Origin of the sequence: Micromonospora sp. KC606 (genome assembly GCF_004348675.1) — a bacterium.
Taxonomy (GTDB): Bacteria; Actinomycetota; Actinomycetes; order Mycobacteriales; family Micromonosporaceae; genus Micromonospora.
Genome location: NZ_SMKN01000031.1, coordinates 1 through 40960 on the forward strand (window position 1 = coordinate 1; position 40960 = coordinate 40960).

Genomic DNA, 40960 nt, shown 5'->3' on the forward strand with positions numbered 1-40960 from the left:
CCCCGGCACCCTTTGCTCTGCTGCCATATACGCGTTAGCCACCCTGAGTAACCAAAGGTCACCCAGGCGGCAGTCGGCCTTCGACGAGAACGCCCTGTTCGGTGCGGTGTCGCGGATATGGCAGCAGAGCTAAGCGGGAATCAGGTGCCGGCCGGGTCGATCAGAACATCACTGTGAGCGAGTATGGGAGGTGGTGACACTCCGTGTCGGCTTTCCGGGCGGTGAGTACCGTGCGGGCGGCTCAGGCGATGGCGCAGATCGCCGCGCCGGCCGTGATCACCGCGCCGACCTCGGTGGCGAGGCCGCTGACCGTACCGGCCTTGTGCGCGTGGAGCGGCTGCTCCATCTTCATCGCCTCCAGCACCACGACCAGATCGCCCTCGGCGACGGTGTCCCCGTCGGCCACGGCGATCTTGACGATGGTGCCCTGCATCGGGGAGGTGAGCGCGTCGCCGCTGACCGTGGCACCGGACTGGGGGCCACCGCCCCGGCGGGCCGGCCTGCGGGCGGCGGGCGCGGCGGAGCCCGTACCCCCGCCGAGGCCGGCGGGGAGGCTCACCTCCAGCCGCTTGCCGCCCACCTCGACCACGACGGTCTCGCGCTCGGCCGGTGCCCCGGCCGCGACGGCGGGCGCGGTGAAGGCCGGCACGGTGTTGTCGAACTCGGTCTCGATCCACCGGGTGTGCACGGTGAACGGCTCGGCGGTGAACGCCGGATCCCGGACCACCATACGGTGGAACGGCAGCGCGGTGGCCATGCCCTCGACGACCATCTCGTCCAGCGCGCGGCGGGCCCGCTCGATCGCCTCGGTCCGCGTCTCGCCGGCGATGATCACCTTTGCCAGCAGCGAGTCGAAGTTGCCGCCGATCACGTCTCCGGCCGAGACGCCGGTGTCGACCCGAACGCCCGGCCCGGTGGGCAGCCGCAGCGCGGTGATGGTGCCCGGGGCGGGCAGGAAGTTACGGCCCGGGTCCTCGCCGTTGATCCGGAACTCGATGGCGTGCCCGCGCGGCGTCGGGTCCTCGGTGAAGCGCAGCTTCTCCCCGTCGGCGATGCGGAACTGCTCGCGTACCAGGTCGATGCCGGCGGTCTCCTCAGTGACCGGGTGTTCCACCTGGAGCCGGGTGTTCACCTCCAGGAAGGAGATGGTGCCGTCGGCGCCGACCAGGTACTCGACGGTGCCTGCGCCGTGGTAGCCGGCCTCCCGGCAGATGGCCCTGGCGCTGTCGTGGATCTGCGCCCGCTGCGCGTCGGTGAGGAACGGCGCGGGGGCCTCCTCGACCAACTTCTGGTGGCGGCGCTGCAGGGAACAGTCCCGGGTGCCGACCACGATCACGTTGCCGTGCTGGTCGGCCAGGACCTGCGCCTCGACGTGGCGGGGCTTGTCCAGGTACCGCTCGACGAAGCACTCGCCCCGGCCGAACGCGGCGACCGCCTCGCGGGTGGCCGAGTCGAACAGGTGCGGGATCTCCTCAATGGTGCGGGCCACCTTGAGGCCGCGCCCGCCGCCGCCGAAGGCGGCCTTGATGGCGACGGGCAGGCCGTGGTCGACGGCGAAGGCGATCACCTCGTCGGCGCTGCCGACCGGGTCCGGCGTGCCGGGGACCAGGGGCGCGCCGGCACGCTGCGCGATGTGCCGGGCGGTGACCTTGTCGCCCAGGTCGCGGATGGCCTGCGGGGTGGGCCCGATCCAGGTCAGCCCGGCGTCGATCACCGCCTGGGCGAAGTCGGCGTTCTCCGAGAGGAAGCCGTAGCCGGGGTGGACGGCGTCCGCGCCCGACCTGTCGGCGATGTCGACGAGCTTGTCGATCCGCAGGTAGCTGTCGGCGGCGGTGTCGCCGCCGAGGGCGTACGCCTCGTCGGCGAGGGTGGCGTGCAGGGCGTGCCGATCGGAGTCCGCGTAGACGGCGACGCTGCCCAGGCCGGCGTCGCGGCAGGCGCGGATGACGCGGACGGCGATCTCGCCGCGGTTGGCGATGAGAACCTTGCGCACCTTGGGGGCTCCTCCCGGAAGGTCGTTGCCCGGGAGTGTATCGGCCACACTTCACGCCCTAACGATCGCTCAATGTGGGATGCCGCACTCTCCCCGGCGGGTTGGTCGGCTCCGATTGCGCCAGGTGGGACGGCCCCGCTCGATGATCAACTCCGCTTGCGCCATGCGGTGGTTTCCGTGCCGTGCGTCAGCGCGATGCGGCGCAATCGGAGTGGATCAGCGAACCCGGGCCAGGGTGACGCCATCGGCGATCGGCAGCATCACCGCCTCGACACGGACGTCGGCCAGCACCTGGTCGTTGAAGGCGGCGATCGCCCGGTCGCCGGCGTCGCGCGGGGCCAGCACCCGGCCGTCCCGCAGCGTGTTGTCCACCGCGATCACCCCGCCCGGCCGCATCCGCGGCACCAACTCGTCCCAGTAGATCGGGTAGCCGATCTTGTCGGCGTCGATGAAGGCGAAGTCCAGGTGCCGCTCCAGGGGCAACTCCCGCAGCGTCTCTCCAGCCGGGCCGATGCGCAGCTCGATCCGGTCCGCGACGCCCGCCCGCTGCCAGTACCGCCGGGCGATCCCGGTGTACTCCTCGGAGATGTCGAAGCAGGTCAACCGGCCGTCCTCGGGCAGCCCGCGGGCGATCGCCAGCGAGGACAGTCCGGTGAAGGTGCCCACCTCCACCGCCTGCCGTACGCCGAGGACCCTGGTGAGAAAGGTCAGGAACGCCGCCTGCTCCGGCGCCACCTGCATCACCGCATCGTTGGGCAGAGCGGCCAGGGTCTCCTCGGCCAGGTCACGGACGATCTCGTCCGGCGCGGAGCCGTGCGCGACGAGGTAGGCGTGCAGTTCCGGGGTCAGCGGTAGCGGCTTGGTGGTCATGACCGGACGTTAGCCGAGAGGCTCGACTTCCTGGCCACCCGGCGCGACCTTCGCCCACAGGTCCGTGATGCCGAGGTCCAACTCCCCGAGCAGGCGACGAAGCAGCGGCAACGAGAGCCCCACCACCGTGCCCGGATCGCCCTCGATCCCGGTCAGGAACGCCCCGCCCAACCCGTCGATGGTGAACGCGCCCGCCACCGCCAGCGGCTCTCCCGTCGCCACGTACGCGCCGATCTCGTCGTCGGTGACCTCCGCGAAGTGCACGACCGTCGACGCGACGGCCTCCGCCCGGGATTCGTGCGTGACGTCGATCAGGCAGTGCCCGGTGTGCAGCACCCCGCTGCGCCCCCGCATCCGCCGCCACCGATCCGTCGCGTCGGCCGCATCCGTGGGCTTGCCCAGGATTTCCCCACCGAACTCCAGTACGGAGTCACAGCCCAGTACCAGCGTGCGCTCCTCAGGGGTGGGACGCAGTCGGCCGAGCACCGCCTGTGCCTTCAACCGGGCCAACTCCAGGCACAGCTCCTCTGCCCGGTCACTGGCCACCTGGGACTCGTCGACGCCGCTGACCAGCACCTCCGGTTCGATGCCGGCGGCCTGTAGGAGCTTGCGGCGGGCAGGACTCTGGGACGCGAGAACGAGGCGCAACCTCAGGGAGTTCGGCACGCCGCCGACGCTACCGGCTGATCCGGGGAGGCGGGTCATCGGCACGTCGGCGTCGCCGCCAGACCCAGTAGCCGCCACCCGCCGCCACGAGCACTCCGAGCGTGATGAGGCCACGAGCGGTCGCGCCGACGTCGCCCCCGTCAGGCGCTCCCACTCCTACAGAATCTGTGGATGGTGGTGTGACCGCCGATGACTCGAAACCCAGCGGCGGGACGTCTGCGGTGAGCGCTGCCACGATGTCGATGACGCCGTAGCCGTACTCGTCGTCCCGCCCGGGAGGGCCCTTGTCCACGGCTGTCGCGGTGAGCCGATGCGCGACCTCAGCGGCAGGCAGGTGAGGGTACTTGGAGCGGATCAGCGCTGCCGCTCCAGCAACGATGGCAGTGGCATCCGAAGTGCCGGAGCTCATCCGATAGCGGCCATTCAAACCCGTGCAGTAGATGTTAACTGCCGGCGCTACGACGTCTATCTCGGGGCCGGTCACCGAGACCGGAGCGTGGTCACCTTTGCTATCGACTCCTCCTACAGCGATGACCGCTTCTTCGGATGCGGGGTAGCTAACTTGGCTCTCGCGGGGCGCATTTCCTGCTGCTGCGACAACTACAATATTGGCAGCGATTGCTGAAGCGATGGCTCGCTGCATCTCGACGCTAGCAGAACTGGCGACCGAGATACTGATGACTCCAGCACCTTTGCGCACCGCATACTCGACACTGCGTGCTAGATCAGCAGGATGCCCTAGCCCATTTTCGGGTGTGTCACGTATAGGTAGGACGCTCGACCGAGGGGCGATTCCAAGCGCCCCGACCTGGTTGCTGCGTCCATGGGCTGCAATAATGCCTGCCATGCATGTGCCGTGGCTGTTTCTGTCTCGGCGGCCATCCCCAGTGCCGCCAGGAATTATATCAATTCCTGGCAGTACGTTACCTGCCAAATCGGGGTGTGGTTCGACTCCAGTGTCAGGGACGGCCACCAAGACACCTTCGCCTTGACTGATATCGTGAACTTCAGCTATTCGCAGGAACTGCAAGTGCCACTGATCGTCGCGAATGCGATCGGAGCCATCCGGTGTCGGGGCCGCCGAAGAAGATGGCGAAAAGGTGGCCAATGTCACGCAGGCTATCAGGAGTGCGCTGAAGGTCGCTCGGGAAGATTGCTTGCCGTGCTGGATCAACGGTTGAATCCGATGGCAGGGCCGGGGTCGCTTGGTCCCTCATCCTCAGGGGGACGGACAATTGGAGTCACCCCTTGGTCTGTCTCCCACGGATGGTCGGGATCCCAATGTCCCGCTTCATCGCCACGAGCCTTGCGGCTAGGCCGTGGGCTATTCCCGCCTGGAGCATTCATAATGCTCGGCGATCCGCCGAGCGGCGGGAGCCCGTGGGTCCCTCCCATATTTCCCACCCGACCGCTGCCCGGGCGTGAACCTGCTCCGCCCGTTGGCGAGGTTCCTGCGCCGCCTCCTCCGATGATGCCACCAATAGGGTTCACCCTGCGGGAGGCGGCGTTTCCTCCCGTTGGTCCAATTCCCATTCCCGGCGAACCGCCAATAATGCCAGGTGGATTAGGCTTTGGAGTGCTTGGATTCGGTTGCTTGTTCGTGCTGCTTCCGGGTCCGAGGCCCCCGTGGGCATTTTTTCGAATCGGCGGCCCTTCAATTCCGTTACGTGGGAGAGTGGCTGGAGGTATGCCGAGGTTAAGGCCGCCGTTGGCTGGAGGTGCGGGAAAAGCGATGGTCGGCGAGGGTTGTGTGGGTGAAACTGGAGGGCCGGCACCAACACTTCCCAAGAGGGGGCCGCCCCCTATGACTGGCCGGACAGCAGGTGAGAGGGGCGGTGCAACTGGCTGCGGCTTGGGTGAGCGCAGTGTCTCCGCGGTTGTCGATATCGGTACTGGAATCACAGGTGGAATGACTGGAACCGCAGAGGAGAAATAGGGATCTCTGCTGCTTTCTTCGAGCCTAGGGATGGGACGTGCCACGGGCGGCTTCTGGAGCATGAACTGGGCCTGTTGGAGTTCCCCGCTCAACCCCGTCATGATTCCTCGGGCCTGCCCGTTGAGCTGCTCCAAATCGCCATCGGTCACCGGCGGTTTCGTCGTCCGGTTGCCGACCAACGCCTTCGGATCGGCGACCATCGCCTCGTACGAGCGTTTCTGCGCCAGCTTCGTCGCGTACTGCTCGTAGAGGTCCTTCAGTTCGGGGCGGGCGCTGTCGATGGCGCGGATGGCCGCGGCGAGCGCGTCGTGGTTTGCGGCGGCGGTGTCGTGGGTGCGTTGGACCTTCTCGATGAGTTGGTCCAGCTCGGCCAGGTACGTTCGGGCGGCGGCGCTGGTTTCGGGCGGCCACGCCTCGGCCAGGCCGCGGCGGTAGTCGCGCAGCCGCCGCAGGTGGGCCATCGCGAGGTCGCAGATCTTGCGCCAGCCGGTCACCTGCTTCCAGTGCCCCTGGGTGTCGTGGTCCTGGAGGCACGCCCACATGCTGAGCACGTCCATCAGGTGCCAGTCGGTGAGGCCGGAGGTCCGGCCGCCGCCGCGTTCGATCATGGCAGCACCACCGGCCCGCCGTTCCCCGGGCTGTTCGGATCGACCAGTCGGAGGCGGGGATCCGGCCCGGTGGCGTACGGGCGGGCGAGTGCCGCCTGCACGTCGCCGACCCTCGCGGCGGCGAAGGCGTCCGTGCCCTCGTACCGGCTGGCGATGTCGCCGGCGGCCGAGGCAAGGTGGCCGGTCGCCCCGCCGAGCCCCCACACCAGATCGGCGGTGGCCTGCTGAGTCTCGTGGTGCGCCCGCAGGAACTGCACCAGCTCGATGAACGCGTCGCACGGATCGGGAATCGCGGCGGTCATGTCGTCCGCGATGTAGGACAAGTGTGGCGCGTAGTTGCGCTCGACCTCGGCCTGGAGCCGGTCGGCGAACTCGCGCATCTGGCTGATGTCGGCCTCGATGCCACCGTAGCCGCGCAGCCAGGAAGCTGGGCGGTCCTCCTCAGGGATCATCGATCCTCCCAACCCGTCACGGCCCCGTTCCCCTGAGTGAGGTTAATGGCTGTCCGCGATGTCGGCATCCCCCCACAGAGGAGTCACCGGTCGGATCGCTTACTCGGGAGGGGTCAGCGGGGCAGGCCGGAGGCGCGCCAGGCGCCGGGGCCGGCTACGGGCTTCACGGCGGTCGGGCGCGCGCTGCGGGCCCATGCGGAGCTGGTCCTCGCAGCGGTCACGGCGGCCGTCGAGGAACGGCCGACGACCACACCCACCAGCGCGGCCAGTTCTTCGGCGGTCGGGATTCCCCTGACGACCCGGAACAGCGGCTCCTCGGCAGACATGGGGTCAGCGTACGCGTCGTGAAGTTGACCTACGCCGCACAGTGGCGTGCCGACGGTGTGCGCGTTGTCGAGGCCGGGTACCGTCTCAGCGATGTCTGACGCACCGTCCCAACTCGTCGCTGACCGTTACCGGCTCATCTCGCCGCTCGGTCAGGGTGGCATGGGCCGGGTGTGGAAGGCGCGCGACGAGGTGCTGCACCGGGACGTGGCGATCAAGGAACTCGTCCCGCCGCCCGGCCTGACCGCCGACGAGCGCCGCGAGATGCGGGAGCGGTCGCTGCGGGAGGCCCGGGCCATTGCGCGGCTCAACCACATCAACGTGGTCCGCATCTTCGACGTGCTACGCACCGACGGCGACCCGTGGATCGTGATGGAGTACGTCGCGTCGAAGTCCCTGCAGGACACCCTCGCCGAGGACGGCCCGGTGCCGCCGGCCCGCGGGGTGGAAATCGGCCTGGGTGTGTTGGGCGCGCTGAAGGCGGCGCACAAGGCTGGCGTGATGCACCGGGACGTCAAGCCGGGCAATGTGCTGCTCGGTGACGACGGCCGGGTGGTGTTGACCGATTTCGGTCTGGCGACCATCCCCGGTGACCCGAACGTGACCCGTACCGGCTTGGTGCTCGGTTCGCCGGCGTACATCGCGCCGGAGCGGGCCCGGGACGGCACCGCTGGGCCGGAGGCCGACCTGTGGTCGCTGGGCGCGACACTCTACGCGGCGGTCGAGGGGAAGTCGCCGTACGCCCGGCCGTCGGCGATCGCCACGCTGGCCGCGCTGGCCACCGAGCCGCTGCCGCCGCCAAGGAACGCCGGCCCATTGAAGCCGGTGCTGCAGGGCCTGCTCCGCAAGGACCCGAAGGAACGGATCACCGCCGAGGTGGCCGAGCGCCTGCTGCGCCGGGCGGCCGGCAAACGCGCCAAAACCATCTCGCTGCTCGATGGCGTACGCCGGCCGGGGCCGAACGGCCCTCGTGAGCCGCGTCCGCCACTGGTCCCGGCGCCGCGACCCGGCGGGAAGGCCGCCGAGCCGACGCCGAAACCGAACCCGCCCGCCCCACGTACCGCGAAGGGCGCCGCGGGTGCCGCCGCTGCTGCCGTCGGCAAGGCCGCCACGGACTCGGGCAAAACCGCCACGGATTCGGGCAGGGCCGGCTCGGACTCGGGCAAAACCGCTCAGGAATCGGGTAAGGCCGCCACGGATTCGGGTCAGACCGGCTCGGACTCAGGTCACACCGGCTCGGACGCCGGCACGGCCGGCCCGGAGGACGCGACCGCCAAGGTGCCGGCGACCTCGGACGCCGCGCCGACCGCGAAGGTCGACCCGCCGGAGCCGGCAGCCGAGCCGACCGTTGAGGCCGAGGCCCCGGCGCCGGGCAACCCGACGGCCGTGCTGGCGACTCCGGTGAGCCCGGCGCCGCCCGTCGCGCGCGATCCCGGCCCCGTGTACGACGGGACGAAGCGCGGCCAGCGCAAACGCAACCTGCTGCTCGGCGCGGCGGTGCTGGTGCTGCTGCTCGGCCTCGCGGGGCTGGTGCCGGTGCTGACCAGCGGGGACAAGCCAGAGGGCGCCCCGACCGGCACCGCCACCTCGTCGGCCGCGCCCGCGCCCACCTCGGCCGCCGCCCCGCCGCCGGCGACCAGCGCCGCGCCCAGCCCGACCCCGACGGTGAGCCCGTCGAGTTCCCCGTCGACCGACCCGAACGCCCTGCCGGCGGGCTGGACCCTGCACCGGGGGCCGACCTTCGCCATCCCGCTCCCGCCGGGCTGGCAGGTCGGCCGGAAAGACCGGGACTACGTCGTCTTCTTCCAGCGCAACAGCGTCCGCGAGTTGCTCGTCCAGTGGACGAGCAACCCGAAGCGGGACGCGGAGGCGGACTGGCGGAGCCAGGAACCGAACCGCAAGAACCTGGTCCGGAACTATCAGTACATCGACATCAAGTCCTGCGCCTGGTACCGCACCTGTGCCGACTGGGAGTGGCGGGAGACCCGGGACAACACCCGCATCCGCGTCCGTAACCGGGGCTTCGCCACGGCCAGTAACCGTGGGTACGCCATCCGGTGGGAGGTGGCGGATCGGGACTGGCAGGCCGAGCTCGCCACCTTCGACCAGATCGTCAAGGGGTTCAGGCCCGACCGGGTGAACTGACCGCCGCGACGCCCGTTCGCATGACTCTCCGTCATGCGGGGTACCTGTCCTTCGACGACGGAGGGAGGTACGACATGGGACGCCGACGTGGAGACCACCGCTGCCGGCTCGCGCTGTGGACGCTGGTGCTGCTCGCCGACCTCGTCCTGCTGCTGACCAGCGCCGGATTGTCGGTGCGGGCCGCGCTGGTTGCCGTCATGGCCGTCACCGCCGCCGGGGTCGCCACCTGGCGGCTCGCCCGGCAGCCGGCCCTGGCCCGTGCGGACGCCACGCCAAGGGGCACCCGGCGGGAGGCCTGAGCCGCGTAGGCTGTGCCCTCGGCCGGAGCGGTCGACGTCAGTGACCTGACTGCCCGCCCTGCGGACGCTGTCCAGGGTGCCGTTTGATCGATTTCGGTCAGCGCTGCGAAGCGGGGTCGATCTGCCAGCGGAATGGCTCGGTCAGGGCCAGGGCCCCCGGGCTCGGCCACCCGGTCCTCGACGTAGTGTGCGCCGTCTGGCCGGTACAGCCGCAGCGATTGGGTCTCCCCGTCCTGCTCCACCAGCAGGTACCAGGGGATCCGGGCGATGGCGTAGAGCTGCATCTTGAGTACCCGGTCGGCGGCGGCGTTTCCGGGCGAGACGATTTCACAGAACAGAGCGATCTCGCCCGCCTCGATTACGGTGCCTTCGCCGCACCCACCGACGTTCACCTCCCGCTCCGTCGCCACCTGCTCAGTACGATACGAGGTGACGCCGGCCGAACGACACAGCTCAGCGCGGTAGGCTCCCCGCCCATGGTGTCGATCGACGGGCTGGGTGACCTCTGGGACAAGCTCTTCAGCGCGCAACCCGACCCTCCGCCGCTGCTCGTACTCGTCACCGCCCTGGTCGCCCTGGTGGTGGTCTCCACCCGACTGCCCTGGCGGATCGCCCGCAACGCGGTGACCATCGCGCACGAGGGCGGGCACGCCCTGGCGGCGCTGCTCACCGGTCGCCGGCTGCACGGCATCCGGCTGCACTCGGACACCTCCGGGCTCACCCTCTCGGCCGGTCGGCCGAGCGGCCCTGGCATGATCGCGACCCTGCTCGCCGGGTACGTCGCGCCGTCGCTGGTCGGGTTCGCCGGGGCGTGGCTGCTCGGCGGCAACCGGATCACTCTGCTGCTCTGGATCACGGTGGCCCTGCTGCTGGCCATGCTCGTGATGATCCGCAACGTGTACGGCGTGCTCTCCCTGCTGGTCACCGGCGGGGTGGTGTTCGCCGTCTCCTGGTACGCCTCGCCGCAGACCCAGGCCGCGTTCGCCTGGACGTCGGTCTGGTTCCTGCTGTTCGGCGGCGTACGGCCGGTCTTCGAGCTGCAACGGCTGCGCAGCCGGGGCCGGATGCCGGAGTCCGACGCCGACCAGTTGGCCCGCCTCACCCCGTTCCCGGCGTTGTTCTGGGTGGCCGTCTTCGGCCTGGTGAACCTCGGGGCGCTGGCGGTCGGGGCGGCGTTGCTGGCCGGCCCGATCCTCAGCGACGCCGGTCTGACCCGCTGAGCAGGCGCACCCTCCGGATGCCCGCCCCCGGCCCGGCCGGTGTGGTCCGGCGAGATCCACGGCAACCGGACGGGCCCCGCCAGGCGTGTCCCCTGAGACCGCCACGGGGAGGCAGCAGGTGCCGGACGTCGACGGGTTCGACGAGTTCTACCGGGGCAGCCGGCAACGGCTGCTCGGCTTCGTCTACGTGCTCACCGGAAACCTGGCCGAGGCGCAGGACGCCGTGCAGGAGGCGTACGTGCGGGCCTGGCAGCGCTGGTCGACGGTGCGTGGGTACGACGACCCGGAGGCGTGGGTGCGGGTGGTGGCGAGCCGGATCGCGATCAGCCGCTGGCGTAGCCTGCGGAGCCGGGCGAGGGCGTACCTGCGGCACGGGGCGCCGGAGAGTGTGCCGGGGCCCAGCATCGACACCGTCGCGGTGGTCGCCGCGCTGCGCCGGCTCCCCGAGGAGCAGCGCACCGCCCTCGCCCTGTACTACCTGCTCGGCATGCCGGTCGCCGAGGTGGCGCGGGAGACCGAGGCGCCGGTGGGCACGGTCAAGGCCCGGCTGTCCCGTGGGCGGTCCGCGCTGGCCGGGCTGCTCGCCGTCGCCGACGTGGAGGAGGCCTGATGTCCGACGATATGGACTTCGTGGAGCGGTTGCGCCGGGAGATGGCCGGCGTGCGGTGGGCCGAGCCGGCGCAGTTGCGCGCCCGGGCCCGGCGGCGGTCCCGACGTGCCGTGCTGATGTCGGCGGCGGTGCTGGCGGTGGCGTCGGCCGCCGGCCTCGCGGTGGCCGGGCCGCCGTCGGCGCGGCAGCCGCTCGTGGCTCCGCCGGTGGCGGCGTCGCTCGCGGTGCCACCGGCACCGGGCCGGGCGGAGATCCCGCTGGATGCCCTGCTGCAACCGCGCGACCTGCGCCGGCGGACCGAACCGCCGCTGACGGAGTCCGGTCTCGCGGCACCGGTCGTCCTCGACGATGTGCTCGGTCGGTGCCTGCGTGAACGCGACAACTGGTCCGGCTGGGCGGCGTCCCGGTACTCGCGGTCACAGAGCGTGCAGTTGGCGAACAGCCGGAGTGGGGCCTCGAACGGCCTCTACCTGACGCAGGACCTCTTCCGGCTCCGCTCCGACACCGCCGCGCGGTTCTTCGTCGATGTCGACCGGTGGCTGCGGGTGTGCGTCGACTGGCCCATGCCCGTGGAGCCCCCCCGGGCGGGGCCGAGGGCCGCCGTCGTGTCGTGGCACCGGTGGGAGGTGATGGCGCGGGGGTTCGCCGGTGACGAAGCGATGCTGCTGCGGCAGACCGTGTACCCGCCGGCGGAGGGCGGGAGCACGACGGTGTCGCGGAGCCGTCCGGTCCGGACGACCCAGGCGATCGTCCGGGTGGGTGACCTGGTCACCGTCGTCTCGTTGTTGACCGACGGCGACGAGCAGGAGCTGCGTCGGCTCGCCGGGGTCGCCGCCGCACGGATGTGCGACGCGGCCAACCCGCGCTGCTGACGACGACGTCCCCGCGACGGTGGCGGGCGCGGGGACGTCGCCTGTCCGCCGCTACAGGGGGATGTTGCCGTGCTTCTTCGGCGGCAGGGTCTCCCGCTTGGTCCGCAGCACCCGCAGCGCCCGGACGATCTGGGTACGGGTCTCGTGCGGCGGGATGACACTGTCGACGTACCCGCGCTCGGCGGCGATGTACGGGTTGGCCAGGGTGTCCTCGTACTCGGCGATCTTGTCGGCCCGGACGGCGGCCGGGTCCTCGGCGGCGGCCAGTTCCTGCCGGTAGAGGATGTTCACCGCGCCCTGCGCGCCCATCACCGCGATCTGTGCGGTCGGCCAGGCGAAGTTCAGGTCCGCGCCGAGGTGCTTGGAGCCCATCACGTCGTACGCCCCGCCGTACGCCTTGCGGGTGATGACGGTGACCTTCGGGACGGTCGCCTCGGCGTACGCGTAGATGAGTTTCGCGCCTCGGCGGATGATGCCGTCCCACTCCTGCCCGGTGCCGGGGAGGAAACCGGGGACGTCCACGAAGGTCAGCACCGGGATGTTGAAGGCGTCGCAGGTGCGGACGAAGCGGGCGGCCTTCTCGCTGGCGGCGATGTCCAGTGTGCCGGCGAAGTGCATCGGCTGGTTGGCGACCACGCCCACCGGGCGGCCCTCGACCCGGCCGTACCCGATGATCAGGTTCTGCGCGTAGAGGGGTTGGACCTCCAGGAACTCGCCGTCGTCGAGGACGTGCTCGATGACCCGGTGCATGTCGTACGGCTGGTTGGCCGAGTCGGGGATGAGGGTGTCCAGCTCGCGGTCCTCACCGGTCACGGAGAGGTCGGCGGGGGAGTCGTACACCACCGGCTCGTCGAGGTTGTTCGACGGCAGGTACGACAGCAGCGCCTTGACGTACTCGATCGCGTCGTCCTCGTCGCTGGCCAGGTAGTGCGCGTTGCCGCTGCGCGAGTTGTGGGTACGCGCGCCGCCCAGCTCCTCCATCGCCACGTCCTCGCCGGTGACGGTCTTGATGACGTCCGGGCCGGTGATGAACATGTGCGAGGTCTGGTCGACCATCACGGTGAAGTCGGTGACCGCCGGGGAGTAGACCGCCCCACCCGCGCACGGGCCCATGATCAGCGAGATCTGCGGGATGACACCGCTGGCCCGCACGTTGCGGAAGAAGATCTCGCCGTACAGGCCGAGCGAGGCGACGCCCTCCTGGATCCGCGCGCCGCCGGAGTCGTTGATGCCGACGACCGGGCAGCCGATCTTCATGGCCAGGTCCATCACCTTGACGATCTTCTCGCCGAAGACCTCGCCGAGGGAGCCGCCGAACACGGTGAAGTCCTGGGCGAAGACGCACACCTGCCGACCGTCGATGGTGCCGTAGCCGGTGATCACGCCATCGCCGTACGGGCGGGTCCGTTCCAGGCCGAAGTTGGTGGACCGGTGCCGGGCCAACTCGTCCAGCTCGACGAAGGAACCGGTGTCGAGCAGCAGCTCGATCCGTTCCCGGGCAGTCTTCTTGCCCCTGGCGTGCTGCTTCTCGACCGCGCGGGCCGAACCGGCGTGCACCGCCTCGTCGACCCGTCGCTCCAGGTCCGCCAGCTTGCCCGCAGTGCTGTGGATGTTGATCCCGGTCTCGGTAGTCACCCAGGGAATATAACGATGGTTCAGTGCGCCGCCGCTGTGCAGTTCGCCTCAGTGCCGCCCGTACGCTGGCGGGATGCCGGGTTCCCCGTACACCGATCTGGAGCGACCGCCGCTGTCGGCGGCGCGGCTGGCCCGCGCGTTGACCGCGCCGCACGGACCGTGGAGCCGGCTCGACCTGCGGGTCGAGACGGGTTCCACCAACGCGGACGCGGCCGCCGCCGCGCGGGCGGGTGAGCCGGAGGGTCTGGTGGTGGTCGCCGAACGGCAGACCGCCGGGCGGGGACGGCGGGGCCGGGTCTGGCAGTCGCCCGCCCGGGCCGGTATCGCGACCAGCGTCCTGTTGCGACCAGGGGAGGCCGTGGCGGAACGCGGCTGGCCGCCGGCGCCCGCGACGGGGTACGGCTGGTTGCCGTTGCTGGCCGGGGTTGCCCTGGTGGAGGCGGTGGGCCGGCTGGCCGAGCTGGAGGCCGGGCTGAAGTGGCCGAACGACCTGTTGGTCGGCGACGCGAAGTGCGGCGGCATCCTCGCCGAGGCGGTTCCGGGGGCGGCGCCGGCACAGCCCCCGGCGATCGTGCTCGGCATCGGCCTGAACGTCACGTTGCGCGCCGACGAGCTGCCGGAGAACCCGACCGGGCTGCCGGCGACCTCGCTGCGGTTGGCCGGTGCCGCCGCCACCGACCGGGATCCGTTGCTGCGCGCGCTGCTCCGCTCGCTCGCCGACTGGTACGACCGCTGGCGGGTCGCGGGCGGCGACGCGGTGCACAGCGGCCTGCGCGACGCCTACCTGGCGTCCTGCGCCACCCTCGACCGGCAGGTGCGGGCGCTGCTCCCGGACGGCACGGAGCTGTCCGGCCGCGCCACCGGCGTGGATGTCGACGGTCAACTCCTGGTCGACACACCGGCGGGCCGTCGCTCCCTGTCCGCCGCCGACATCCTCCACCTTCGCTGACCAGCCCTAGCAACCCTGTCGATCACCAAGCTGGTGGGCTGTTTCGTCCGGATCGGCACCGCCGACGTCATGATCGGTCGGACTGGTGGCGGGATTGTGCGCGCGGGTGATACGGGGAGGCGGGGGAGTGGTTAGGGTCAGGCGTCCGGTTCCGCCGAGGAGGTTGTCGTGGCGTTCCCCGAAGACGTGCTCACCGAGGACGAGCACGTCGTCCTGCATCTGCACCCGCACTGGAAGGCGCTGGTGCGCCCGGTCCTGGTGCTGCTGCTGGGCGTCGCAGCGCTGGTGACGGCCTGGGTCCTGCTACCCGAGGGCGACGGCGGGACGATCGCGCTCTACGTGCTGGCCGGGCTGGCGCTGGTGCTGGTGCTGTGGTTGGCGCTCTGGCCGTTCCTGGTCTGGCGCACCACGCACTATCTCTTCACGGACGAGCGGGTGCTGCTCCAGCACGGCGTGCTCGCCCGGGAACGGCGCGACCTCCCGTTGGCCCGGATCAACGATCACTCGATGAGCCAGCGCTTCCTCGAACGACTGCTGGGCTGCGGCACCCTGACCATCGAGTCGGCGGGTGAGCGTGGCCAGTCGGTGCTGCTCGACGTGCCGCAGGTCGGCAAGGTCCAGACCAGGCTCTACGAGCTGGTCGAGGCCCACCATGACAAGCACTCGCTGGGCGACGGCGAGCTGCGCGAGATCCTCACCGACGTGCGCGACGGCAATCCCCTGGGCAACTCGACCACCTGACCCAACCGGGCAGCTTCCGGGCGGGTGAGCGGGTCAGCGGCGGGGGCGGCGTGTGCCGGCGTGCAACTCGGCAGCCAGTTCGGCGTCCAGGTCGGCGCTCACGGCGCCGCCGAGGCCGGCGTCCAGCGCCGCCGGCCGGACCTTCGGTTGCGGGAACATCGGCTCGGCGGCGGTCGCCGGCTCCCGCCGGTCGGGTGGCTGGGCTTCCTCCAGTTCGGTGACCGACTCGGCCAGTTCGGCGACCGGGTCCATCTCGGCCATCGTGTCCCACTCGTCGCGGGGCAGGCCGTGCCAGGTCTGCGCGGCGTGCGCGGGGACGGGCTGGAAGACGAAGGTCCGGTACGACCAGAAGCGGAACAAGGTCGCCAGCAGGACGCCGCACGTCTTCGCCACGTTGAGCGCGAGCAGGCCGTGCACACCGAGGCCGTACTTGGCGACGGCGAGGACGCCCAGCTCGATCAGCAGACCCGCGCCGTTGAAGAGGAAAAACAGGACGTATTCGCGCTGAACCGCCGCTTTCGGGCGATCACGGTACGTCCAGTGCCGATTCATCAGATAGGAGCTGATCGTGGCCACGATGGTCGCGACGACCGTCGCCTTCAGTTGGCCATTGACGAAAACCGTGAGTGCCAGGGCATTGAACACCGCGTAATTGATGACGGTGTTGACGCCTCCGACGATGCCGAATTTGAGCGCCTCGTTGATGAACTTCTGCCAGCGCTCGGGCAGCAGACGGACAAGACGCATGCGGAACACCTTAGGGCAGTGGTCGGGAGCCGGCGGATCCCGGCCGGACGGGATGGGCGGTAGGTCACGCCCTCGACGGTGGGTCGTCCACCGCCTCCGGAACCGGGGGGATTCCCGCTTCCACGAAGACGAACCGTCGATACGACCAGAACCGGAACAGCGTCCCGAGGCCGGTGCCGACGACGAAGCTGGCGATGTTGTCCGCCACGGCGGTCTGGAACACCCCGGGCCAGATGCTGCCCAGGCCGTATCGGCTGATCGCCAGGCAGGCCACCGCGATGCCGAGACCCACCGCGTTGAAGAAGAAGAAGAGCGCGTACTCGCGGGCCGGATGGGAGCGCAGCCGGTGGCGCCACGTCCAGAACCGGTTGCCCAGGAAGGCCAGGGTCGCCGCCACCAGGGTCGAGATCGCCTTCGCGGTGACCGGCGGGACGCCCCGACCGATGGCCAGGTAGTTGAAGAGGGCGAAGTCCACGAGGAACGCGATGCCGCCCACGGTGGCGAACTTGCTCAGCTCGCGGACGAGGTGACCGAAACGGTTCAGCAGTGTGCTGACCAGACCCGAGGGGGTCTGCGGAGGCCCTGGTTGGTCTCCGGTCGTCGTCACGGCCACCTGCCGAGCGTACCGGTTGAGGGCTGCGCGGACGCGGAGCAACCGCGAGCCGTCCGGGAACGCGGGCGCGGTGCGCGCCGCGCCGCGGCGACCCCGGTGGCGGACGGTGGCTGTGTTGTCACTCCTCGCGTTCCCTTCATTCCCCGCGGGTCCGATTTTCGGCGGCGTCACCGGATGTCTGGTTTCTTCCCCTGTCGTCGTCCTTCTGGGGGGTGACGACAGTTGGCCGCAGGATTTGCGTGAAACTGCGCGCCGAAGCGGGTATTAGCTCGCGATGCCGCAACCGGGCCGAACCTTGTGCAGTTCTTCACAACCAGTCCCACTGACTGAAAGGCCCGCCCGGTTTACGCTGAGCGCAATCCCAGGTTTCCACGAAGGCGACGCGGCCCGCGTCCGCCGAGACTCGTGCATCCCATAGATCGGTCAGCGTCGACCACGAGGAGATGTGTCATGGTTGCTCCGGCTGTTGTGCGGGGTATCGATCAGGCCCCGACGACCCACCCCAAGCTGCTCGCCTGGGTCAGAGAAGTCGCGGAACTGACCACCCCCGAGCGGGTGGTGTGGGTTGACGGGTCCGATGAGGAGTGGCGGCGCCTCACCGACGAGCTTGTCGACAAGGGGACGTTGATCCGGCTCAACCCCGAGAAGAAGCCCAACTCGTTCTACGCCCGGACGGACCCGACGGACGTCGCCCGGGTCGAGGAGCGCACCTTCATCTGCTCCGTCGACGAGGCGGACGCCGGCCCCACCAACAACTGGTTGGCGCCCGCGGAGATGAAACGGACGATGAAGCAGTTGTACCGCGGTTGCATGCGCGGGCGCACCATGTACGTCATTCCGTTCTGCATGGGCCCGGTCGAGGCCGAGAAACCGATGTTCGGCGTCGAGATCACCGACAGCCCGTACGTGGTCGCCTCGATGCGCATCATGACCCGGATGGGGACGACGGTCCTGGAGGCGATGGGCGACGACGCCGACTTCGTGCACGCGCTGCACTCCATCGGCGCCCCGCTCGCTGCCGGCCGGCAGGACGTGGCCTGGCCCTGCAACGAGACGAAGTACATCTCGCACTTCCCGGAGACCCGGGAGATCTGGTCCTTCGGCTCCGGCTACGGCGGCAACTCGCTGTTGGGCAAGAAGTGCTACTCGCTGCGGATCGCCAGCGTGATGGGCCGGGACGAGGGCTGGCTCGCCGAGCACATGCTGATCCTCAAGATCACCTCGCCGGCGGGCGGGGTCTACCACATCGCCGGCGCGTTCCCGTCCGCCTGCGGCAAGACCAACCTCGCCATGCTGGAGCCGACCATCCCGGGCTGGAAGGTCGAGACCATCGGCGACGACATCGCCTGGATGCGGTTCGGTCCGGACGGCCGCCTCTACGCGATCAACCCGGAGTACGGTCTCTTCGGCGTCGCGCCGGGCACCGACTGGAAGACCAACGGCAACGCGATGCGGACGCTGGAGCGTGGCAACTCGGTCTTCACCAACGTGGCCCTCACCGACGACGGCGACGTCTGGTGGGAGGGCATGGGTGATCCGCCGGCGCACCTGACCGACTGGAAGGGCAACGACTGGACGCCGGAGAGCGAAAGCCTCTCCTCGCACGCGAACAGCCGGTTCTGCACTCCGATCACGCAGTGCCCGATTCTGGCCGACGACTACTTCGACCCGAACGGCGTGCCCATCGACGCGATCCTGTTCGGTGGCCGCCGCCGGGACACCATCCCACTGGTCACCGAGGCCCGCGACTGGGTGCACGGCGTCTACCTGGGCGCCACGCTCTCCTCGGAGACCACCGCCGCCGCCTCCGGCGCGGTCGGCGTGGTCCGTCGCGACCCGATGGCGATGCTGCCGTTCATCGGCTACCACGCCGGCGACTACTTCCGGCACTGGATCGAGATGGGCAAGGGCGTCGACGGCGACGAGTCGAAGCTGCCAAAGATCTACTACGTCAACTGGTTCCGCAAGGACGCCGAGGGCGACTTCCTCTGGCCCGGCTTCGGCGAGAACTCCCGGGTGCTCAAGTGGATCATCGAGCGGATCGAGGGCCGGGCCGAGGCCGTCGAGACCCCGATCGGCATGGTGCCGGCGCAGGACGCGCTCGACGTCGAGGGTCTGGACATGACCCCCGAGGACGTCCGGATCGCCCTCAAGGTCGACCCGGACGAGTGGCGCGAGGAACTGCCGCTGGTCACCGAGTGGTTCGAGAAGTTCGGCGACAAGCTGCCGGGCGTTCTCTGGGCCGAGCTGGACGCGCTGCGGGCCCGGCTGGACGCGGAGCAGCCCCGGCGGTAGGTGTGCCGGTTGCCCGTACCGGGCACCATCGGATCCCATGAGGACGGCCGCCGCGACCCCGCAGGTCCGGCGGCCGTCCGCCGTCCGGGCGCTCACCACGCTGCTCGCCGCCACGGCCGCTGCCACCGTCGTGGTCGAGCTGCTCAACTGGTGGTACGCCCCGGAGCAGGAGTTCGGGCTGGCCGTACGCACCGGTTGGGCGATGCTGCGCTCGGTGGGATTCCTGGTGCTGATCGGGCACGTCAACCGCGGTCGTGCCGTGGCGAAACCGCTCGGGCTGATCCTGGCCGTCACCACCGTCTTCGCGGTCGGCCGGCTGGTGGTGCCCCGCGAGGGGGTGCCACCGCTGCCCGGCCTGCTCGGCTTCGCCCTGCTCGCCGCGCTCTGCGCGGCCTTGGTCTGGCTGCTCCACCGCTCGGACGCGGTCGCCGAGCACCTGGTCCGGCACCGAAGGGGCCTGGTCCTCACCGGCGGGACGATCTCCTGGCGGGAGATCGCGCCGAAACGGCCCCCGGTCACCGGTTGGCTGCTCACCAGCCGGGTCGCCGCCTTCACGTACAGCCCGCTGATGCTGGTGCCAGCACTGGTCGCCGGCGGCGCCGTCCTGGACGGCCGGCCCGCTGCCGTCCCGGCGGTGCTGCTCTGGTTCCTCGCCGGCATCGCGGTCAGCTACCTGGTGCTCTTCTGCACCGCATTCCTGATGCGCGACCGGCGCTGGGCCCGCACGCTGCTGGTGGCGATCACCCTGGGCGTGCTCGCCGTCGACCTGCCGCTGTGCTGGTGGCTGCTCGGCGTCGACGGGTTGGTCCGCGACGGCGCCCCGCTGGTCGCCGCCGCCGTCCTGGCCCTGTACGGCCTGCGCCGCGCCGCCCGCGCCGAAACCACCTCGCTTCCCACCTGAACACGCCCCCGCTGCACCCCGCCTCGCCTCGCCCGCCGGCCGCCGGCCCTCGCCTCGCCCGCCGGCCGCCGGCCCTCGCCTCGCCCGCCGGCCGCCGGCCCTCGCCTCGCCCGCCGGCCGCCGGCCGCCGGCCCTCAGTTTGCGGCAAGTGGTGCTTTCCAGTCGCGGGATGGCCACGGTTTGCCGCATGTGAAGAATGGCGTGGTGTCCGGGCCACGGTTTGCCGCAAGTTGGGCGGGTTGCTGCGAGAGGGGGCGGCGCTGGCGAGTTCCGGATCGGCGCGGTACCTGGCCCGTGCCGGTCGGTGGTCCTGCGGGGCAGGATGAGACTCGGCCTGGCGTGCGCGGTGGGTGGGACGGCGGCGAACCCGGGGAGGGACGCGGAGTGGACGACGAGTTCGACGTGATCGTGGTGGGGGCGGGGCCGGCCGGCTCGGCGGCGGCCCTGGCCGCCCGCCGCGCCCGGGCCCGGGTGCTGTTGCTGGACCGGGCCGACTTCCCCCGCGACAAGGCCTGCGGGGACGGCGTCGCCGCGCACGCGCTGGACGTCCTCGCCGAGCTGGGGGTGGCCGACGCGGTGGCCGGGTACCCTCCGCTGCCGGCGTTGCGCCTGGTTGGACCGTGCGGGGAAGAGGTCGCCAGGGCGCTGCCCCGGCCCGCGTACACGGTGCCCCGGACGGTGTTGGACGCCCGATTGGTGGCGGCGGCGGTGCGGGCCGGGGCGGTGCTGCGCCGGCACACGGTCCGCCGGGTCGAGCTGCGCGGTGACCGGGTGGTGCTGGACGGCGTTCTCGCCGCCCGGGCACTCGTCGGCGCCGACGGGGCCGGCTCGGTGGTCCGTCGGGCGCTCGGCCACCCGGTCAACCCGGACCGGCACCTGGCGCTGGCCATCCGGGGGTACGCCCCGGCGCTGCCCGGCCCGCCCGAGCAACTCATCATCACCTCGGCCGCGCGCTGGCCGGCGTACGCCTGGTCCTTCCCGATCGGTGACGGACGTGCGAACGTCGGGTACGGGGAGGTGCTGCGCGGCGAGCCGCTCAGCCGCGCGTACCTGCTCGACCGGCTCGCCGCGCTGCTGCCGGCCACCGACCCGGCGACGGTCACCGACCTGCGGGCGCACCACCTGCCGCTGTCGACGCACCGGCCGGCGCCCGGCCGGGGCCGGGCGGTGCTGGCCGGAGACGCACTCTCGTTGATCAATCCGTTCACCGGCGAAGGGATCTTCTACGCCCTGCTCTCCGGCGCGCTGGCGGGCGCGGCGGCTGCGGGCTCGCCCGGCCGGGCCGCCGACCGGTACGCCGCCGTGTTGCGCCGGCGACTCGGTACCCACCTGCGCCACAGCTCGGTGGCGGCCTGGCTGGCCCGGCACCGCCGGATCGTCGACGCCGCCGTCCGGGGGGCCCGTCGCGACGACCGGGTCTACGCGACGGTCGTCGAGCTGGGCCTCGGCGACGGCCGGCTGGACGCGCGGACCCTCGCGATGATCGGTGCCGGTCTCTTGGCCCGGAGTTAACCACCCAGCTCACCATCGTCGGACCGGGTCGCTACCCTGCAAGGTGATGACTCTGCGGAAACTTCTCTACTCCGTCTACGAGCGCCGGCTGACGGCGAAGCTCGCAGGCCGGCCGGTGCCCCGGCACGTCGGGGTGATGTGCGACGGCAACCGCAGGTGGGCGCGGGAGATGGGGCTCGTCGACCCGAACGACGGGCACCGGATGGGCGCCGAGCGGATCAAGGAGCTGCTGCGTTGGTGCGACGCCGCGGGCGTGGGTCACGTGACGCTGTGGCTGCTCTCCACCGACAATCTCTCCCGTCCGGCGGAGGAGCTGGACCCGCTGTTGCAGATCATCGAGGATCTGACCACCGAGCTGGCCGAGGAGGGCAACCCCTGGCGGCTGCGGATGGTCGGGGCGCTGGACGTGCTGCCGGCGCAGCATGCCCATGCTCTCAAGGCCGCCGAGGAGCGCACCCGGGAACGCGCCGGCGGCGCGCAGGTCAACATCGCCGTCGGTTACGGCGGGCGGCGCGAGATCGCCGACGCGGTGCGCTCGCTGCTGCTGGAGCACGCGGCGAAGGGCGGCACCATCGAGGAGCTGGCCGGCTCGCTGGATGTCGACCACATCTCGGAGCACCTGTACACCAGGGGTCTGCCGGACCCGGATCTGATCATCCGGACCAGCGGTGAGCAGCGCGTGTCGGGCTTCATGATGTGGCAGTCGGCCCACTCGGAGTTCTACTTCTGTGAGCTCAACTGGCCGGACTTCCGCCGCGTCGACTTCCTGCGCGCCCTGCGTTCGTACGCCACCCGGCAGCGCCGCTTCGGGATCTGACCCCCGCGCCGCCGTGCTGGCGCCTCCCCGCTGGTCGATCATGAAGTTGCCGGCGGCCTGGATCCACCCGGGCTGCCGCCAACTGCGTGATCACCGGACCGGGTGGGGTAGGTGGGTCAGGTGAGGTGGTGGAGGGCTCGGGTGAGGAAGTCGCCGAGGGCGGCGGGGGAGTCGATGGTGAGGTCGGCGGCCTCGGCCACCTCCTGACCGGTCTCCGGGTTCGCCACCGCCACGCAGACGCCGAGGAAGTCGGGATCACCGGCGGCCCGGGCACGCAACGCCGCGAACGCCTTGATGTCGGAGACGTCGTCGCCGAAGTACCAGGCGCCGCCCGCGGTGCGGACCACCTCGCCGATGACCAGGCCCTTGTCCCGGTCCACCGGCGGCTTCAGCTCCAGCACCATCCGGCCGGCCTGCACCTTCAGGCCGAGCTGTTCGGCCTGCGCCCGACCCCACCGCTCGACCTGCGGGCCCAGCCCCGGCGCGGTGCGCCAGTGCAACGCGACGCTCAGCCGCTTGTACTCCACCAGCGTGCCGGCGGGCAGTTCGGCGCGGGCCAGGTCGGCCAGCTCGGCCATGGTCGGCACCCAGGGCAGGGCGGCGGGCTCGGTCACCGTGGGGCCCCCGGAGTGGCTGTGCTCCAGGCCGTACAAACCGTAGAGGTCGATGCCGGCCAGGCCCCCCAGGTGGTCGCGGAGGAAGTCCACCGGGCGTGCCGAGACGATCGCCACCCGCTGCACCACGGGGGCCAGCGCCTCCAGCGCGGCGAGCACCTTCGGCGCGGGCTGCACGGCGGTGGGGTCGTCGTCCACCGGCGCGAGGGTGCCGTCGAAGTCGAAGAAGAGCACGATGTCGGACACCCGTGCGGCAGTGGCACGCCACGCGTGCTCGGCGTCCAACGGGGTCCTCGGCGGCTGGTTGCCCAGATTCAACGGCGGCACGCGCGACAGCGTACCCCGGCGTGGGCGGGTCATTCGTGGCTGTGAGATGACACCTTGACACCGCCGGGATGGGCGTTCGCGGCACAACGGGGGGTCAGCGTTCGGCGGCTCCCCGGCCCCGTCGCCCGAACGGCACCACCGCCGCGTCCTGGCTGTTGCTGAGCAGGTAGCCCTCGACGAAGCCGGTGTTCCGGTCGCCGGTGTGTGCCTCGATCTCGTTGAGTCGCGCCACCAGGAACTCGGTCAGGGCGCTGACCCGGTCGTTGAGCCGCTCGTGCAACTCGGCGAGCACGGCCAGGACCACCGCCGTGCCGGCGGTGGTCGCCGCGAAGACATTGACGACCAGAGGAAGCTGCTCGCCCTCGACCGCGCTGATCACCATGTTGGCGGTCACACACGATGTCACCGACACCGTCGCGACCACGACCGCCCACCACTTCAGGGTCATGGACAGACCCCTCCTTCTGTCCCGCAGGGCTGGGTTCGGCCTTGTCCCGTCCCCCGCCGACGACGAGCCCAAGCAGTACGAATAGGGACGCTAGCGTGCCTTCTCCGCGTTCGTGGCGGAACGATCAGGTTCCGCCCGTCGTTCTTTCGCCATCTGAGGAACTACCCGGTCCGTTCCTCTCGTTTTCGGTCATCGACCGGCAGAGTCGGGCGGTATGCGAGGTAACGGATGGTCTCCCGGATGTGGAACTTCTCCGCGTCGGACACATCCGGGTCGACCAGGCGACGCAGCAGGGCCTCCACGTCCGGGTCCATCGGGGGCGGGCCGGCGACACCGCGGGTGGCGGCGGCCCGGTCCCAGCCCAGTGCCGCGAAGGCGGTCGCCGGGTTGAGCCCGAGCCCTTCGCAGAAGGCCACCACCCGGTCGACCTCCGGGTCGCTGGCCCAGTCGCCGCGGACCCAGCGGTTGATGGTCTGGCGGGAGACGCCGGTGCGGCGGGAGACCTCGGTGCCGGTCCAGGCGCGCATGGCGCGGGCGTCGTCGAGGGCCCGGCGGACGAACGTGGCGAAGGCGATCTTCCGGGCAGGGGCGGTCTCGTTCACGTTCCGACCGTACGCGGGAACGCTCCCACGGCGGGGGGCGGGCACCCGTGTGTAACGCATGCGGGACGATGCCTCCGGGGCGTCAGCAAACGATCCGGAGCTGCTCTTGAGGGGTGTCACCGGGGCAGAATAGGTGGCTTTGGGGGCGGGGGAAACCGGACGAAAAGCTGATACTGTCACGTCCATGGGACAATCTACGGTGTGTCACGTGCATGAGACGATCGGTGCTCACATGCGTCACGCCCCCGGTACGGGGAGGGCGTGGTGACCGAAGTCGTGACCCGCGCCCAGGCCTTCGGGCTGGTCGCGGAGGGGGTGGCCGCGGGGCTGAGCGCGCCCTGGCGCCTCTACCTCGCCCGGGGATGCCGTTACCTGTCACTGAGTGTCGGGGATCGGGCCGAGTGGAACGCCTGGCGTACCCACCTCGGCTGCCCCGAGCTGAGCGTCCGGGTCTACGACGCCGGTGGCGAGATCCGGCGTTCGTCGGTCGCCGAGGTGGTCATGGACGGCTGCCGGATCAGCGTCGAACTAGTCGAGGAGATCGGCACCGACGACCTGGACCGGCTCCTGGTCGCCGATCCGACCGCCATCGAGCCGGAGGACCGGTGACCGGGCAGGGGTGGCGTGCCGGGGACGCCGGATGAGTCCTCTGCTCGCGGTCTTCCTCGTGCTGGTCCTCGGCGCCACGAGCTACGCGGCCGGCCGGCTGCACGGGCAGCTCAGCTACCGGATCGGCTACCGCTTCGGCTACCGGCAGGGCTACTTCGACGGTGACCGGGGCGCGTGGAACCGGCGCCGGCGCGAAGCGCAGGCCGCCATCGCCTCGGCGCTGGCCGTTCCGGTCGGCGGGGTGCCGGCGACGTCGGTGAGCCCGGGCCGGCCGGTGAGCGGTGGGCCGGCGGGCGGCGGCCCCGGCCCCACCGGCACGGTCCCCGCTCCGGCCGCCCGGCAGGGCACCACGTACACCGGCTCCTCGTTCACCGCCCCGGGCGCGCCGGTCACCGGCCAGCACCCGACCGGGACCCTGGTGCGGCGACAGGGCTGATCGCCGCCATCTGACGCGGTGCGTCGTCCGCGGCGGACACGCACCGTCGGGGCCACGTCAGACCGGTGACGTGGCCCCACCGGCCGGGATGCGCGCAGGGGGCATGCATCCCGGCCGGTCCGCCCCGCTCCGCGCTCTTCCGGACGGGGGAGATCCACGTGACCCCTAGCCGAGGGGGCCGGACGCGGCTAGCGTCTAGGCATGGCGCGGGGTTCTCCCGGGCCAGCCGGCCGCCCGGAACTGCGACCTCGCGCACGGGGTTCCGCATCCGACCCCGTGTCCCCGGGCGCCGGAGGAGGCGGAACGCGGATGGCGGGTGCGCATCCGTCGGAGCAGGCCTGTGACCAATCGCCGCACGACCGCAGGTGCCGACCAGAGCCCGGCCGCGACTGCCACGACCCGCCGAGCCACCCGGAGCCGCCGCACCACGGCCGCCGCTCCGGCCGGCCCCGAGGAGCCCCGACCAGCCGGCCAGGCCTTCGTACTGGACACCTCGGTGCTCCTGTCCGACCCGGCGGCCTTCCACCGGTTCGCCGAGCACGAGGTGGTGCTTCCCCTCGTGGTCATCACCGAACTGGAGGGCAAGCGCCACCACCCGGAGCTGGGCTGGTTCGCCCGGCAGTCGCTGCGCATGCTGGACGAGTTGCGGGTACGGCACGGGCGGCTGGACCATCCGGTGCCCGCGAACGACTACGGCGGCACCCTGCGGGTGGAGTTGAACCACTCGGACGACGGGGTCCTGCCACCGGGGTTCCGGAACGAGTCCAACGACGCGCGGATCCTCTCCGTGGCGCTGAACCTCGCCGCCGAGGGGCGGGACGTCACCCTGGTCAGCAAGGACATGCCGCTGCGGGTGAAGGCCGCCTCGGTCGGCCTGAAGGCCGACGAGTACCGGCACGGCCAGGCCAGTGACCCGACCTGGACCGGGATGGCCGAACTGGAGTTGGGCGAGGACGAGATCGGCCGGCTGTACGCGGGGGAGGCCCTCGACGTGGACGCCGCGGCTGGCCTGCCCTGCCACACCGGCCTGGTGCTGCACTCGGCCCGTGGCTCGGCCCTGGGCCGGGTGCTGCCGGACAAGACCGTCCGGCTGGTCCGCGGTGACCGGGAGGCGTTCGGCGTGCACGGCCGCTCGGCCGAGCAGCGGATCGCCCTGGACCTGCTGCTGGACGAGTCGATCGGGATCGTCTCGATGGGCGGGCGGGCCGGCACCGGCAAGTCCGCGTTGGCGCTCTGCGCCGGGCTGGAGGCGGTGATGGAACGCCGCCGGCACAAGAAGGTGGTCGTCTTCCGCCCGCTGTACGCCGTCGGCGGCCAGGAACTGGGCTACCTGCCCGGATCGGAGGCGGAGAAGATGTCGCCGTGGGCCCAGGCGGTCTTCGACACCCTGGGCGCGGTGGTGCACGAGAACGTGCTGGAGGAGGTCACCTCCCGGGGCATCCTGGAGGTGCTGCCGCTGACCCACATCCGCGGTCGCAGCCTGCACGACGCCTTCGTCATCGTCGACGAGGCGCAGTCGCTGGAGCGGGGTGTGCTGCTCACCGTACTGTCCCGGATCGGCCAGGGCTCCCGCGTGGTGCTCACCCACGACGTCGCCCAGCGGGACAACCTCCGGGTGGGGCGGCACGACGGAGTGACGGCGGTGATCGAGACGTTGAAGGGTCATCCGCTCTTCGCGCACGTCACGCTGAGCCGGTCCGAGCGGTCGCCGATTGCGGCAATGGTGACGGATTTGTTGGAGGACATCCCACACTGACTGGTTTTTCGTCCCCTCCTGTCCGCATTCACTTTGTGGCCCAAATCACAAAACGGTCTAGTGGTTTCCCATCAGCCTCACTGTGCGCGATGGTGTCCTGCGAGCGCCCACGCCCCGACGAGATAGCCGAGCATCGTTCGTCCCACCGGTGGACGGGCCCGGCGACGGTCGGTGCGTCGGTTGCGACCCGCTGCGGTCGGGGCGCTCGCGGCACGACCGCGCCCGGTGACGGCCGGCCTGTGCCGCGTCCTTGCCCCCGACGAAGGGACACCTCGTGAGTCGGCTGTGGAGCCGGTTCGGCGCCCGGACGGCTGCTGTCGCGCTGCTCTCCGTGGGCGTCGCCGGCGGCTTCTACCTGGGAGAAGACCGGGAAGTCCAGCAACAGGGCCTGACCGCGCAGGTCAGCCTCGTGGTCGACGAGGCCGAGTACGGCTACCAGCGGGAGCGGCAGGCCCAGCACCGGACCCAGTCCGCCAAGCAGCGAAACGTCGAGTACCAGGCGAAGCTGCGCGCCGCCGAGGCGGCCAAGGCGGCGGCCGAGCGGGCCCGGAAGGCCGAAGCCGCCGCCGCCTCTCGCAAGAAGGCCCGCGAGGCGGCCGAGAAGGCAACCAAGGAGGCCGAGACCAAGCCGTACACCGGCCCGATCCCGGCCTCCTGCAACGAGTACGGCGGCAACAGGAAGATCGGCTGCGCGCTGCTGCTCGACGAAGGCTTCAAGATCGATCAGATGCCCTGCCTGGACAAGCTCTGGACCAAGGAGAGCGGCTGGAACCACAAGGCCGCCAACCCGTCCTCCGGGGCGTACGGCATCCCGCAGGCGCTGCCCGGCAGCAAGATGGGCTCGGTCGCCGACGACTGGCGGACCAACCCCGCCACCCAGATCAAGTGGGGCCTCGGCTACATCGAGGGCCGGTACGACAACCCGTGCGGGGCCTGGGCCAAGAGCCAGCGCTCCGGCTGGTACTGAGAACCGCGGACCGCACGGCGTGCCGACGGCGGGGCGGGTGCCCGACCACCCACCCCGCCGTCGTCGTGTCCCCGGGGCTCCCGGGTGGCGGTCGGCCGGGATTGCTGATAGCTCTTGACGGGTGACCCTGCACCCGACGGGCGGCGACCCGCACCGGTTCGGCACCGAGGCGTTCTACGCGTCGCTCGGCCGCGCCTTCGTCGCCATGTGCGCGGTGGTGCCCTTCCTCTTCCTCATCGAGGCGCTCGACCAGGGGCTCGCCCTCGGTCTCGACGTGGCAGCCGGGATCATCCCGCTGCGCATCCAGGGGCTCGACGGGGTCTTCTTCTCGCCGTTCCTGCACCACGGCTTCGACCACCTCTACAGCAACAGCATCCCGCTGATCCTGCTCGGCACCTTCGTGCTCGCCGCCGGCACCCGACGCTTCCTCTGGTCCACCCTGATCATCATCCTGGTCAGCGGGCTCGGGGTCTGGTTCACCGGCGCGCCCCACTCGGTGGTGGTGGGCGCCAGCGGGGTCATCTTCGGCTACCTCGGCATCCTGCTCACCCGGGGCATCGTCGAGCGGAGCTGGTGGAACTTCGCCGTGGTGCTGCTGGTCGGCCTGCTCTACGGCTGGCAGTTGCTCGGCATCCTTCCCACCGACGAGCGCATCTCCTGGCAGGGGCACCTCTTCGGGCTGCTCGGCGGGGTCGTCGCGGCGATCCTGTTCCGGCGCCGCAGGCCCGAGCCGTACGACCCGTACCGACCCGAGTCGACCCTCACCCTGTCCTGACCCGCGATTCGCCGGCCCGGCGCGGCGGCGATGCTTGCCCGGCCGGGGTGACCGGCCTACCGTCGGCACCAGCACGCGTTGATCCGCCGAGCGGAAAGCGACGGTACCCATGCGCGAGGTCGATGTCGCGGTGATCGGAGCCGGTCCGGCGGGCCTGTTCGCGGCGTACTACGCCGGGTTCCGCGGGCTGTCGGTGGCGGTGGTCGACGCGCTGCCCGAACCGGGCGGGCAGATCACCGCGATGTACCCGGAGAAGCTCATCCACGACGTCGCCGGTTTCCCCGCCGTCAAGGGGCGGGACCTGGTGGCGAACCTCGTCGCCCAGTCCGCCCCCTACCACCCGGACTACCTGCTCGGCTGCCGCGCCGAGAAGCTGTGGTACGCCGACGGGCGGCCGGTGCTCGGCCTGGCCGGCGGTGATCAGCTGCGCTGCGGGGCGGTGCTGGTCACCGGCGGGCTGGGCAGCTTCAGCCCGCGTCCGCTGCCGGTGGCGGAGGGCTTCGTCGGCGCCGGGGTCGTCTACTTCGTACCGGAGCCGGCCGCGTTGGCCGACCGGGACGTGCTGATCGTCGGCGGCGGTGACTCGGCCTTCGACTGGGCGGCGACCCTGCAGCCGGTGGCCCGATCGGTGACGCTGGTGCACCGTCGCGAGCGGTTCCGGGCGCACGCCGGCACGGTCGCCCGGGTGCTGGCGTCACCGGTACGGGTGATCGTCAACGCCGAGGTGACCCGGCTGCACGGCGACGTCGCGGTGACCGCCGCCGAGATCTCCGTTCGCGGCGGCGCCGCCGAGACCCTGCCTGTCGACACGGTGGTCGCGGCGCTCGGCTTCACCGCCGACCTGGGGCCGCTCGCCGAGTGGGGGCTGCGCCTGGACCGCCGGCACATCGTGGTGGACAGCGCGATGGCCACCAACCTGCCCCGGGTGTTCGCCGCCGGGGACATCACCGAGTACCCGGGCAAGGTGCGGCTGATCGCCACCGGATTCGGCGAGGCGGCGACCGCCGTCAACAACGCGGCGGTCGTCATCGACCCCGCCGCGCACCTCTTTCCCGGCCACTCCTCCGACGCCGGCTGACCAGGGCAGCCGCCGGGTTGTCGGGCCGCGGCGATCAGCGGGGCAGGCCGACGAGGTCGGCCATCAGGCCGGTCTGGTGGTCGAAGTACGCGTCGCGGTGCGGGATGGCGCGATCGAGCCGGCCGAACAGCTCGAAACTGATCAGCCCGAACAGGTGCGTCCAGCTGGCCATGCCCCTTGCCAGCAACGGCTCGGGCAGGCCCGGGGACAGGGCGGCGGCGATCTCGGCCAGGTCGTCGCGGACCTGCTCGGGCAGCTCGTCGTCAGGTGCGGCGAGGTGGCCGTCGGCCAGCCCGTCGCGGAGGATGCCGACCAGGGTCAGTGGGGGGCGCTGGGCCGGCAGGACGGTGTCGTCGGGGGCGGCGTACCCGGGGACCGGGCTGCCGTAGAGCAGCGTGTACTCGGCGGAGTGGGCGAGTGCCCAGTCGCGGGCGGCGCGGCAGACGGCGTGCCATCGACCGCGCAGGTCGTGCCGGTCGGCTGTGGCGTCAGCCGTCTCCACCGCGTCGCCGAGGGCTTCGTACGCCTCGAGGATCAGCACGGTGAGCAGGTCGTCGCGACTGGGGAAGTAGCGGTAGATCGCCGAGGAGACCATGCCCATGTCCCGCGCGACCGCGCGCAGCGAGAGGTTGGCGCCGTCGGTGGCCAGGTGCCGCCGGGCCACCGCCTTGATCTCGTCGATCATCTCGGCACGGACCCGGGCGCGGATGGAGGGAGCGGACACGCCATCCACTCTGCCACGTGCCGGAGCGCTATTCAAAAAAAAGAGCAGTGCTCTTGACGAACTGTCGACGGGTGGTCAGGCTGGGAGCACAACAACGAGAGCAGCGCTCTCGATCGTTGCCCCTGCTTCGAAAGGTGTTCCCATGTCGCTGCACGTGATCGTCGGAGCCGGCCCGGTCGGTACCGCCACCGCCCGACTCCTCGCCGAGCGGGGCGAGCGGGTCCGGATCGTCACCCGGCGCGGCACCGGCCCCGAGCACCCGGCCGTCGAGCGGGTCGCCGCCGACGCCGCCGACCCCGCCCGGCTCACGGCGCTCACCGAGGGCGCGGTGGCCCTCTACAACTGCGCCAACCCCGCGTACCACCGTTGGACGACCGACTGGCCGCCACTGGCCGGCGCGCTGCTCACCGCCGCCGAGCGGGCCGGCGCGGTCCTCGCCACCGTGGGCAACCTCTACGGCTACGGCCCGGTCGACGCCGCGATGACCGAGCAGACCCCGCTGCGCGCCACCGGCAGCAAAGGGCGGGTCCGCAACCAGATGTGGACCGACGCCCTCGCCGCCCACCGGGCCGGCAGGGTCCGGGTCACCGAGGTACGCGGCTCCGACTACCTGGGCGCCGACGGCACCAGCCTGCCGATGCTGGTGCTGCCCCGGGTGCTCGCCGGGCAGCGGGTGTTCCTGCCGGTCGACTGGGACGCCCCGCACACCTGGACCTACATCGCCGATGTCGCCCGCACCCTGGTCGCCGCCGCCACCGACGTGCGGGCGTGGGGACGCCCCTGGCACGTGCCCAGCCCGCCCGCCGTCCCGATGCGGGAGTTGGCCGTGCGGGCGGCCGTGCTGGTCGGCGCGCCCGCGCCGAAGCTGACCCGGATGCCCTACCCGGTGCTCTGGGCCGGCGGCGTGGTCAACCCCTTCGCCCGTGAGCTGCGGGAGACCGCCCACCAGTTCACCCGGCCGTTCCTGATGGACTCGACCGCGGCGACCGCCACCCTCGGCGTCGAGCCGACCCCGCTGGACCGGTCGCTGAAGGAGACGGTGGAGGCGCTGTGCCGCTGAGCCGGACGGCGTCAACGGCGCGGCGGCGGCCCGAGCGCCGCGACCAGCACCGCGACCATGGTCAGCGCCGCGCCGGCCAGGGTCGCCGGCCCCGGGTGCGAGGCCGCGGTCGGCAGGAACAAATCCAGCAGGACGGCTCCGATGATCTGCCCCCGCGATGGTGGCCAGCCCGAACAACAGCACCCCGGTGAACCGGACGACGGCCGCCGCGACGGCGATGAAGACGATGCCGATCGGTCCACCCAGGTACAGCCAGGGCTCGCCCGGGAGGACCCCGGTGGGTTGGCTACGGACGGCCACGTCCACCGCGAAGGTGGCGAGCAGGGCCACCGTGCCGACCGAGAAGTTGACCAGCGTGGCGGTCAGGGCGCTGCCCGAGGCGTCCCGGACCCGGCCGTTGACCGCCTGCTGCCAGGCGATGCCCACCCCGGCCAGCAGCGGCAGCGCGGCCGACGCCAGCGCCCCCGGGTCCCCGAGTCGGTCACCCGCCGCCAGCAGGACGGCCACCACCGTCAGCACCGCGCCGGCCAGCCTCGCCGGGGTGATCCGCTGGCTGCCAGACGGGCCCACTCCGGCCCGATCCACCGCGAGACTGCTCGCCGACTGGCCAGCCACCACCGCCACGGTGAACACCGCCACCCCCAGGGCGCCGACGGTGAGCCCCTGGGTGGCCACCAGGAACGCCCCGCACACCCCGCCCAGGCACTGCCACGGGCGCAGCGTCCCCACGCGCAGCGCCGCGTGCAGCTCACGCAGGCCCCGCCGTCCGACCGGGATGGCGGGGACCAGCACCAACAGCACCAGCAGACCCAGCCCGAAGGAGACCGCCGCCGCGGCGATCCCGTCGGCCAGGCGTACCCCCAGTTCGCCGTTGATCCGGGACTGGGCCGCCACGGCGACTCCCGCCGCGGTCGCCAGCCCGACGCCGGCGATCCGACGGGACGCCGGGACGGTCGGCGGGGCGGCCGTCCCGGTCGCGCTCACTCCTGTTCGGCCAGCGGACGCCCGTCGAAGTCGACCGCCGAGTAGAGGGCCAACTTCTCCAGGCGGTGGTACGAGTCGATCACCCGGATCGTGCCGCTCTTGGAGCGCATGACGATCGACTGCGTGTACGCCCCGCCCGCCCGGTACCGCACCCCGCGCAGCAGGTCGCCCGAGGTGACGCCGGTGGCCACGAAGAAGCAGTTGTCCCCGGTGACCAGGTCGTCCGTGGTGAGCACCCGGTCCAGGTCGTGACCGGCGGCCAGGGCCTTCTCCCGCTCCTCGGCGTCGCGCGGCCAGAGCTTGGCCTGCATGACCCCGCCCATGCACTTGAGGGCACAGGCCGCCGTAATCCCCTCCGGGGTCCCGCCGATGCCCATCAGTACGTCGACGCCGGATTCGCCCCGGGCTGCGGTGATGGCGCCGGCGATGTCGCCGTCGGAGATGAACCGGATGCCCGCCCCCGTCCGCCGGATCTGCCCCACCAGGTCGTCGTGGCGGGGACGGTCCAGCACGCAGACCGTGACCTCGGAGACGTCGGTGCCCTTGACCTTGGCGATTCGGCGGATGTTCTCCGCGACCCCGGCGTTGATGTCGACCGCGTCGGCGTACATCGGGCCGACGGCCAGCTTCTCCATGTAGAAGACGGCGCTCGGGTCGAACATCGCGCCCCGCTCGGCCACCGCCAGCACCGCGAGCGCGTTCGGCATGCCCTTGCTCATCAGGGTGGTGCCGTCGATCGGGTCCACCGCAACGTCCACCTCGGGACCGGTGCCGTCGCCCACCTCTTCACCGTTGAAGAGCATCGGCGCGTTGTCCTTCTCGCCCTCCCCGATCACCACCACCCCGCGCATCGGGATCGAGTTGATCAGCTTGCGCATCGCGTCGACGGCTGCTCCGTCGCCGCCCTCCTTGTCGCCCCGGCCGACCCAGCGGCCGGCGGCCATCGCCGCGGCCTCGGTGACCCGGACCAGGTCGAGGGCAAGGTTGCGGTCGAGATCCTGGGGGATCCGCGTCCTGGTGTTCGACATGTGGCTTCCTCCTCGCGACGTTGCGGGGTGGACCGGCAGGGTGCGGCGTCGCCGCTGCCGGCTTTGTCGCTGATCCTCACACGATGCCAGCTCCGGACCCGGAGCGGGGCGAAGGTGGGCCGGATCTCCTCGCCCGTGGGGCTGCGAGAATGGACCGGTGGAACCCGCACAGCCTGCCGACCGCGTACCCGCCGCCCAGACCCCGCCGGAGGGACAGCCGCCGGCAACGCCGCTCGCCGGGAAGGAGAAGACCCGCTCCGAGCGCTCGCCGAAGGACATGGCGCTGTCGCTGCTGGTGCTGCTCGTCCCGATCGCCCTGCTGCTCGCCTTCTACCGCGGCTTCCTCGGCGGCGAGCAGCCCGTCGTCGTCGACCCCGACCCCGCCTACGAGTCGGCCCGGTCGGCCGATGCCTTCCCGGTCAGCGAACCCGCCGGGCTGAGTTCCGGCTGGCTTACGGTCAGCGCCAGCTACCGCACCGTCGACGGCGGCGCGAACCTGCGCGTCGGCTACCTCACCCCGGAGGGGCGGGGCGTGCAGCTCGTGCAGAGCAACGTCCCGCCGGAGAAGCTGCTCCCCCACGAGCTGACCGCCCAGGGGCAACCCCAGGGCCTCACCGATCTGGGTGGGCGCAACTGGCAGCGGTACACCGGCCGGGGTAACGACCAGGCACTGGTGCTGCTCGAACCGGATCGCACGGTGCTCGTCGTCGGCGACGCCCGTGAGGGCGAGCTACGTCAGCTCGCCGGCTCCCTCCGCTAGGGCGTGTCTCCTGGATCATCGGTCTGGCGTTCGGTAGGTAGATCGGCGTGTCGCGACGGCATGAGTTGACCGATGAGGAGTGGAAGCTGCTGGAACCGTTGCTGCCCGCGGACCCGCCGCGGGGTGGCCGGTGGCGGGATCACGCCCCCGTCTTCGGGCGGGATTGCCGAAGGCGGCATCCGGGAACAGGAGGTACGCGACCTCGTCGGCGCGTACTCTCGGCCGACGGGCTCGTGCGGCGGAGCAGGAGCAGGGCCCGCCGCCACGCCTCCGGCGCTCGCGCGGGCCGGACGATCGATGAGAGGTTTCCGTGACCATTCGGCGCTTCAGCGCGGCGGTCTTCGCCGCGACGCTCCTCACGCCCGGCCTCACCGCCTGCACCAGCACCGGGACCGGCGAGGCGGGGGTCTCCGCGTCCCCCACCACCTCCGGCAGCGCCTCACCCGGGGCCACCGGTGTTGTCGACGGCGACGCCAAGCAGGCTCTGCTGGACTCGACCAACGCGATCCGCACCGGGAACTTCCGGTTCACCATGGCCGGTGCCGGCTCCACGGCGGAGGGGCAGGTGCACGAGCCCAGCCAGAGCGCCGAGATGCACGTCATGATCGGCGACGCGTCTTCGGACCTGATGATGAAGCTGGACCTGATCCACGCCAAGCCGGACAGTTGGGTGAAGCTGGAACTCGGCGGGACCTCCGCCAGTAGCGTTCCCGGGGCGCAGCAGCTCAACCTGGGCAAGTACCAGCACCTCGACCAGACCCGGATCAAGGGCAACCGGGCGCTGGGCTTCGACTTCGAGGCCATCGACCCGGCCGGCAGCGAGGTGCTGACCCGGGGGATCACCGAGGTCCGGCAGACCGGCGAGGGCAGTTACGCCGGCACGCTGGACGTGTCGAAGGCGGCCGAGGCCGGCGCACTCGACCCGTCGGTGATCACCGCGCTCGGGCAGCAGGCGAAGTCGGTGCCGTTCACCGCGAAGCTGGACCCGCAGGGCCGGCTCAGCGAGCTGGTCGTCCGGATCCCGGCCGCCGGCCAGAACGCCGCGCAGGACATCAAGATCACGTACGCCGACTACGGCAACGCCACGGCCGCCCAGAAGCCGCCGGCCGGCCAGGTGGTCGAGGCGCCGCCGGAGTTCTACAAACTGTTCAACTGACCGGCGTCAGCATCCGCCGATTCCGGGCGGCCCCGTACGGCATGGCTCCATGCGCCGCGACTGGCGGTGTCCGCGTCCAGGGACACCGCCGTTCGCGTCGAACGGAGTCGATCGAGCGCCCGCTCGGGCCGGTCGGGAAACCCGGGCGTCAGGACTCAGCCGCCTGGCGCGCGGCGTCGATCCGGGCCCGCGCACCGTCCAGCCAGCGCTGGCAGGTCGCAACCAGCCGTTCGCCGCGCTCCCAGAGCGCCAGGGACTCCTCCAACGACGTGCCGCCGGCCTCCAACTTCTCCACCACCTGCGCCAACTCGGCGCGGGCCTGCTCGTAGCTGAGCCGCTCGTCGTTCTTCGCTTCGCCCATCACGACTTCCTCATCGCCTCGACGGTCACGCCCAGCTCGCCCTCGGCGAGGCGTACCCGTAATGGATCGCCGTTGTCCACGTCGCCCGCCGCACGCACCACGTGGCCGTCGGCGCGCTGCACGATCGCGTATCCCCGGTCGAGCGTGGCGGCGGGGGAGAGGGCACGCAGCCGGGCCAGGGTGTGCCGCAGATCTTCGGCAGCGGCGCCGACGCGGTGGTCAAGGCAGCGGCCCGCCCGGTCGCGCATCGCGGCGACCTCGCCGGCCCGCTGGTCGACCATCACCTGCGGGCGGGCCAGCACCGGACGGGACCGCAGCAGGTCGAGGCGGTGCTGTTCCCGGTCGACCAGATTGCGCACCGCGCGCTCCAGCCGCGAGCGGGCCTGGCCGATGAGGCGTACCTCCTCGGTGAGGTCGGGGACGATCCGCTTCGCCGCGTCGGTCGGCGTGGACGCGCGGACGTCGGCGACGTGGTCGACCAGCGGCGCGTCCGTCTCGTGACCGATCGCGCTGACCACCGGGGTACGGCAGGCGAAGACCGCGCGGCAGAGCGCCTCGTCGGAGAAGGGCAGCAGGTCCTCGATGCTGCCGCCGCCCCGGGCCAGGACGATCACGTCGATGGTGGGGTCGGCGTCGAGCACCCGCAACGCGTCGACGATCTGCGGCACCGCGCCCGGCCCCTGCACCGCCACGTTGACCGTGCGGAACTCGACCGCCGGCCAGCGTCGCCGGGCGTTGGTGAGAACGTCCCGCTCGGCGGCCGAGGCCCGGCCGGTGATCAGCCCGACCCGCTGGGGCAGGAACGGCGGCCGGCGCTTGCGGGCCCGGTCGAAGAGCCCCTCGGCGGCGAGCAGCTTCTTGAGCTTCTCCAGCCGGGCCAGCAGCTCACCGAGCCCCACCTGGCGGATCTCGTCGGCGCGCAGGCTTAACGTACCCCGGGCCGCGTAGAACTCGGGCTTGGCGTGCAGCACCACCCGGGCCCCCTCGCGCAGCTCCGGTGCGCCGGAGTCGAGGACGTCCCGGTTGGTGGTGACGGTCAGGCTCAGGTCGGCGGACGGGTCGCGCAGGGTGAGGAACACCGTGCTGGCGCCGGGGCGCCGGCTGATCTGCGCGACCTGCCCGTCCACCCAGACCCAGCCGAGCCGGGCGATCCAGGCGCCAACCTTCTGGCTGACCACCCGGACCGGCCAGGGCTCCTCCGGGGTGCTGCGGGGGGCGTCGGTCACCCGCCCACCCTACGGTCAGGCCCCGACGACCTGACCCAGGCCCGACAGGGCGTGCCGCTCACCGGGCCGGGCGGTGAGCACCCGGGGATCGGCCTCGTCTGCCGCGACGGCGGCGCCCACGCTGATCGAGGTGGCCGGGGTTCTCCGAACGTAGCCGATGACAGGGCATTCGCTTATGTCGGGGAAGGGCGCGGTCAGCACCGAGTAAGTCTTCCAGTCTTGCCTGGGACACCCTCTCGGACAGGCACGACGGCCCTTCGTTGGCGGTGCGTACGAGGTAGCCCGGCTAGGACAGGAGCGACCGCGGGTTGAAGGTGGTGGCCCGCCGTCCGCCACGGGCGGCGTGAGGCGCGCCGCGGCGGAAGAGTCGGCCACCGAAACGGAACCACTGGACCGTCCCGTCCGGGCCGCGGACGAAGTTCGCGCGTATGCCCTCCTCGGTGCCGCCTCTCAGGGGCAGGTCGACCACGTGGTCCTTGCGGTAGAACGCGAACCCGTCCACCGCCTGGCCGTCGAACATCAGCACCAGCCGGCCGTTGTCGGCGACGAATTCGAATTCCAGCGTGTAAACGGCGCCGTCGATGCCGATCTGCTGACCGGAGTAGCGGCCCAAATACGGCGCGAGCTGGGCGTCGGTGAGCGTGAGCGGGGGCGCGGGGATGTTGCTGACCCCGGCGAAGCGGCGCAGCGCCCAATCGTCGACGAACAGGTCGTCGAGCAACGCGGTCCCGGCGTCGGAGTTGGTGAGCACCGTGATGGCGAAGTCGCGGGCGGGCACCATCAGGAAGCCGCTGTGCTGCCCGGCCCAGTCGCCCCCGTGCTGCACCACCGTGGGTCCCTCGGCGGTCGGCCGCAGCATCCAGGTGACGCCGGCGCCGTCCAGCTCGACGAACAGGGTGCCGCCGGGGCCGGGACGGGACCGCATCGCGCGGATCGAGCGGCCGCTCAGCACGCGACCGCCGTCGCCCAGGTGGAATCGGGCCCACCGGATCTGGTCGCGTGCGCTGGAGATGAGCGCGCCGGCCGGGTGGAGCGAGCGCGGAACCCACCAGGACTCCGGCGAGACCACGATGCCGCCGGTGGCCGGGTCGTAGACGTGCGGCTGCGCGACCCGGGCGCCGGGGATCTCGTCCAGGAAGAACCCCGATCGGGTCAGGCGGAGCGGATCGAGCAGGCCTCGCCGCACCTCTTCCTCGTACGAGCGCCGCGTCACCACCTCGATCAACCGCCCGGCCAGGGACAGCGCGGCGTTGTTGTAGGCGAACACCCGGCCGGGCGGGGTGAGTTGCGGGAGGCGGTCCATCGCGGCGACGTAGCGGGCGAGCGCCCCGGCGTCGTCGCCGGTGTCCAGGAAGAAGTCGCCGAGCCAGCCGGTCGTGTGGTTGAGCGTCTGCCGGACGGTCACCCGCGACGACGCCGCAGCATCGGCGGTACGGAAGCCGGGAAGGTAGCTCCGGACCGTACGATCAAGATCGATTTTGCCCTGCTCGACGAGACGCATGATGGCCGCACCGGTGAAGGTCTTGGTGGTCGAGGCGACGCGGAAGACCGTGTCGCCGTCGACGTCCTCGGGAGCGTCGGTGCGGGTGACGCCGAAGCCGCGGACGTATTCCTTTCCGCGATACCAGAGGCCGAGGCCGACGCCGGCGATGCCGTACCTCTCCATCCCGGCCTGGATCTTCTCTTCGAGCTCCCGGACGGCCGACGGAACCCGGTTGGGTCGTTGCGGCGCGGGAGCGGCGGTGACGAAGCCACCGGCCGCGGTGGCGCGTAGGAGGTTGCGACGGGACAACTGTTGTGGTGGCATGAGAACCCCCGCGGTTGAGGTCGAGCCTCCAATTTAGACGTGCGGCGCAAACAAGCGGGCCGGGGCGCATCACGCACCGTCGGGTTCTTCACGGCCGCCAACACCCGGACATGCCGCAGCTAACGCGCGCTCGGCTCGCTGCGGCTCGTTACCATGTGTGACTCTTCGCCCGCGCCCAACCAGCCAGGGGAACACCTCGATCACCATCGGGTCGACCGCCCGAAGACGGAGGAGGGTCGCCGGTGGTGACACTGGGGGCAGCCGCCTCCCGCTGCGCGTCGTGCACCTCGGCCAGGTCGGCGCCGGCCCAGGCAATGAGCTCGATCTCGCGTCCGGGATCACATGGCTGGGGTCCTCCGTGCTTCCCGGGGCCCCGCGCTGCCGGTCCGCCCATTCTGCCAGGCCCGTGCCCCGGCTGTGGTACGGATTGCGGCCCCTGCCGGCGGTGGGGGCGGCACGTACGATGGTCGGGTGACTCAGGCTGAGACGACTCCCCGGACCGGCAAGCGCGTGCTCCTGGCCAAGCCCCGCGGCTACTGCGCGGGTGTGGACCGGGCGGTGCAGACCGTCGAGGAGGCGCTGAAGCTCTACGGCGCCCCGATCTACGTGCGCAAGCAGATCGTGCACAACAAGCACGTGGTGCGAACCCTGGAGGCCAAGGGTGCGGTCTTCGTGGAGGAGAACGAGGAGGTGCCCGAGGGCGCAACCGTCATCTTCTCCGCCCACGGGGTGGCCCCCGAGGTCTACGAGCAGGCCCGGGAACGCTCGCTGAAGGCGATCGACGCGACCTGCCCGTTGGTGACCAAGGTGCACCAGGAGGCCAAGCGGTTCGCCGCAGAGGACTACGACATCCTGCTCATCGGCCACGAGGGGCACGAGGAGGTCATCGGCACCGCCGGGGAGGCCCCCGCGCACATCCAGCTGGTCGACGGCCCCGACGGTGTGGACAAGATCACTGTGCGTGATCCGAACAAGGTCGTTTGGCTGTCCCAGACCACCCTGTCGGTGGACGAGACGATGGAGACGGTGGCCCGCCTCAAGTCCCGGCTGCCGCTGCTGCAGTCGCCGCCCAGCGACGACATCTGCTACGCCACCTCCAACCGGCAGCACGTGGTCAAGGAAATCGCCCCCGAGTGTGACGTGGTGATCGTGGTGGGCTCGCGCAACTCCTCCAACTCGGTACGCCTGGTCGAGGTGGCCCTGGACGCCGGCGCCCGCACCGGGCATCTGGTCGACTTCGCCCACGAGATCGACGACGCCTGGCTGGTCGGAGCCGCCACGGTGGGCCTGACCTCCGGCGCCAGCGTGCCGGACGAACTGGTGCAGGAGGTGCTGGCGCACCTCGCGGCGCGGGGCTTCACCGACGTCGACGAGGTGGTCACCGCCAACGAGCGACTGACCTTCTCACTGCCGCAGGAGCTCAAGCGGGACATGAAGGCGGCGGCGGCCCGCGGCTGATCGGCCGGAACGGATCGCGGCCCGGGCGCGTCCCATCGGGCATGAAGACTCCTCGGATGGCTCTCGTCGCGCTGGTCGTCGGTGCGGCGCTGACCGCCTGCGGCGGCGCGGGCACCCCCAGCCCTTCGGAAGGATCCCCGGTGACCAGTGCGCCCGCCCCTGACCCGGCCGAGTCGAGCACCGCGCCGCCGACGGCGTCCGCCCCAGCCCCGCCACCCACCGTGTCCCCCACGGTCCGGTCGCCGATCAAGCCGTCCGGGCCGAGGCTGCCACCGGGCGTGGGCGCGGTGGAGGTCTCCGGCACGGTGACCGCCGGCGTGGAGCCGGGCTGCCTGATGCTCGACGGGTTCCAGCTCCTCGGGGGCCCGCGTGACGTGCTGACTCCGGGAGCGAAGGTCACCGTCACCGGCAAGCCCCAGCCCGACCTGCTGACCACCTGCCAGCAGGGCACCCCCTTCACGGTCGAGTCCGCCCGCCGTTCCTGACACCGCCCACGGCCCGGCCTGCCTCCACCCCCGGCCGGCCCCGCATTTCGTTGATTATGAGGCTGGCGGCGACATTTCGGACAGCGCCTACCGC

Annotated in this window: 41 protein-coding genes and 2 pseudogenes; 22 read left to right on the forward strand and 21 right to left on the reverse strand. The window is 71.5% G+C overall.

The genetic code is table 11. From position 1 onward, the window contains the following. Positions 1-241 precede the first annotated feature (241 nt). The 7 genes from E1193_RS09960 to E1193_RS09990 form a co-directional block, all read right to left on the reverse strand. Positions 242-1993: a biotin carboxylase N-terminal domain-containing protein gene (locus E1193_RS09960; protein WP_132182430.1), complete on the reverse strand. Its 1752-nt coding sequence runs from the start codon at positions 1991-1993 to the stop codon at positions 242-244. Between the two features lie 216 nt (positions 1994-2209). Further along, entirely contained in the window at positions 2210-2863 is a 654-nt protein-coding gene (locus tag E1193_RS09965) for an O-methyltransferase (RefSeq protein ID WP_132182432.1), read from the reverse strand. 9 nt (positions 2864-2872) lie between these two features. Continuing rightward, a complete protein-coding gene (locus tag E1193_RS09970; RefSeq protein ID WP_132182434.1) occupies positions 2873-3529 on the reverse strand; it encodes a Maf family protein in 657 nt (218 codons plus the stop codon). Between the two features lie 10 nt (positions 3530-3539). Then, on the reverse strand, positions 3540-4643 hold the full coding sequence (locus tag E1193_RS09975; protein ID WP_279433318.1) for a S8 family serine peptidase: 1104 nt from the start codon (positions 4641-4643) through the stop codon (positions 3540-3542). A gap of 56 nt (positions 4644-4699) precedes the next feature. Further along, a complete protein-coding gene (locus tag E1193_RS09980) occupies positions 4700-6073 on the reverse strand; it encodes a hypothetical protein (RefSeq protein WP_132182436.1) in 1374 nt (457 codons plus the stop codon). Further along, a complete protein-coding gene (locus tag E1193_RS09985) occupies positions 6070-6525 on the reverse strand; it encodes a hypothetical protein (RefSeq protein WP_132182438.1) in 456 nt (151 codons plus the stop codon). The genes E1193_RS09980 and E1193_RS09985 overlap by 4 nt, the downstream gene beginning before the upstream one ends. 113 nt (positions 6526-6638) lie before the next feature. Further along, positions 6639-6851, reverse strand: coding sequence for an acyl-CoA carboxylase subunit epsilon (locus E1193_RS09990; protein WP_132182440.1), 213 nt, complete (start codon positions 6849-6851; stop codon positions 6639-6641). Positions 6852-6942: 91 nt separating this feature from the next. On the opposite strand from E1193_RS09990, the gene E1193_RS09995 reads away from it, so the two are divergent. Both E1193_RS09995 and E1193_RS10000 read left to right on the forward strand, forming a co-directional pair. Further along, a complete protein-coding gene (locus E1193_RS09995; RefSeq protein ID WP_132182442.1) occupies positions 6943-8994 on the forward strand; it encodes a serine/threonine-protein kinase in 2052 nt (683 codons plus the stop codon). A 74-nt stretch (positions 8995-9068) separates the two neighbouring features. Further along, positions 9069-9293, forward strand: a complete 225-nt coding sequence (locus tag E1193_RS10000; RefSeq protein ID WP_132182444.1) for a hypothetical protein — start codon at positions 9069-9071, stop codon at positions 9291-9293. 218 nt (positions 9294-9511) lie between these two features. Here the strand turns inward: E1193_RS10000 and E1193_RS33060 are convergent. Continuing rightward, positions 9512-9577 (reverse strand): annotated as a pseudogene (locus E1193_RS33060) (Uma2 family endonuclease); the annotation flags it as partial. 192 nt (positions 9578-9769) lie between these two features. Here E1193_RS33060 and E1193_RS10010 point away from each other — a divergent pair. The 3 genes from E1193_RS10010 (at position 9770) to E1193_RS10020 (ending at position 11995) form a co-directional block, all read left to right on the forward strand. Further along, positions 9770-10513, forward strand: a complete 744-nt coding sequence (locus E1193_RS10010; protein WP_132182446.1) for a M50 family metallopeptidase — start codon at positions 9770-9772, stop codon at positions 10511-10513. A gap of 118 nt (positions 10514-10631) precedes the next feature. Further along, positions 10632-11123 (forward strand): SigE family RNA polymerase sigma factor, encoded by a 492-nt coding sequence (locus tag E1193_RS10015; protein WP_132182448.1) that lies wholly within the window; start codon positions 10632-10634, stop codon positions 11121-11123. After that, complete coding sequence (locus tag E1193_RS10020) at positions 11123-11995, forward strand: hypothetical protein (protein ID WP_132182450.1); 873 nt, start codon at positions 11123-11125, stop codon at positions 11993-11995. Before E1193_RS10015 ends, E1193_RS10020 begins: the two co-directional genes overlap by 1 nt. 51 nt (positions 11996-12046) lie before the next feature. On the opposite strand, the gene E1193_RS10025 is transcribed toward E1193_RS10020, so the two are convergent. Continuing rightward, the gene (locus E1193_RS10025; RefSeq protein WP_132182452.1) at positions 12047-13630 is read right to left on the reverse strand and encodes an acyl-CoA carboxylase subunit beta; all 1584 of its coding nucleotides are present in this window, start codon (positions 13628-13630) and stop codon (positions 12047-12049) included. A 73-nt stretch (positions 13631-13703) separates the two neighbouring features. Here E1193_RS10025 and E1193_RS10030 point away from each other — a divergent pair, with 73 nt between their 5' ends. Continuing rightward, on the forward strand, positions 13704-14579 hold the full coding sequence (locus E1193_RS10030) for a biotin--[acetyl-CoA-carboxylase] ligase (RefSeq protein ID WP_132182454.1): 876 nt from the start codon (positions 13704-13706) through the stop codon (positions 14577-14579). Between the two features lie 168 nt (positions 14580-14747). After that, positions 14748-15320, forward strand: coding sequence for a PH domain-containing protein (locus E1193_RS10035; RefSeq protein WP_132182456.1), 573 nt, complete (start codon positions 14748-14750; stop codon positions 15318-15320). 33 nt (positions 15321-15353) lie between these two features. On the opposite strand, the gene E1193_RS10040 is transcribed toward E1193_RS10035, so the two are convergent. After that, a complete protein-coding gene (locus E1193_RS10040) occupies positions 15354-16067 on the reverse strand; it encodes a GtrA family protein (protein ID WP_132182458.1) in 714 nt (237 codons plus the stop codon). Positions 16068-16131: 64 nt separating this feature from the next. After that, positions 16132-16680, reverse strand: coding sequence for a GtrA family protein (locus E1193_RS10045; protein WP_132182460.1), 549 nt, complete (start codon positions 16678-16680; stop codon positions 16132-16134). 450 nt (positions 16681-17130) lie between these two features. Here E1193_RS10045 and E1193_RS10050 point away from each other — a divergent pair, with 450 nt between their 5' ends. From E1193_RS10050 to E1193_RS10065, 4 genes are all read left to right on the forward strand, one after another. Continuing rightward, entirely contained in the window at positions 17131-18975 is a 1845-nt protein-coding gene (locus E1193_RS10050; RefSeq protein WP_132182462.1) for a phosphoenolpyruvate carboxykinase (GTP), read from the forward strand. A gap of 37 nt (positions 18976-19012) precedes the next feature. Continuing rightward, a complete protein-coding gene (locus E1193_RS10055) occupies positions 19013-19876 on the forward strand; it encodes a hypothetical protein (protein WP_132182464.1) in 864 nt (287 codons plus the stop codon). 384 nt (positions 19877-20260) lie between these two features. Beyond that, positions 20261-21388, forward strand: a complete 1128-nt coding sequence (locus tag E1193_RS10060; protein WP_132182466.1) for a geranylgeranyl reductase family protein — start codon at positions 20261-20263, stop codon at positions 21386-21388. Between the two features lie 46 nt (positions 21389-21434). Next, positions 21435-22205: an isoprenyl transferase gene (locus E1193_RS10065; protein ID WP_132182468.1), complete on the forward strand. Its 771-nt coding sequence runs from the start codon at positions 21435-21437 to the stop codon at positions 22203-22205. Positions 22206-22321: 116 nt separating this feature from the next. Here the strand turns inward: E1193_RS10065 and otsB are convergent, their stop codons facing one another. The 3 genes from otsB to E1193_RS10080 form a co-directional block, all read right to left on the reverse strand. Continuing rightward, on the reverse strand, positions 22322-23146 hold the full coding sequence (gene otsB / locus E1193_RS10070; RefSeq protein ID WP_132182470.1) for a trehalose-phosphatase: 825 nt from the start codon (positions 23144-23146) through the stop codon (positions 22322-22324). A gap of 94 nt (positions 23147-23240) precedes the next feature. Beyond that, the gene (locus tag E1193_RS10075; RefSeq protein WP_132182472.1) at positions 23241-23594 is read right to left on the reverse strand and encodes a hypothetical protein; all 354 of its coding nucleotides are present in this window, start codon (positions 23592-23594) and stop codon (positions 23241-23243) included. A gap of 161 nt (positions 23595-23755) precedes the next feature. Continuing rightward, a complete protein-coding gene (locus E1193_RS10080; RefSeq protein ID WP_132182474.1) occupies positions 23756-24196 on the reverse strand; it encodes an XRE family transcriptional regulator in 441 nt (146 codons plus the stop codon). A 264-nt stretch (positions 24197-24460) separates the two neighbouring features. On the opposite strand from E1193_RS10080, the gene E1193_RS10085 reads away from it, so the two are divergent. The 6 genes from E1193_RS10085 to E1193_RS10110 all read left to right on the forward strand — a co-directional run bounded on the left by E1193_RS10085 (position 24461) and on the right by E1193_RS10110 (position 29817). Next, entirely contained in the window at positions 24461-24805 is a 345-nt protein-coding gene (locus E1193_RS10085; protein ID WP_132182476.1) for a hypothetical protein, read from the forward strand. A gap of 31 nt (positions 24806-24836) precedes the next feature. Next, positions 24837-25241 carry a hypothetical protein gene (locus tag E1193_RS10090; protein ID WP_132182478.1) on the forward strand — a complete coding sequence of 135 codons (405 nt, stop codon included), beginning with the start codon at positions 24837-24839 and terminating at the stop codon, positions 25239-25241. Between the two features lie 340 nt (positions 25242-25581). Beyond that, a complete protein-coding gene (locus E1193_RS10095; RefSeq protein WP_132182480.1) occupies positions 25582-26997 on the forward strand; it encodes a PhoH family protein in 1416 nt (471 codons plus the stop codon). Positions 26998-27271: 274 nt separating this feature from the next. Further along, positions 27272-27964, forward strand: a complete 693-nt coding sequence (locus E1193_RS10100; RefSeq protein ID WP_132182482.1) for a lytic transglycosylase domain-containing protein — start codon at positions 27272-27274, stop codon at positions 27962-27964. Between the two features lie 121 nt (positions 27965-28085). Then, a complete protein-coding gene (locus tag E1193_RS10105) occupies positions 28086-28739 on the forward strand; it encodes a rhomboid family intramembrane serine protease (protein ID WP_132182484.1) in 654 nt (217 codons plus the stop codon). Positions 28740-28848: 109 nt separating this feature from the next. Next, on the forward strand, positions 28849-29817 hold the full coding sequence (locus E1193_RS10110; protein ID WP_132182486.1) for an NAD(P)/FAD-dependent oxidoreductase: 969 nt from the start codon (positions 28849-28851) through the stop codon (positions 29815-29817). Between the two features lie 34 nt (positions 29818-29851). Here the strand turns inward: E1193_RS10110 and E1193_RS10115 are convergent, their stop codons facing one another. Beyond that, a complete protein-coding gene (locus E1193_RS10115; RefSeq protein ID WP_132182488.1) occupies positions 29852-30541 on the reverse strand; it encodes a TetR/AcrR family transcriptional regulator in 690 nt (229 codons plus the stop codon). 142 nt (positions 30542-30683) lie between these two features. Here E1193_RS10115 and E1193_RS10120 point away from each other — a divergent pair, with 142 nt between their 5' ends. Beyond that, positions 30684-31601: an NAD-dependent epimerase/dehydratase family protein gene (locus tag E1193_RS10120; RefSeq protein ID WP_132182490.1), complete on the forward strand. Its 918-nt coding sequence runs from the start codon at positions 30684-30686 to the stop codon at positions 31599-31601. Positions 31602-31612: 11 nt separating this feature from the next. Here the strand turns inward: E1193_RS10120 and E1193_RS10125 are convergent. Both E1193_RS10125 and glpX read right to left on the reverse strand, forming a co-directional pair. Further along, positions 31613-32585: pseudogene (locus E1193_RS10125) on the reverse strand (DMT family transporter). Next, on the reverse strand, positions 32582-33613 hold the full coding sequence (gene glpX, locus E1193_RS10130) for a class II fructose-bisphosphatase (protein WP_132182492.1): 1032 nt from the start codon (positions 33611-33613) through the stop codon (positions 32582-32584). The pseudogene E1193_RS10125 and the gene glpX overlap by 4 nt, the downstream one beginning before the upstream one ends. Positions 33614-33770: 157 nt before the next feature. Here glpX and E1193_RS10135 point away from each other — a divergent pair, with 157 nt between their 5' ends. Both E1193_RS10135 and E1193_RS10140 read left to right on the forward strand, forming a co-directional pair. After that, positions 33771-34373 (forward strand): DUF4245 domain-containing protein, encoded by a 603-nt coding sequence (locus tag E1193_RS10135; RefSeq protein WP_132182494.1) that lies wholly within the window; start codon positions 33771-33773, stop codon positions 34371-34373. A gap of 310 nt (positions 34374-34683) precedes the next feature. Then, positions 34684-35529, forward strand: coding sequence for a hypothetical protein (locus E1193_RS10140; RefSeq protein ID WP_132182496.1), 846 nt, complete (start codon positions 34684-34686; stop codon positions 35527-35529). Between the two features lie 148 nt (positions 35530-35677). Here the strand turns inward: E1193_RS10140 and E1193_RS10145 are convergent, their stop codons facing one another. From E1193_RS10145 to E1193_RS10160, 4 genes are all read right to left on the reverse strand, one after another. Then, positions 35678-35890: an exodeoxyribonuclease VII small subunit gene (locus E1193_RS10145; RefSeq protein WP_132182498.1), complete on the reverse strand. Its 213-nt coding sequence runs from the start codon at positions 35888-35890 to the stop codon at positions 35678-35680. After that, positions 35890-37116, reverse strand: a complete 1227-nt coding sequence (gene xseA / locus E1193_RS10150) for an exodeoxyribonuclease VII large subunit (protein ID WP_132182500.1) — start codon at positions 37114-37116, stop codon at positions 35890-35892. The genes E1193_RS10145 and xseA overlap by 1 nt, the downstream gene beginning before the upstream one ends. Positions 37117-37131: 15 nt before the next feature. Beyond that, complete coding sequence (locus tag E1193_RS10155; RefSeq protein WP_132182502.1) at positions 37132-37317, reverse strand: hypothetical protein; 186 nt, start codon at positions 37315-37317, stop codon at positions 37132-37134. Between the two features lie 85 nt (positions 37318-37402). Beyond that, positions 37403-38923: a serine hydrolase domain-containing protein gene (locus E1193_RS10160; protein ID WP_132182504.1), complete on the reverse strand. Its 1521-nt coding sequence runs from the start codon at positions 38921-38923 to the stop codon at positions 37403-37405. Between the two features lie 471 nt (positions 38924-39394). On the opposite strand from E1193_RS10160, the gene E1193_RS10165 reads away from it, so the two are divergent. Both E1193_RS10165 and E1193_RS10170 read left to right on the forward strand, forming a co-directional pair. Continuing rightward, entirely contained in the window at positions 39395-40381 is a 987-nt protein-coding gene (locus E1193_RS10165) for a 4-hydroxy-3-methylbut-2-enyl diphosphate reductase (protein WP_132182506.1), read from the forward strand. A 41-nt stretch (positions 40382-40422) separates the two neighbouring features. Then, on the forward strand, positions 40423-40866 hold the full coding sequence (locus tag E1193_RS10170; RefSeq protein WP_132182508.1) for a hypothetical protein: 444 nt from the start codon (positions 40423-40425) through the stop codon (positions 40864-40866). The last annotated feature ends 94 nt before the right edge of the window (positions 40867-40960 follow it).

What these genes read in the sequence shown, in the direction of transcription:
- E1193_RS10065 (WP_132182468.1), top strand. Translation starts at nt 21,435, where the DNA reads ATGACTCTGCGGAAACTTCTCTACTCCGTCTACGAGCGCCGGCTGACG.
- E1193_RS10120 (WP_132182490.1), top strand. Translation starts at nt 30,684, where the DNA reads ATGTCGCTGCACGTGATCGTCGGAGCCGGCCCGGTCGGTACCGCCACC.
- E1193_RS09985 (WP_132182438.1), bottom strand. Translation starts at nt 6,525, where the DNA reads ATGATCCCTGAGGAGGACCGCCCAGCTTCCTGGCTGCGCGGCTACGGT.
- E1193_RS09995 (WP_132182442.1), top strand. Translation starts at nt 6,943, where the DNA reads ATGTCTGACGCACCGTCCCAACTCGTCGCTGACCGTTACCGGCTCATC.
- E1193_RS09980 (WP_132182436.1), bottom strand. Translation starts at nt 6,073, where the DNA reads ATGATCGAACGCGGCGGCGGCCGGACCTCCGGCCTCACCGACTGGCAC.
- E1193_RS10160 (WP_132182504.1), bottom strand. Translation starts at nt 38,923, where the DNA reads ATGCCACCACAACAGTTGTCCCGTCGCAACCTCCTACGCGCCACCGCG.
- E1193_RS09965 (WP_132182432.1), bottom strand. Translation starts at nt 2,863, where the DNA reads ATGACCACCAAGCCGCTACCGCTGACCCCGGAACTGCACGCCTACCTC.
- E1193_RS10020 (WP_132182450.1), top strand. Translation starts at nt 11,123, where the DNA reads ATGTCCGACGATATGGACTTCGTGGAGCGGTTGCGCCGGGAGATGGCC.
- E1193_RS10170 (WP_132182508.1), top strand. Translation starts at nt 40,423, where the DNA reads ATGAAGACTCCTCGGATGGCTCTCGTCGCGCTGGTCGTCGGTGCGGCG.
- E1193_RS10055 (WP_132182464.1), top strand. Translation starts at nt 19,013, where the DNA reads ATGAGGACGGCCGCCGCGACCCCGCAGGTCCGGCGGCCGTCCGCCGTC.
- E1193_RS10075 (WP_132182472.1), bottom strand. Translation starts at nt 23,594, where the DNA reads ATGACCCTGAAGTGGTGGGCGGTCGTGGTCGCGACGGTGTCGGTGACA.
- E1193_RS09990 (WP_132182440.1), bottom strand. Translation starts at nt 6,851, where the DNA reads ATGTCTGCCGAGGAGCCGCTGTTCCGGGTCGTCAGGGGAATCCCGACC.
- E1193_RS10010 (WP_132182446.1), top strand. Translation starts at nt 9,770, where the DNA reads ATGGTGTCGATCGACGGGCTGGGTGACCTCTGGGACAAGCTCTTCAGC.
- E1193_RS10040 (WP_132182458.1), bottom strand. Translation starts at nt 16,067, where the DNA reads ATGCGTCTTGTCCGTCTGCTGCCCGAGCGCTGGCAGAAGTTCATCAAC.
- E1193_RS10145 (WP_132182498.1), bottom strand. Translation starts at nt 35,890, where the DNA reads ATGGGCGAAGCGAAGAACGACGAGCGGCTCAGCTACGAGCAGGCCCGC.
- E1193_RS10090 (WP_132182478.1), top strand. Translation starts at nt 24,837, where the DNA reads ATGAGTCCTCTGCTCGCGGTCTTCCTCGTGCTGGTCCTCGGCGCCACG.
- E1193_RS10110 (WP_132182486.1), top strand. Translation starts at nt 28,849, where the DNA reads ATGCGCGAGGTCGATGTCGCGGTGATCGGAGCCGGTCCGGCGGGCCTG.
- E1193_RS10000 (WP_132182444.1), top strand. Translation starts at nt 9,069, where the DNA reads ATGGGACGCCGACGTGGAGACCACCGCTGCCGGCTCGCGCTGTGGACG.
- glpX (WP_132182492.1), bottom strand. Translation starts at nt 33,613, where the DNA reads ATGTCGAACACCAGGACGCGGATCCCCCAGGATCTCGACCGCAACCTT.
- E1193_RS10030 (WP_132182454.1), top strand. Translation starts at nt 13,704, where the DNA reads ATGCCGGGTTCCCCGTACACCGATCTGGAGCGACCGCCGCTGTCGGCG.
- E1193_RS10050 (WP_132182462.1), top strand. Translation starts at nt 17,131, where the DNA reads ATGGTTGCTCCGGCTGTTGTGCGGGGTATCGATCAGGCCCCGACGACC.